General features: G+C 67.9%; 60 protein-coding genes (1 of these 60 only partly in view). 34 read left to right on the plus strand and 26 right to left on the minus strand.

Annotation, left to right across the window (positions count from 1 at the left end):
• Positions 1-107 precede the first annotated feature (107 nt).
• Complete coding sequence (locus tag EV648_RS40320) at positions 108-425, plus strand: sec-independent translocase (protein WP_132301408.1); 318 nt, start codon at positions 108-110, stop codon at positions 423-425.
• A 78-nt stretch (positions 426-503) separates the two neighbouring features.
• Here the strand turns inward: EV648_RS40320 and EV648_RS40325 are convergent, their stop codons facing one another.
• A complete protein-coding gene (locus EV648_RS40325; RefSeq protein WP_132301410.1) occupies positions 504-695 on the minus strand; it encodes a hypothetical protein in 192 nt (63 codons plus the stop codon).
• A gap of 104 nt (positions 696-799) precedes the next feature.
• A complete protein-coding gene (locus tag EV648_RS40330) occupies positions 800-1,036 on the minus strand; it encodes a hypothetical protein (protein ID WP_132301412.1) in 237 nt (78 codons plus the stop codon).
• A 127-nt stretch (positions 1,037-1,163) separates the two neighbouring features.
• Here EV648_RS40330 and EV648_RS40335 point away from each other — a divergent pair, with 127 nt between their 5' ends.
• From EV648_RS40335 to EV648_RS40360, 6 genes are all read left to right on the plus strand, one after another.
• Positions 1,164-2,333, plus strand: coding sequence for a sensor histidine kinase (locus tag EV648_RS40335; protein ID WP_241996090.1), 1,170 nt, complete (start codon positions 1,164-1,166; stop codon positions 2,331-2,333).
• Complete coding sequence (locus EV648_RS40340) at positions 2,330-3,016, plus strand: response regulator transcription factor (protein WP_132301414.1); 687 nt, start codon at positions 2,330-2,332, stop codon at positions 3,014-3,016. The genes EV648_RS40335 and EV648_RS40340 overlap by 4 nt, the downstream gene beginning before the upstream one ends.
• 177 nt (positions 3,017-3,193) lie before the next feature.
• Entirely contained in the window at positions 3,194-4,114 is a 921-nt protein-coding gene (locus tag EV648_RS40345; protein ID WP_370452779.1) for an ABC transporter ATP-binding protein, read from the plus strand.
• On the plus strand, positions 4,111-4,908 hold the full coding sequence (locus EV648_RS40350) for an ABC transporter permease subunit (RefSeq protein WP_132301416.1): 798 nt from the start codon (positions 4,111-4,113) through the stop codon (positions 4,906-4,908). The genes EV648_RS40345 and EV648_RS40350 overlap by 4 nt, the downstream gene beginning before the upstream one ends.
• Before the next feature lie 259 nt (positions 4,909-5,167).
• Positions 5,168-5,365: a hypothetical protein gene (locus EV648_RS40355; protein WP_132301418.1), complete on the plus strand. Its 198-nt coding sequence runs from the start codon at positions 5,168-5,170 to the stop codon at positions 5,363-5,365.
• 28 nt (positions 5,366-5,393) lie between these two features.
• On the plus strand, positions 5,394-6,128 hold the full coding sequence (locus tag EV648_RS40360; RefSeq protein ID WP_132301420.1) for a DUF1275 family protein: 735 nt from the start codon (positions 5,394-5,396) through the stop codon (positions 6,126-6,128).
• Between the two features lie 38 nt (positions 6,129-6,166).
• On the opposite strand, the gene EV648_RS40365 is transcribed toward EV648_RS40360, so the two are convergent.
• The gene (locus EV648_RS40365) at positions 6,167-6,751 is read right to left on the minus strand and encodes a GNAT family N-acetyltransferase (RefSeq protein ID WP_132301422.1); all 585 of its coding nucleotides are present in this window, start codon (positions 6,749-6,751) and stop codon (positions 6,167-6,169) included.
• A gap of 175 nt (positions 6,752-6,926) precedes the next feature.
• On the opposite strand from EV648_RS40365, the gene EV648_RS40370 reads away from it, so the two are divergent.
• Complete coding sequence (locus EV648_RS40370) at positions 6,927-7,448, plus strand: hypothetical protein (RefSeq protein ID WP_132301424.1); 522 nt, start codon at positions 6,927-6,929, stop codon at positions 7,446-7,448.
• Between the two features lie 40 nt (positions 7,449-7,488).
• Here the strand turns inward: EV648_RS40370 and EV648_RS40375 are convergent, their stop codons facing one another.
• Positions 7,489-8,244 carry a helix-turn-helix domain-containing protein gene (locus tag EV648_RS40375; protein ID WP_132301426.1) on the minus strand — a complete coding sequence of 252 codons (756 nt, stop codon included), beginning with the start codon at positions 8,242-8,244 and terminating at the stop codon, positions 7,489-7,491.
• Between the two features lie 222 nt (positions 8,245-8,466).
• On the opposite strand from EV648_RS40375, the gene EV648_RS40380 reads away from it, so the two are divergent.
• From EV648_RS40380 to EV648_RS40400, 5 genes are all read left to right on the plus strand, one after another.
• Positions 8,467-9,138: a DUF4097 family beta strand repeat-containing protein gene (locus EV648_RS40380; RefSeq protein WP_132301428.1), complete on the plus strand. Its 672-nt coding sequence runs from the start codon at positions 8,467-8,469 to the stop codon at positions 9,136-9,138.
• Positions 9,139-9,295: 157 nt separating this feature from the next.
• On the plus strand, positions 9,296-9,559 hold the full coding sequence (locus EV648_RS40385) for a hypothetical protein (RefSeq protein WP_132301430.1): 264 nt from the start codon (positions 9,296-9,298) through the stop codon (positions 9,557-9,559).
• A 79-nt stretch (positions 9,560-9,638) separates the two neighbouring features.
• Complete coding sequence (locus EV648_RS40390) at positions 9,639-10,331, plus strand: metal-dependent transcriptional regulator (protein ID WP_132301432.1); 693 nt, start codon at positions 9,639-9,641, stop codon at positions 10,329-10,331.
• Complete coding sequence (locus EV648_RS40395; RefSeq protein ID WP_132301434.1) at positions 10,331-11,350, plus strand: multicopper oxidase domain-containing protein; 1,020 nt, start codon at positions 10,331-10,333, stop codon at positions 11,348-11,350. Before EV648_RS40390 ends, EV648_RS40395 begins: the two co-directional genes overlap by 1 nt.
• On the plus strand, positions 11,347-12,534 hold the full coding sequence (locus EV648_RS40400; RefSeq protein ID WP_132301436.1) for a ZIP family metal transporter: 1,188 nt from the start codon (positions 11,347-11,349) through the stop codon (positions 12,532-12,534). Before EV648_RS40395 ends, EV648_RS40400 begins: the two co-directional genes overlap by 4 nt.
• 78 nt (positions 12,535-12,612) lie before the next feature.
• On the opposite strand, the gene EV648_RS40405 is transcribed toward EV648_RS40400, so the two are convergent.
• Both EV648_RS40405 and EV648_RS40410 read right to left on the minus strand, forming a co-directional pair.
• Positions 12,613-13,995, minus strand: coding sequence for an ABC transporter permease (locus EV648_RS40405; RefSeq protein WP_132301437.1), 1,383 nt, complete (start codon positions 13,993-13,995; stop codon positions 12,613-12,615).
• The gene (locus tag EV648_RS40410; RefSeq protein WP_199235117.1) at positions 13,992-14,879 is read right to left on the minus strand and encodes an ABC transporter ATP-binding protein; all 888 of its coding nucleotides are present in this window, start codon (positions 14,877-14,879) and stop codon (positions 13,992-13,994) included. Before EV648_RS40410 ends, EV648_RS40405 begins: the two co-directional genes overlap by 4 nt.
• Before the next feature lie 284 nt (positions 14,880-15,163).
• Between EV648_RS40410 and EV648_RS40415 the strand changes: the two genes are divergently transcribed.
• From EV648_RS40415 to EV648_RS40450, 8 genes are all read left to right on the plus strand, one after another.
• Positions 15,164-16,096 (plus strand): ABC transporter ATP-binding protein, encoded by a 933-nt coding sequence (locus EV648_RS40415; protein WP_132301439.1) that lies wholly within the window; start codon positions 15,164-15,166, stop codon positions 16,094-16,096.
• Positions 16,093-17,718 (plus strand): ABC transporter permease, encoded by a 1,626-nt coding sequence (locus EV648_RS40420; RefSeq protein ID WP_132301440.1) that lies wholly within the window; start codon positions 16,093-16,095, stop codon positions 17,716-17,718. The genes EV648_RS40415 and EV648_RS40420 overlap by 4 nt, the downstream gene beginning before the upstream one ends.
• Positions 17,719-17,804: 86 nt before the next feature.
• A complete protein-coding gene (locus tag EV648_RS40425; RefSeq protein ID WP_132301441.1) occupies positions 17,805-18,578 on the plus strand; it encodes an FAD:protein FMN transferase in 774 nt (257 codons plus the stop codon).
• On the plus strand, positions 18,575-19,240 hold the full coding sequence (locus EV648_RS40430) for a response regulator transcription factor (RefSeq protein ID WP_132301442.1): 666 nt from the start codon (positions 18,575-18,577) through the stop codon (positions 19,238-19,240). Before EV648_RS40425 ends, EV648_RS40430 begins: the two co-directional genes overlap by 4 nt.
• Positions 19,237-20,469: a HAMP domain-containing sensor histidine kinase gene (locus EV648_RS40435; protein WP_132301443.1), complete on the plus strand. Its 1,233-nt coding sequence runs from the start codon at positions 19,237-19,239 to the stop codon at positions 20,467-20,469. The genes EV648_RS40430 and EV648_RS40435 overlap by 4 nt, the downstream gene beginning before the upstream one ends.
• Before the next feature lie 23 nt (positions 20,470-20,492).
• On the plus strand, positions 20,493-21,914 hold the full coding sequence (locus EV648_RS40440) for a ferric reductase-like transmembrane domain-containing protein (protein ID WP_132301444.1): 1,422 nt from the start codon (positions 20,493-20,495) through the stop codon (positions 21,912-21,914).
• A 13-nt stretch (positions 21,915-21,927) separates the two neighbouring features.
• Positions 21,928-22,464, plus strand: a complete 537-nt coding sequence (locus EV648_RS40445; RefSeq protein WP_241996093.1) for an FMN-binding protein — start codon at positions 21,928-21,930, stop codon at positions 22,462-22,464.
• Between the two features lie 53 nt (positions 22,465-22,517).
• Positions 22,518-22,907, plus strand: a complete 390-nt coding sequence (locus EV648_RS40450) for an FMN-binding protein (protein WP_241996095.1) — start codon at positions 22,518-22,520, stop codon at positions 22,905-22,907.
• Positions 22,908-22,922: 15 nt separating this feature from the next.
• Here EV648_RS40450 and EV648_RS40455 read toward each other — a convergent pair whose 3' ends face one another.
• Positions 22,923-23,447, minus strand: a complete 525-nt coding sequence (locus tag EV648_RS40455; RefSeq protein ID WP_132301446.1) for a DinB family protein — start codon at positions 23,445-23,447, stop codon at positions 22,923-22,925.
• A 421-nt stretch (positions 23,448-23,868) separates the two neighbouring features.
• Between EV648_RS40455 and EV648_RS40460 the strand changes: the two genes are divergently transcribed.
• Positions 23,869-24,903, plus strand: a complete 1,035-nt coding sequence (locus EV648_RS40460; RefSeq protein ID WP_132301448.1) for a lysylphosphatidylglycerol synthase transmembrane domain-containing protein — start codon at positions 23,869-23,871, stop codon at positions 24,901-24,903.
• A gap of 21 nt (positions 24,904-24,924) precedes the next feature.
• Here EV648_RS40460 and EV648_RS40465 read toward each other — a convergent pair whose 3' ends face one another.
• Positions 24,925-26,580, minus strand: a complete 1,656-nt coding sequence (locus EV648_RS40465; protein WP_132301450.1) for a lytic transglycosylase domain-containing protein — start codon at positions 26,578-26,580, stop codon at positions 24,925-24,927.
• A gap of 390 nt (positions 26,581-26,970) precedes the next feature.
• On the minus strand, positions 26,971-27,267 hold the full coding sequence (locus EV648_RS40470; RefSeq protein ID WP_132301452.1) for a putative quinol monooxygenase: 297 nt from the start codon (positions 27,265-27,267) through the stop codon (positions 26,971-26,973).
• 364 nt (positions 27,268-27,631) lie between these two features.
• Between EV648_RS40470 and EV648_RS40475 the strand changes: the two genes are divergently transcribed.
• Entirely contained in the window at positions 27,632-28,492 is an 861-nt protein-coding gene (locus EV648_RS40475) for a universal stress protein (protein ID WP_158294209.1), read from the plus strand.
• 166 nt (positions 28,493-28,658) lie between these two features.
• Entirely contained in the window at positions 28,659-29,510 is an 852-nt protein-coding gene (locus tag EV648_RS40480; RefSeq protein ID WP_132301456.1) for a universal stress protein, read from the plus strand.
• A 529-nt stretch (positions 29,511-30,039) separates the two neighbouring features.
• Here EV648_RS40480 and EV648_RS40490 read toward each other — a convergent pair.
• Both EV648_RS40490 and EV648_RS40495 read right to left on the minus strand, forming a co-directional pair.
• Entirely contained in the window at positions 30,040-31,362 is a 1,323-nt protein-coding gene (locus EV648_RS40490) for an MFS transporter (protein ID WP_132301458.1), read from the minus strand.
• Complete coding sequence (locus EV648_RS40495; protein WP_132301460.1) at positions 31,359-32,702, minus strand: FAD-binding oxidoreductase; 1,344 nt, start codon at positions 32,700-32,702, stop codon at positions 31,359-31,361. Before EV648_RS40495 ends, EV648_RS40490 begins: the two co-directional genes overlap by 4 nt.
• A 115-nt stretch (positions 32,703-32,817) precedes the next feature.
• Between EV648_RS40495 and EV648_RS40500 the strand changes: the two genes are divergently transcribed.
• Positions 32,818-33,900, plus strand: coding sequence for a helix-turn-helix transcriptional regulator (locus tag EV648_RS40500; protein WP_199235118.1), 1,083 nt, complete (start codon positions 32,818-32,820; stop codon positions 33,898-33,900).
• 42 nt (positions 33,901-33,942) lie between these two features.
• On the opposite strand, the gene EV648_RS40505 is transcribed toward EV648_RS40500, so the two are convergent.
• On the minus strand, positions 33,943-34,881 hold the full coding sequence (locus EV648_RS40505) for an AraC family transcriptional regulator (RefSeq protein WP_132301464.1): 939 nt from the start codon (positions 34,879-34,881) through the stop codon (positions 33,943-33,945).
• Positions 34,882-35,079: 198 nt separating this feature from the next.
• Between EV648_RS40505 and EV648_RS40510 the strand changes: the two genes are divergently transcribed.
• From EV648_RS40510 to EV648_RS40525, 4 genes are all read left to right on the plus strand, one after another.
• Positions 35,080-36,018: a zinc-dependent alcohol dehydrogenase family protein gene (locus EV648_RS40510; RefSeq protein ID WP_199235119.1), complete on the plus strand. Its 939-nt coding sequence runs from the start codon at positions 35,080-35,082 to the stop codon at positions 36,016-36,018.
• A gap of 93 nt (positions 36,019-36,111) precedes the next feature.
• Positions 36,112-36,975: an SDR family oxidoreductase gene (locus tag EV648_RS40515; RefSeq protein ID WP_132301466.1), complete on the plus strand. Its 864-nt coding sequence runs from the start codon at positions 36,112-36,114 to the stop codon at positions 36,973-36,975.
• Positions 36,972-37,916, plus strand: coding sequence for a haloalkane dehalogenase (locus EV648_RS40520; RefSeq protein ID WP_132301468.1), 945 nt, complete (start codon positions 36,972-36,974; stop codon positions 37,914-37,916). The genes EV648_RS40515 and EV648_RS40520 overlap by 4 nt, the downstream gene beginning before the upstream one ends.
• Positions 37,913-38,455, plus strand: a complete 543-nt coding sequence (locus EV648_RS40525) for an anthrone oxygenase family protein (RefSeq protein ID WP_241996097.1) — start codon at positions 37,913-37,915, stop codon at positions 38,453-38,455. The genes EV648_RS40520 and EV648_RS40525 overlap by 4 nt, the downstream gene beginning before the upstream one ends.
• A gap of 583 nt (positions 38,456-39,038) precedes the next feature.
• Here the strand turns inward: EV648_RS40525 and EV648_RS40535 are convergent.
• Positions 39,039-39,989, minus strand: a complete 951-nt coding sequence (locus EV648_RS40535; protein WP_132301470.1) for a LysR family transcriptional regulator — start codon at positions 39,987-39,989, stop codon at positions 39,039-39,041.
• A 71-nt stretch (positions 39,990-40,060) separates the two neighbouring features.
• On the opposite strand from EV648_RS40535, the gene EV648_RS40540 reads away from it, so the two are divergent.
• On the plus strand, positions 40,061-40,990 hold the full coding sequence (locus tag EV648_RS40540) for a DMT family transporter (protein ID WP_132301472.1): 930 nt from the start codon (positions 40,061-40,063) through the stop codon (positions 40,988-40,990).
• Between the two features lie 131 nt (positions 40,991-41,121).
• Here the strand turns inward: EV648_RS40540 and EV648_RS40545 are convergent, their stop codons facing one another.
• The 3 genes from EV648_RS40545 to EV648_RS40555 all read right to left on the minus strand — a co-directional run bounded on the left by EV648_RS40545 (position 41,122) and on the right by EV648_RS40555 (position 42,925).
• Positions 41,122-41,580, minus strand: coding sequence for a carboxymuconolactone decarboxylase family protein (locus tag EV648_RS40545; protein ID WP_132301482.1), 459 nt, complete (start codon positions 41,578-41,580; stop codon positions 41,122-41,124).
• A gap of 98 nt (positions 41,581-41,678) precedes the next feature.
• A complete protein-coding gene (locus EV648_RS40550) occupies positions 41,679-42,686 on the minus strand; it encodes an alpha/beta fold hydrolase (protein ID WP_132301484.1) in 1,008 nt (335 codons plus the stop codon).
• A 20-nt stretch (positions 42,687-42,706) separates the two neighbouring features.
• On the minus strand, positions 42,707-42,925 hold the full coding sequence (locus EV648_RS40555) for a hypothetical protein (RefSeq protein WP_199235120.1): 219 nt from the start codon (positions 42,923-42,925) through the stop codon (positions 42,707-42,709).
• Positions 42,926-43,210: 285 nt separating this feature from the next.
• On the opposite strand from EV648_RS40555, the gene EV648_RS40560 reads away from it, so the two are divergent.
• Complete coding sequence (locus tag EV648_RS40560; RefSeq protein ID WP_132301486.1) at positions 43,211-44,098, plus strand: sigma-70 family RNA polymerase sigma factor; 888 nt, start codon at positions 43,211-43,213, stop codon at positions 44,096-44,098.
• A gap of 175 nt (positions 44,099-44,273) precedes the next feature.
• On the opposite strand, the gene EV648_RS40565 is transcribed toward EV648_RS40560, so the two are convergent.
• The 4 genes from EV648_RS40565 to fdxA all read right to left on the minus strand — a co-directional run bounded on the left by EV648_RS40565 (position 44,274) and on the right by fdxA (position 46,214).
• Positions 44,274-44,702: a hypothetical protein gene (locus EV648_RS40565; RefSeq protein WP_132301488.1), complete on the minus strand. Its 429-nt coding sequence runs from the start codon at positions 44,700-44,702 to the stop codon at positions 44,274-44,276.
• 107 nt (positions 44,703-44,809) lie between these two features.
• The gene (locus EV648_RS40570) at positions 44,810-45,103 is read right to left on the minus strand and encodes a cupin domain-containing protein (protein WP_199235121.1); all 294 of its coding nucleotides are present in this window, start codon (positions 45,101-45,103) and stop codon (positions 44,810-44,812) included.
• Positions 45,104-45,177: 74 nt separating this feature from the next.
• A complete protein-coding gene (locus EV648_RS40575; protein WP_132301492.1) occupies positions 45,178-45,882 on the minus strand; it encodes a metalloregulator ArsR/SmtB family transcription factor in 705 nt (234 codons plus the stop codon).
• A 5-nt stretch (positions 45,883-45,887) separates the two neighbouring features.
• Complete coding sequence (gene fdxA / locus EV648_RS40580; protein WP_132301495.1) at positions 45,888-46,214, minus strand: ferredoxin; 327 nt, start codon at positions 46,212-46,214, stop codon at positions 45,888-45,890.
• Between the two features lie 87 nt (positions 46,215-46,301).
• On the opposite strand from fdxA, the gene EV648_RS44600 reads away from it, so the two are divergent.
• Complete coding sequence (locus tag EV648_RS44600) at positions 46,302-47,027, plus strand: DUF2249 domain-containing protein (RefSeq protein ID WP_132301497.1); 726 nt, start codon at positions 46,302-46,304, stop codon at positions 47,025-47,027.
• Positions 47,020-47,430: a hypothetical protein gene (locus EV648_RS40590; protein WP_132301499.1), complete on the plus strand. Its 411-nt coding sequence runs from the start codon at positions 47,020-47,022 to the stop codon at positions 47,428-47,430. The genes EV648_RS44600 and EV648_RS40590 overlap by 8 nt, the downstream gene beginning before the upstream one ends.
• Before the next feature lie 20 nt (positions 47,431-47,450).
• Here the strand turns inward: EV648_RS40590 and EV648_RS40595 are convergent, their stop codons facing one another.
• Positions 47,451-48,605 (minus strand): epoxide hydrolase family protein, encoded by a 1,155-nt coding sequence (locus EV648_RS40595; protein ID WP_132301501.1) that lies wholly within the window; start codon positions 48,603-48,605, stop codon positions 47,451-47,453.
• A 62-nt stretch (positions 48,606-48,667) separates the two neighbouring features.
• On the opposite strand from EV648_RS40595, the gene EV648_RS40600 reads away from it, so the two are divergent.
• The gene (locus EV648_RS40600) at positions 48,668-49,648 is read left to right on the plus strand and encodes a YafY family protein (protein ID WP_132301503.1); all 981 of its coding nucleotides are present in this window, start codon (positions 48,668-48,670) and stop codon (positions 49,646-49,648) included.
• 506 nt (positions 49,649-50,154) lie between these two features.
• Here the strand turns inward: EV648_RS40600 and EV648_RS40605 are convergent.
• The 5 genes from EV648_RS40605 to EV648_RS40625 all read right to left on the minus strand — a co-directional run.
• On the minus strand, positions 50,155-50,418 hold the full coding sequence (locus tag EV648_RS40605; protein WP_132301505.1) for a hypothetical protein: 264 nt from the start codon (positions 50,416-50,418) through the stop codon (positions 50,155-50,157).
• Positions 50,419-50,489: 71 nt separating this feature from the next.
• A complete protein-coding gene (locus EV648_RS40610) occupies positions 50,490-52,031 on the minus strand; it encodes an NADH-quinone oxidoreductase subunit C (protein WP_132301507.1) in 1,542 nt (513 codons plus the stop codon).
• Positions 52,028-53,545 (minus strand): proton-conducting transporter membrane subunit, encoded by a 1,518-nt coding sequence (locus EV648_RS40615; RefSeq protein ID WP_132301509.1) that lies wholly within the window; start codon positions 53,543-53,545, stop codon positions 52,028-52,030. The genes EV648_RS40610 and EV648_RS40615 overlap by 4 nt, the downstream gene beginning before the upstream one ends.
• 34 nt (positions 53,546-53,579) lie before the next feature.
• Positions 53,580-54,239, minus strand: coding sequence for a hypothetical protein (locus tag EV648_RS40620; protein WP_132301511.1), 660 nt, complete (start codon positions 54,237-54,239; stop codon positions 53,580-53,582).
• A 25-nt stretch (positions 54,240-54,264) separates the two neighbouring features.
• On the minus strand, positions 54,265-55,026 hold the 3' portion of the coding sequence (locus EV648_RS40625; RefSeq protein ID WP_132301513.1) for a respiratory chain complex I subunit 1 family protein. The gene runs 186 nt beyond the window's last position; the window shows 762 of its 948 coding nt (coding positions 187-948); its start codon lies off the right edge, out of view; the stop codon is at positions 54,265-54,267.

The following is a 55,026-nucleotide window of genomic DNA, read 5'->3' on the forward strand; positions in this document are numbered from 1 at the left end:
ACGATGTGCCTGCTGGCGATCCCGATGTGTCTGCTGTTCTTCGCCGCCGAGGTGATCGCCAAGATCAACGACAAGCGCAAGGCCCGCAAGGCCGAGGAGGTCTGACCGTGTTCGACATCGGGATCCCTGAACTGCTGGTGATGGGCCTGGTCGCGGTGCTTGCCTTCGGCCCCGATCGGCTGCCCGAGTTCGCCCGTACTGCGGCGCGGCTGCTGAACCAGGTGCGCACCATGGTCGGCAACGCTCAACGGGACCTGCGCGAGGAACTCGGCCCGGAATTCGCCGACCTGGACGTCCGGCAGCTCGACCCGCGCAGCTTCGTCCGCAAACACCTCCTCGATGGGCTTGATGACGAGCCCGTCGAGGGCGAAGTACGGGCGAAGCCTCCAGCCGCGCCAGTGCCCTACGACCCCGAGGCCACGTAGACGCCCGCGGGGACTGACCACCGGCACGGCTTTCGGTCGGTTCACCGGATCACTCGGTCGGTGCGAGGGCCGGTGCGATCACCAAACGAAGGCGCGACGGATAGCCCGGATCCGCCAGGTACGGCGGGGCTGCGACCTCGACGACTGGGCACGAGCCACGCGTCGGACCTCGCGAGCGGTGCGACGCGCCTCGGCGTCACGGATCCGCTCGTCGACCTGCTGCCTGGCGATCTGGGTGGCGAATTTGTGGTCGGTGATCATCGAGAACATGAGTTCCTCCTTCGTGGTCGATGCCGGCATCACGACGCTCGTTCGGTCAGGAAGCAGGCGGCGCGCCGGTCCGGGTCTTGGTCTGCGCCGGGCTGCTCGCTGGATCAGTGATGAAGCTGCGGCTGTGCCGGATCACTGCAGAGGGCCATCAGTGCGGCCAGTTGGCTCTGCGTGGGCGGTGGGACCTCGCTGAGGTCGCCGGCGTAGTAGCCGTTGTGCGGGTGGATCCGACCGGTCCAGGTCCCCGACTCTTCTTCGATGATCAACGATGCCGCCATGTCGTCCACTTCCATCAGTTCCGGCGGCTGAGGATGGTCCTCAGCGGTCCTTGTGGTGTTCACGACGCTATGGGCGTGCACCTCCCGAGCGCGTCGTCGGAAGGCCGTGTTCGCGCCGGCACCAAGCGATGAGTGGCTGTCCTACCTTGGTAGGACGCAAGCAGCGATCGTGTTGCCGTACGTTGATCAGGTGAGCCGAGCGCGGCTGTTCTTCTCGAAGTACGGTCTCGACCTCCTGATTGTGATCGCGGCGGTCGAGAGCGCGATCAGTACGGCGTTGCGCGACGACCCGGGCCATCCGACGGGCCCGATGCTGTGGTTCGAAGTGCTCGCGGTCGCCGCCGTCGTTCTCACCCTGCTCGGGCGACGCCGCTTCCCCTTCGCCGCACCGGCGGTCACCTGGCTGTTCAGTGCGGCGCTTTCCTTCGTGGACGGCCTGCTCATCGTCGACAAGGCCGGGCTCTTCCTCGCCGGGATGGGGGCTGCCCTGCTGCTCGGCAACCTGCGCCGCGACACGGAGGCACGGGTCGGCCTGGCGATCGTGCTCGGCGGCGCGGCGATCGTCATCTACAACGAGCCGGATCACACGAGAGGCGACCTCATCTTCACGCCGGTGCTGTTCGCGATCGGCTGGCTCGTCGGCTTCGCGCTACGGGAGCGAACCGAGCAGACCGAGGCCGCCGAGGAGCGCGCGACTCGGGCCGAGAGAGAGCGGGAGGCTGCGGCTCGCGTCGCGGTGGCCGAGGAGCGCGGACGGATCGCGCGAGAGCTCCATGACGTCGTCGCACACGCCGTCAGCGTGATGGTCCTCCAGGTGGGGGCTGTGCGACACCGGATGCCCGAGGCAGATACGGAGGATCGGCAGACCCTCGAGCACGTCGAGCAGGCCGGACGCACGGCACTCGCGGAGATGCGCCGCCTTCTCAACGCGATGCGACATGACGGCGACGAGCTCGAGCTTCTGCCGCACCCGGGACTCGACAACCTCGAATCACTCGTGGACGACGTACGAGCCGCGGGGCTGCCCGTGCGGCTCCAGGTCCGCGGTGAGCCGATCGCGCTGCCGCCAGGCCTCGACCTCTCCGCCTACCGCATCCTGCAAGAGGGGCTCACCAACGCACTCAAGCACGCCCGTGCGAGCCAGGCTGAGGTCGATGTGCGCTACTCCGCGACGGAGCTTCGACTCGAAGTACGTGACGACGGTCCCGGCGGCCCTTCCACCGATGCTGGTCTCGGCCACGGACTGGTCGGCATCCGCGAGCGCGTCAGGATCTACGGTGGGGACATGACTGCGGGCGCCTCCCATGCCGGCGGCTTCGTGCTCCGCGCGCGGCTTCCATTGGACGGCAGTGCCAGATGACCATCCGTGTCCTCGTGGTGGACGACCAATCGATGGTGCGGGCGGGGTTCCGGCTGCTGCTCGCCGACGAACCCGACCTGGAGGTCGTGGCGGAAGGGAGCAACGGTCTCGAGGCAGTGGCCCAGGCAGCCCGCTTCCACCCGAACGTCATTCTGATGGACATCCGGATGCCGGAGCTCGACGGGCTCGAGGCGACCCGACGGATCCTGGCGGCCGATGCGTCCGCGCGGATCCTGATCCTCACCACCTTCGATCTCGACGACTACGTCTACCAGGCGCTGCGAGCCGGCGCGAGCGGCTTCGTCCTCAAGGACGATCCTCCCGAGCAGCTGATCGCCGCAGTGCGAACCGTTGCGGGCGGAGATGCCCTCCTTTCGCCGGCCATCACCAAACGGGTGATCCAGCACTTCACCCGCCTGCACCGAGAGGCTCCGCCGAGGGCGGTGGACACCTTGACCACCCGCGAGATGGACGTGTTCCGCCTGATCACTCGGGGTCTGTCCAACGCCGAGATCGGGCAGGAGCTCTTCATCAGCGACACGACGGTAAAGACGCACGTCACCCGCCTGCTGCAGAAGCTCGACCTGCGCGACCGCGCACAGGCGATCGTCCTCGCCTACCAGACCGGCCTCTTCGACGCGTCCGAGACGCGGCCCCAGGAGCGACCCGACAGCTCACGCTGACTCTGCTCTCTCGGGTCCACAGGCGCGTCGGTCCTACTTGAGTAGGACTCACAACTCATCGGCTGGTCGGACTCGAGCGCGACCTCGTGACGACGCGCTGCCGCCGCCGCGTTCCTAGCGTTGAAGCATGCAATCAACCACGCCAAGGAGCAACGCCATGAACCAGCAGGAACGGGTATGGACACGAGGGGACGCTCGGCCATGATCACCATCGACTCGCTGTCCAAGAAGTACGGCGCCGGCATCGTCGTCGACGACATCAGTTTCGTTGCGCCAGCGGGCCGGGTCACCGGCTTCCTGGGTCCGAACGGCGCCGGCAAGTCCACCTCGATGCGCATGATGGTCGGCCTCACCTCACCCACCTCGGGAAGTGCCACCATCTCCGGTCGCAGGTTCGCGGACCTTCCCAACCCAGGACGTGAGGTCGGCGTGATGCTTGACGCTTCCGCCCAGCATGCCGGCCGCACCGGCCGCGAGATCCTCACCATCGCCCAGCGGATGATGGGGCTACCCGGCCGTCGGGTCGCCGAGCTGCTCGAGCTGGTCAGCCTCACCGAAACCGAGGCGAACCGTCGGGTCGGAAACTACTCGCTCGGGATGCGCCAGCGACTCGGCATCGCCACCGCCCTGATCGGCGACCCGGCCGTGCTCATCCTCGACGAACCGGCCAACGGGCTCGACCCGGCCGGCATCCGCTGGATGAGGGACCTGCTCCGCGACTACGCGGACCAGGGAGGAACCGTCCTGCTGTCCTCGCACCTGCTGCACGAGATCGAGGTCATCGCCGATGACATCGTGATGATCGGCAAGGGCAGGATCGTCTGCCAGGGCTCCAAGACGCAGCTCCTGCAGTCGGCGGGCACCGTCGCCCGTGCCGCAGACCTGTACGCCCTCAAGCGGGCACTCGACACGTCCGGTCTCCACACCACCGTCGCGGATGACGGGGCTCTGCGCGCCGACGCGGACCCGACGCGAGTCGGACGAGTGGCGCAGGAGGCGGGCGTGGCTCTCATCGAACTGCGCACCGCCGACGGCGGACTGGAGGAGATGTTCCTCCAGCTCACCGCCGACACCCAACGAGAAAGGAAAGCCGCATGACCGCCACCGTCGTCGACCCCGTCCGTGAGCAGCGTGCCGACGTCTACCCGGTGCCCCTGTCGCGAGTCATCAACGTCGAGCTGCGCAAGATGTTCGACACCCGTTCCGGCTTCTGGCTGATGGCGAGCATCGTCATCACCGCCGTCCTGACCACGATCGGGACGATCGCATTCGCCCCCGACGCGGACCTCACCTACTACACCTTCGCCAAGGCGATCGGATTCCCGATGACGGTCGTGCTGCCCATCATCGCGATCTTGTCGATCACCGGCGAGTGGAGCCAGCGCAGCGGTCTGACGACGTTCACGCTGGTCCCGCACCGGAACCGGGTCATCGCGGCCAAGGCAGTCTCGTCGGTCGCCGTGGCCATCGCCTCGATGCTGTTCGCCTTCGTGATCGGAGCGATCGGCAACCTGGTGGGAACCGCGATCACCGGGACGGAGACGGTGTGGGACGTGTCGCTCGCCGAGGGCGTGAACATCGTGCTGGGCAGTCTGCTCTGCCTGCTGACCGGCACCATGCTGGGCATGTTGATCCGTAGCTCCGCGGGGGCACTGGTGGCGTACTTCGTCTACTCGCTCCTGCTGCCGACCGTCGCCGGCATCCTGGCCGCCAGCCAGGGGTGGTTCCGGGACCTGCAGCCATGGGTGGACCTCAACTACGCCCAGGCCGCCCTGTTCGAGGGCACCCTAACCGCTGAGCAGTGGGCCAACGTCGCGGTCACAGCGTCAGCGTGGCTCCTCCTGCCCGCCCTCCTCGGACTCCGGATGGTCATGAAGTCAGAAGTCAAGTGACCCCCGGGCTGTTCCTACAACGGCCCCGTCAGTGCCACCGCCTCAGAGGCCCTGTTGCTCGACCGAGCGACAGGGCCTCTGGCCTGCTGAGCCGTCGGCGGGCCGTTCGGTACCTGCCAGCCGGTACTGCGAGTTCCGGCTCTCGTGACGTGAGGAAGGCCGCTGGCGGGGGCGATTGCCGGTCGGTTCGCAGGCAGTCTGAAGAGATCCGAAGCCACGTCGTCCCTGGACGTGGGTGAAGCGTCAGGAGGCGGACGGTATGGAGCGCGCAGATTGGCTGGACGGTGCTTTCACCTCGACCGAGGCCCGGTTCCTGATGGTCACGGCGATCACGCACCACCAGATCAGCTCGCCGAACTGGGGTGAGCATGAGGTCCTGAAGCTGCACGCCGAGCTCGCGGAGATCGAGCTTGGCGCCCTGCGGCTGGTCGCCGCGTCCCCGATGAGCGCCGAGTGACGGCACACCCTGGCCGGCAGGTGGCCTGATGTCTGCCATCCTGCGTGAGGCTTGGCGTACCGCGGTACCGGACCTGGACGACCGGCACGGGCCACTGCCGCCTCTGATGCTGCTGCTGACGGTGGTCACCGGCCTGATCGACGCCTTCAGCTACTTGGTTCTCGGCCATGTCTTCGTCGCCAACATGACCGGCAACGTGGTGTTCGCCGGCTTCGCGATCGCGGGAGCCGGCGGATTCGCGCTCGCCCCGAATGTGGTGGCGCTGGTCGCGTTCGCCGCGGGCGCCTTCGTCGGTGCCCGGGTGATCCGCACCGTCTGGTCGCACCGCGCCCGCGTCCTCTTCCTGGCTCTTGCTCTGCAGGTCCTCCTGGTCGCCGGCGCGTTCCTGACCGCCGAAGTGTCCGGATCTCCGGTGGAGGCGGGAACCCGCTACGCGCTGCTCAGCCTGCTCGGGCTGGGTATGGGCGTACAGAACGCCGCAGCCCGAGCACTGGCGGTGCCCGACCTCACCACGACTGTGCTGACCCTCACCATCACCGGTACTGCGGCCGACAGCCGGCTGGCAGGCGGTGCCGGGTCGAGAGCCGGGCGGCGTCTGCTGTCGATCGCGGCCATGTTCCTGGGCGGCCTCATCGGCGCGCTGCTCGTCCTGAACGCCCGGGTGTCGCTGCCCCTCCTCCTCGCCGCAGTACTGCTCGCCGCTGCCTGCGGGATCGCCTGGCGGCTCACGCGATCCAGCGCCCCGTGGACCCGCCCTTTGTGAGATCCGCCCCGACGGCCGGGCGGGGTGGCCGAACTGGGTCAGGTCGTTGCCTGGCCCCACTCACGGGCCAAGAGGCCGTAGACGACGAGGTCACGTCGTTCGTCGGGAAAGGCGGCTGCTTCGCGCAGAATGCCCTCCTGAGTGAACCCCAACCGCTCAGCCACGCTCCGACTACGGGTGTTGTCGACAGTGGCCCGCAACCCGACGCGCAGCAGCCCGAGCGTCCCGAACGCGTGATCAAGCAAGGCCGTGACGGTCCGGGTGACCAGTCCACGTCCGACGAAGCCGGCGTCGAGCCAATAACCCACCTCGGCCGACCGGGCCCGGAGGTCGATCTCCAACTGGGCCCAACCGACCAGGCGCCAGCGGTCCTCCGACTTCACCGCGATGGACAGCGGCAGCAACTCTCCCTCCAGCCACGCCTGACCGGCCTCTTGCAGGTTCGCCCGAGTCACCTCCAGCACCGGCGGTTCCTGGAACGCGTCCGCGAACCATTGTGCGAGGTGTTCGTAGTTGGCCTCCACCAACGCGAAATGGGCCTCCGCGATGGCGGCTGTCCGAAGGATCAGGGCGGCATCGTCGCCCAACGACCAGGTGAACCGCGCGTCGACATCGGTAGACATATCCGCCCCCAGCCAGTTGCCGTGAACGAACGAACCCTAATGACAGTTCATCCCGAGGCCAACCCCGTCGCGAACTTCGTCCCTCGAAGCAGTGGATTTGTGGGGGAGGGCAGTTCGGTCAGACTCGCTGGAGGCCGGATCGCAGTGACCGACGGGGCTTCGGGAGGATGAGCACATGGACGAGGACGAGGACTTCCTGGCTGAGCAGGCGCATCTCATGGAAACCGATGCCGAACGCATCCGGCAGGAAGTCGAAGACGCCGCCTCCGACCCGGCGGCCCAGATGGAATGGATCCGTCAGTCCAACCTGATCTACGGCGGACTGGCGGCCGCCGGCCTGGTGGTGGTGCAGCCGTTCCTGACCGAGACCTCGCTCGACCCGTCGGCGATGGTGTGCGTCATCGCGTTCGCCGTCTCGATACCGTTGCTCGCCGCGCTCCTGGTGTTGAATCGGCAGGAGGAGTTTCGGCATCGGGCGAGCAAGTCACCGTTCGTCGGCGTGGCCAAGGTGGTCGCACAAGGCTCGGCGTTCGTCGGCATCACGGCGGCTTTCTGGCACATCTCCATGATTGCGGGGATCGTGTTCCTGGCCGTGGGATTCGTCGCGGTGGGAGTGCACTCCTCGGGATATGTACGACTGGAGTACGACTCGAAGTTCCGCTCGAGATTCCTTCCCCGCAAGGCACCCGAGGCGTAGCCGACGCGATTCGGCACCCCGGTGCCGTTGTGGGTGGCGGCTATCCGCGATCTGAACTTGGCTTGGTAGTGCTGCCCGGGCCCGCTTCGGGTTTCGTGTGCAGGACTTCGCGGGCCCGCTCCGCGGCGCGGAGCATGCTCTCGCTGATGAAGTCGCTGAAGCGGGCGATGTTCTCCAGGCGGGCGGCGGCGGGGCTGTCGCGGCCGAGGACGCTGACGCCCTGCCGTGCGATCTCGGCGACCTGGGCGGTGCCGCGGGCGCTGGCGATCGTCGACTGGTACCAGACGTCGTCGTCGACGAAGTAGCGCTCGCGTCGGCGTTCGTCGCGTTCCCGGCGGATGAGGCCCTGATCTTCGAGGAACGCGATGGCCTTGGAGACGGACGCCGGGCTGACCTGGAGGTGCTGGACGAGTTCGGCTGCGGTGACGCTGCCCGCGTCGGCGACAAAGAGGCAGGTCAGCACCCGAGCCGTCATCTTGGGCAGGCCCTGTTGCATCAGGAGAGTGGTGAACGCCTCCTCGTACTCACGCACGGCCTCGTCGTCGCGCCCGAGGCCCTGCGCCAGCGCGTCCTGCTCTCGGGGCGGAGTGCGCTTGCGCCGGTGAGCGCGGCGTTCGGTGGCGCGGTGGGCCAAGTCGGCGCGGTAGGCGGTGGGGCCACCGTTGCGCATCACCTCACGCGTGATCGTCGAGGTGGGGCGGTCGAGACGTCGGGCGATCTCCGCGTAGGCGAGGCCGTCGGCCAGCCCCAGCGCGATCTGCTGACGTTCCTGCTGGGTGAGTCTGCCTCCGGACACCGCGATCTCCCTTCGTGCATCTCTGGTGCCGCCAGCGTAGCGTTCGCTCACAGTCCAATGCAACGACAATGGCGTTGGGCATTGCGTTAGATCCACGCTTGTTGCAACGAAATATGACTTCTGACCTGCATCGATGCCTCTTCTACGCAAAGTTCTAGTTGCGAGATTCTCGAACGCAACGTAGCGTTTTTGATATCAGAAACCACTCGCACGAGGAGCATGATGCAGAAGTTCGAAACCCCCGCCGCCGTCTCCGCCGTCCTGGACATCGCCGCCGGGCGCATCCAGGTCATCGCCGCCGACCGGGCCGACACCACCGTCGAGGTCCGGCCCGCCAACGCCTCCAAGGGCCGCGACGTGAAGGCCGCCGAGCAGACCAAGGTCGCATTCGGCGACGGCGTCCTGCGGATCACGGCCCCGGCGGAGAAGAACCAGATTTTCGGGCAGTCCGGATCCATCGAGGTGACCGTCCAACTGCCAGCCGGTTCCAGCATCGAGGCGAAGGCGGCCGCCGCCGAGTTCCGGGGCGTCGGACGCCTCGGCGACGTCGCCTGCGAGGGCGCGCACGGCGCGGTCAAGATCGACGAGGCCGCCGGCGTCCGCGTGACCGCCTACGCCGGTGACGTCACGGTCGGCCGCCTGACCGGCTCCGCAGAGATCAGCACCCAGAAGGGTGACATCCACATCGCCGAGGCCACCTCCGGCACGGTCGTGCTGCGCACCCAGTTGGGCGACGTGACAGTCGGCGCCGCCCACGGAGTTTCCGTCTCCCTGGACGCCGGCACCGGCAGCGGCCGGATCCACAACACGCTGAACAACACCGAAGGCGCCGCGGCCGGCCTGACCATCCAGGCGACCACCGACCTCGGCAACATCACCGCCCGCAGCCTGTAAAGAATCAGATGACAGCCGATCGGGTCCAGGGGCCCCTCGAACCACGTGCGGGGCTCCTGGACAAAGTCGTCCAAGACCTGCGCACAGCGCCAGCTTCACACCCTGAGGGCGAAACTCCGGTGCAGGCCTGACTCGGCAGCAGCGCTAACCTCCGGTTATGAGTGACGAAGGCATGCATGAGTTGCATGTAACTGGGTTCGACGTCGAGGCGGGAGTCCGCCACACCGGGCGTGGCGGCGACGGTGATCCCGTTGTGCCGCTGGTGGCGCTGGAGATCGAGGGGCGACCAAGCCCGGATGCCCGCGACGAGTCGCTGTGGCTCCGCCTCACGGTCGACGTAGCCCGCGCGCTCGCCGCGGAACTCATCCAGGAGGCGGACCGCGCTGAACTGCTGGCGCGCAGGCAAGGCGGCGCCCCGTAGTCGGGAGACTCCCTGACGAACCGCGGGTCTTTAGGAGAGTCTGGTCAGGGTGATTAGACCCAGCTAATCTCTGGTTGTGATGCCCCAAACAGTCCAGTCGAGTCCCTGCTGCGAGATCTCCCATACCGCAGCGGTGGAGGACTGCCTGCGGACGATCTTCAAGCTCGCCGGTCGGAAGCTGCCGGTGACGACGTCCGCGCTCGCCGAGCAGCTTCGGGTTGCGCCGCCGACGGTCTCGGCGATGTTGAAGCGGCTCGAGGCCGGCCAACTGATCACCAGGTCGGCGGGTCACGAGATCAGGCTGACGAAGCACGGCGAGCGGCACGCCCGGGGAGTGACCCGTCGGCATCGGCTGGTCGAGACCTTCCTGGTCCAAGTGCTGGGCCTGAGCTGGGACGAGGTCCACGAGGAGGCCGACGTACTGGAACATGCGATCAGTGAACGGTTGGAGGACCGGATCGACGGCGTGCTCGGTCACCCGACCCACGATCCCCACGGTGACCCGATCCCGCCGCGTAACGGCCGCCATGTGGAGTCCTGGGCCGCGCCGCTGGGCGGAGTCCCGGCCGGCAGCCGGTTCCGGGTGGAACGAGTCGCCGATGACGACAGCGAGGCGCTGCGCTACCTGGCCGAGCGCGGGATCACTCCGGGAGCCGTCCTCGAGGTGATGAACCGCGAGCCGTTCGGTGGGCCGGTCTGGGTGAAGGTCGGCGCCAAGCGGCACGCCCTCGCGCCGATGCTCGCCGACGTGGTCCACGGTCAGGTCGCCTGATGTCCTGGGCGTCCCGCAGGGGCTTCCTGCTCGGTGGTGCCGGGGTCGCCCTCGGCGCGATCCCCGGCGGACAGGCGCAAGCTGACCCGTTGCCACCTGTGGGTCATGGCGCCCATGCTGCGCACGGTGGCGGAGTGAACGGGCCGACCTTCCGCGGCACGGTCGACCACGCGGCGAACGGGTTCGACCCGACCGAGATCCTCCGGAGCTTCGACTACGGCAAGACCTCGAAGCTGCCCGACGGCCGAACCCTGCGGGAGTGGGAGATCGTCGCGGTCGACCGCGAGATCGAGGTCGCTCCCGGCGTACGGTTCCCCAGTTGGACGTTCAACGGCAGAGTGCCCGGACCAACCCTGCGTTGCAAGGCGGGAGACCGGCTGCGGGTGCGGTTCGTCAACGGATCCGCCCATCCGCACACGATGCACTTCCATGGCATCCACCCGGCGGAGATGGACGGCGTACCGGGCGTGGGCCGCGGCGTGATCGAGCCGGGCGGCGAGTTCGTCTACGAGTTCGACGCGGAGCCGTTCGGGATCCACCTGTACCACTGCCACGTGGGTCCGCTGGCCGAGCACATCGCGCGCGGCCTCTACGGCACCTTCATCATCGACCCACCGCAGGGCCGACCGAAGGCGGACGAGCTGGTGATGGTGATGAACGGCTACAACACCACTTTCGATGCTCAGGGCAACCAGCTCTACGCGGTCAACGGGATCCCGTTCCACTACATGCACGAGCCGGTCCAGGTGAAGCGCGGTCAGCTGGTCCGGATCTACCTGGCCAACATCCTGGAGTACGACCCGATCAACAGCTTCCACCTGCACGGGAACTTCTTCGACTACTTCCCGACCGGCACCCGGCTCGAGCCGTCGGAGTACACCGACACCGTCGTCCAGGCTCAGGGCCAGCGCGGGATCTGCGAGTTGCGGTTCCCCTACCCGGGCAAGTACATGTTCCACGCGCACAAGAGCGAGTTCGCCGATCTCGGCTGGATGGGCTTCTTCGAGGTGACCGAATGACCTCTCCGGGCCTTCGCGGACGTGCGCCGGTCGCGGCCATCGCGATCGCCGCCGTGGTCGTGGTGGCGATCGCCCTGACCGCGCTCGCCGTCCTCGGCAGCCGCAGTCTGCCCGAGCGGACCGGCCCGCCGGTGGAGGAACTGGCGGTGGAGCGGGTCATCCTGTCGCCCGGCATCATCGAACTCACGCTCCGCAACACGGGCCCTGATCCGGTGCAGGTCGCGCAGATCGCCGTGAACGACGCGTACGCCGGCTTCACCGGTGCCACGAAGCCGCTGGGCCGGCTCGACCAGGAGATCCTGCGCGTAGACTATCCCTGGTCCGAAGGCCAGCCCTACACGCTGTCGATGCTGACCTCGACCGGCGCCGTCATCGAGCACGAGATCCCGGCCGCCGTCGAATCACCCACGACGGGCACCCGACTGCTGGCGCTGATGGCGCTACTCGGCACCTACGTGGGCATCATCCCGGTCGCTCTCGGGATGGTCTTCCTGCCCGTACTGCGAAGAGCCCGGCGGCGCGTGATCCGCGGGCTGATGGCTCTCACAGTCGGGTTACTCGCCTTCCTCGCCATCGACGCGACCATCGAAGGGCTTGACCTCGCGGCCGCTTCCGGCGGCGCTTTCGGCGGACCGCTCCTGGTCATCCTGGGCGCCGGGTTGGCCTTCCTGGCACTGACGGCGGTCGACCGATTCCTCGAGAGCCGAGGATCGGGGCGGACAGGTGCTGAGCCGGACGGCGGTCGGCTGGCCTTGATGATTGCCATCGGCATCGGATTGCACAACCTCGGTGAGGGACTGGCCATCGGTTCGGCCTACGCCGTCGGCGAGTTGGCGCTCGGCGCCGCGCTGGTGGTCGGCTTCGCGCTGCACAACACCACGGAAGGGCTGGCCATCGTGGCACCGCTGGCGCACCAACGACCGTCGCTGATCCGGCTCCTCGGCCTCGGACTGCTGGCCGGGGGACCAGCGGTCCTCGGCGCGGCGCTCGGCGCTTCCGTCAACGACGCCGCGCTCGCATCGGCACTGTTCGGCGTCGGAGTCGGCGCCATCATCCAGGTGATCATCCAGCTTGCGCCCAGCCTTCGCTCCCGCACCGGGAACCTGCTCGATCCGACGGTCGCCGGCGGGGTTTCGGCAGGCATGCTGGTCATGTACGCAACCGGTCTGCTCGTCGCCGTTTGAGCTTCTGACTGAAGAAGACCCGGGCAGCCGGGCGAATGTTCTGGCCTCGCTGAAGGCTGCGGATGGTGGCCAGGGACACTAGCTCCTCGGATCACCCGCCGGTCGCCCGACGCCCGTGGGCTCGCCAGGCTCGGACCCCTCAGGTTGACGGTGGATGGTCGATGCCTCGCGGGTACGAGGATCTTGGTCTGTGGCGGTCGCTTCACACGGGTCGCGGGAGCCTTCGGGCTCGACGGTGCGAACTGCGCGGCCGCGCGCCCTCGTCATCGGCGGCTGCTGAGCTTGGTTGCTATGCCATGCGTCGCGCAACCGAACGGTGGTGCCGCTGTGGAGTATCGCGTTGGTGTACACGCGTCCGGCGAGTGCGACGAGGCCGGCGATGGCGGCCAGGGTGAGGGCGACAGCGAGCAGCGGCTCCCACCAGTCGACCGAGCCGAGCGCGATGCGGCCGGGCATGGCGAACGGCGCGGTCGCCGGGAAGAGCGAGATCAGCCGGGACCACACACCGTCGGGGTCCCCGCTGACCGCGAGGAATGCGGCCCAGTAGCACGCGATCAGCACGTAGCCGACTGGCCCGGCGACGCTCTGCGCATCCTCGGTCCGTGACGCGAGCGAGCCGAGCGCGCCGTACGCCATCGCGTAGAGGGCATAGCCGAGTACGAACCACACGACCGCCCAGGCGAGCACGCCGGCGCCGACGGCCGGGATGTCGACGGAGTCGATCACGAGCGTGGCGACCACTGCCGCCACTGCGGTCAAGGCGAACTGGGCGAACCCGAGCAGTCCGATGCCGGCGACCTTGCCGGCCAGCAGGACCCGAGCGGGTATGCGTGCCAGCAGCACCTCGACGACCCGGCTGGACTTCTCCTCCACGACGCCGGTCAGGACGAGGTTCCCGTAGATGACGATTGCCATCAGCAACAGGGCGGTCATCACAATTGCTGCCAGTTCGTCGTCGGGGCTGCGCCCGGCGGCCGAGCCGAGCTCGACGTCCTCGACGGGAACGGGTGCCATCAGCGCGCGGAGGTCGTCGGGATCCATGCCGGCGGCCGTGGCTCGTTTCTGAACGGCGACAAGCTGAATGGCGCCGGTGACGATGGTCCGCAGTTGCTCGTCGACTCTGCCCGGCCACTCCAGCCGCTGCGCGTCGACCAGGAGCACGTCGACGTCGTCCGCGCGGACGGCCTCCTCCCCGGCGGCCACATCGCCGTACCGATGCACGCGGACCGTGGTGCCGATGGCATCGCCGTGGGCGAGGATGGCCGACGACAACGCGGTGGGAGCGGCGCCGGTCAGGCCGACATCCTTGGTTCCGCCGCCGGTGTCCAGCTTCGCCGGCACCACGATCGTGGCGATGACGACGACGAGCATCACTACCAGCCCGGCCCGAAAGCTGCGTGACCGGCTGCGCTCGCGGACCTCTCGCAGGGCGACCAGCCAGACCTGCCGCAGACCGGTCATGCCGCCACCGCCTGGCGGAACAGCTCCGACAGCGTCGGGGGCTGGTAGGCGAAGGAGACGACATCAGCGCCGGACCGGACGGCGGCCACGACCGCGGCCAGGTCGGCCTCTCGGTCGACCCGTAGCCGCGCCTGACCGTCTTTGGCTTGGACGATCTGGACCGCCGCCAACCTCGACCAGTCCGGGGCGGGCCCGCGGTAGCGGATGTCCACGAACCGTTGCGGAACGGCCGCCCGCAGGTCCGTCAGATCGCCGGCGAGCACGACGCGTCCGTGGTCGATGATGACCACGTCCTCACACAACTCCTCGACCAGATCGAGCTGGTGACTGGAAAACAGCACAGTCGCGCCCGCTGCGGCGAGTTCGGCCAGGAGGTCCGCCATGGCGGCCATGGCGATCGGGTCCAAACCGGCGAACGGCTCGTCGAGCACGAGCAGCTCCGGCTCTTTGACCAGCGCGGCGATCAGCTGGACCCGCTGCTGGTTGCCGTGCGACAGCGTGTCCACGCGGTCCGCCGCCCGGTCCGCGAGCCCGAGCCGCTCGAGCCACCGGTCGGCGATCTGCCCCACGTCGGTGTTCGTCCGCCCGCACAGTTGGCCGAGATACAGCAACTGCTCGCGGACCCGCATGCGTGGATACAAGCCCCGCTCCTCGGGCATGTAGCCGAACCGTGCCCGTTCCGCCCCCGTGATCGGCGCGCCCCGCCAGGACACCGCACCGGCGTCCAACCGGACGAGCCCGAACACCGCGCGCATCGCCGTGGTCTTGCCTGCCCCGTTGGGCCCGAGAAATCCCGTGATCCGGCCCGGACGGACCCCGAACGCACATCCGTCGAGCGCGGCCACAGGACCGAACCGTTTCACCGCCGAGTCGAAAGCGAGCACGATCCACCTCCACTTCCAGCGTCTCCGCCACACCGTGAACCGGCAGGGCACAACGGCCCCAACCAGACAGGACTGATGGCTCCTTCGAACGCCTGGCAGCACCCCAGATGGCGCGACGCGCAGGAAACGGCAGCGTGGCGGCGCGCTACCTGAGTGGGAGTCGGGACGTAGGGCCGCGTTCTTAGTGGACATTTGGCCCTGCTGGTCCCTGCACTGCCGCGATGTGCTGAGAGTTGGGGCGGGCTGTCCCCAATGGAACCAGGACATCGGAGGGTGTGGTTTCAATGACGACTGCCATAGCGGTTTCCGGACTGGTGAAGGACTTCGGTCCCAGGACCCGCGCTCTCGACGGCCTGGAGCTGCAGGTCGAGACGGGGGAGGTGCACGGCTTCCTCGGGCCGAACGGTGCTGGGAAGACGACCACGATCCGCGTTCTGCTCGGGCTGTTGCGCGCCGACGACGGGCACGTCGCCCTGCTCGGTGGTGACCCATGGCACGGCGCGGCGGGGCTGCATCGGCGTCTTGCCTACGTCCCCGGTGAGGTGAACCTGTGGCCTAACCTGACCGGCGGCGAGGTGATCGACGTGCTGGGCGACTTGCGGGGCGGGCTGGACCCGCATCGCCGCGAGGAGCTGCTCGAGCGCCTCCAGCTCGACCCGACCAAGAAGATCCGGGCCTACTCCAAGGGCAACCGGCAGAAGGTCGCCCTGGTGGCGGCGTTCTCCTCCGACGTGGAGCTCTACCTGTTGGACGAGCCCACCTCTGGGCTGGACCCGCTGATGGAGGCGGTGTTCCAGGACCTGGTTCAGGAGCTGCGTGCCGACGGACGGAGCGTTCTGCTTTCCAGCCACATCCTGGCCGAGGTGGAAGCGCTGTGCGACCGCGTCACGATCATCCGGGCGGGTCGTGCGGCCGAGAGCGGCACGTTCGACGACCTGCGTCACCTCACCCGTACGTCGGTGGTGGTCGACACCGCCAAGCCGTTGGGGTCTGTGGGGCAGTGGCCCGGCGTGCACGACGCCCGAGTGCACGACCGCCATGCAGAGCTCAGCGTCGACCCGGGCGAGCTGAACCACCTGCTCGGGCGCCTGGTCGATCTCGACGTGCGGTCGATCATCACGTCGCCGCCCACGCTCGAGGAGCTGTTCATGCGGCACTACGGCGAGGACATCGCCGTGTCTGCCCGTGATGCTGCCGAGGCGGTGATGGCGCGATGAGCGGCTTCACCGGCACGTTCCGGCTGGTTCGCCTCGCGCTGCGGCGTGACCGGATCACCCTGCCTGCTTGGATCCTGGGGATGGCTGGGTTCCTGGCCGCAACCACCGCCATGTTCGAGGACAGCTACGAGAGGCACCCCCAACTCCTGGAGCCGGACACCCGGATCGTGGTCGAGAATCCTGGCATGCGGGTGCTTGGCCTGGTGACAGGCTCGAGTGTCGGGGGTTACACGTTGCACCGGGATGCTCTCACCTTGGCCGTGCTCGCGGCCATGATGAGCGTGCTTGCAGTTGTCCGGCATACCCGTCAGTCCGAGGAGCTCGGTCGTGAGGAGTTGCTGGGCGCCGGCGTGGTGGGCCGCTACGCCTCCCTGACCGCGGCCGTCCTCGTCGCGCTTGCTGCGAACGTGGTGCTGGTGGTTCTGCTCGGGCTCGGCATGGTGGTCGCGGGACAGCCCGCGGCCGGGTCTCTGGTAGCCGGCGCGTCGATTGCCCTGGTGGGCGTCGCCTTCACCGGCGTCGCTGCCGTGACGTCACAGCTGGCGTCGACTGCGCGCGGAGCGATCGGTCTTGCCGGCGCAGGCCTCGGCGTCTCCTTCATGCTTGCGGCTCTGGGCAACATGCTCGGGACGGTGGACTCCGCCGCGCTCCGGGTCACGAGCGCCTGGCCGGCCTGGCTCTCCCCAATCGGCTGGGGCCAGCAGCTGCGGCCGTTCGCGGACAACACCTGGTGGCCGTTGGGGCTCGCCGTTGTGGTCCTCGCTTCCCTTTGCTCGTTGGCCGTCGTCCTTGTCGGCAAGCGCGACGTAGGTCGGGGGATGTGGCCCGAGCGCAGGGGTGCCGCTCACGCGAGCCCGGCCCTGCTGAGCTCGGCCGGCCTTGTCTGGCGGCTGCAGCGTGGAGCGCTGCTGGGCTGGGTGATCGGCCTGCTCGGGTTCGGCCTGGTCTTCGGGGCGCTGAGCGATCAGATCGGCGGACTCGAGGGAGAGGCGACCGAGTGGTACACCACCTTCGGCGGTGACGTCGACCTGCTCGGCGCCTATTGGGCCTCGATGATGCAGATGGCCGGAATGGCCGTAGCGATCTACGTGGTCACGCTCCTGCTTCGCTTGCACCATGACGAGGCGCAGGGCGAACTGGAGGCGGTGCTCGGCACCGCCGTCTCGCGAGTTCGCTGGCTGGGAGCGTACGCCGTCAACGCTCTGGTCGGGTCCGTGTTGCTGCTCCTGGTCTTCGCTGTGGCGATGGCCCTCACCGGTGGTCAGGTGCTCGGCGGCACCGGATCGCTGCTGCGTGACCTGATCGGGGCGGCACTGATCCAGCTCCCCGCCATCGGCGTCCTGGGAGCCGCGGTCGTCACGGTGATCATGCTGCTACCGCGATGGTCGGTCGGTCTGTCCTGGGCACTCGTGGTTGGTTCGGTCTTTGCCGGGCCGATGTTCGGCCCCTCACTGGGGTTACCGACCTGGCTGGTGGACCTGTCGCCCTTCACGCACGTGCCCAACGCACCGGCCGTCGACCCCACCATCGGACCGATCTTTGGTCTGTGCCTGGCCTGTGGCCTGCTAACAGCCGCGGCAGTCCTGTTGCTGCGCCGCAGGAACCTCACCCTCCCGGCCTGACCGGCGTGCTGCGCATGTCCCGCCCGGGGCGGCCGGCGACGGCCTCGTTGGAGTCCGCGACGCGGGCTGCGGCGTACCGTTGCCGCATGGTGTCGAGGCGGAGCTGGGCCGAGCAGATCATGGGTCTGCCGGTCAGCGTTCTGGCCCGCGGCGAGCAGGCGGAGTCCGCACGGGCGGACGCGGCGGTGCGAGAGCTCTTCGCGGAGTTGGTCGAGGCCGATCGGTTGTTCTCGCCGTACCAGAGCGACAGCGCGGTCAGTCGGCTGGCGCGCGCAGAGCTGGGCTGGGACGCCGTTGACTCCGTCGTACGGGAGGTAGCCGAGCGGTGCGCCCGGGCACGTGAGCTGACCGGCGGACTGTTCGATGCCGAGCTGCCGGACGGCGGATGGGATCCGTCGGGCCTGGTGAAAGGCTGGGCGGTCGAGCGTGCCGGGGAGCGACTGCGACAGGTCCCTGACCTGGACTGGTGCCTGAACGCCGGGGGCGACGTCCTCGTGCTGTGCGCGAGCAACCTTCCGTTCACCGTCGGGATCCAGGATCCACGCGATCCCGGGCGGGTGGTCACCAGCGTGACCCGGACCGATGGAGCCGTGGCGACGAGCGGTACGGCGGCCAGAGGTGCGCACCTGTACGACCCGCGGACCGGTGGCCCGGTGGTGACCCGGTGGCTGTCGGTGTCGGTGAGTGGCCCGTCGCTGGAGTGCGCCGATGTCCTCGCGACCGCCGCGTTCGTCGCGGGAGAGGAGTGGCCGGCGGTGCTCGCGGCGCGGCCCGGGTACGAAGGGCTGGGGATCCTTGCTGACGGCAATCTGTTCGCGACGGCCGGCTGGCCCGCGAGCGCATCGGCGGTAGCTGGGTGACTGCGTCCAGACGGGTCCTGCTGATCGAGGACGATGGCGACCTGGCCGGCTTGCTCGACCGGGTGCTCGCCGACGAGGGGTACGTCGTGACGCGGGCGGGCGACGGTCACACCGGACTGCACCTCGCGCTGACCCGGCCGTTCGATGCCATGATCGTCGACCGAGGTCTGCCCGCCGTCGAGGGCCTGGACCTGATCGCGCGACTGCGCGGCCGCGGTGTCAGTACGCCGATCCTGGTGCTGTCAGCGCGGAACAGCACCGAGGATCGGGTCGACGGGCTGGACGCGGGTGCAGAGGACTACCTGGCGAAGCCGTTCGAGCTCACGGAGTTGCTGGCGCGGCTGAGGGCTCTCCTGCGGCGCCACCTCGATCACGCCGGCCAGCTGGCTGTTCCGGGTGGTTCACTGGATCTCGCCGGCCGCACAGTACGACAGACGGGTGGCGGCAGAGTGGAGCTGTCCGAGCGTGAGGCGGCCTTGCTGGCTCTGCTGGCGGCGAGGCCAGGTGTCGTGTTCAGTCGAGGTGAGCTCCTTGACCGGGTGTTCGACGACGCGGAGTCGGAGACCGTGGTGGACACGTATGTGCATTACTGCCGGCGCAAACTCGGGCGTGGAGTGATCAGTACTGTCCGCGGACTCGGTTACCGGCTGGGCAGTGCATGAGCGGACGGCCGATCGGTGACGAGGTCCTCGTCCGCAGAGCCGCTCGTAGCGTTGCCGCCCAGGTTGCGGCTCTGGTCGCGGTTGCGATGCTGCTGCTGATCGCTCTGGTCACGATCGTCGTAGTCCGCGGCCAAGCAGGTGCGGCGGACGATCTGCTCCGGTCAGCGATCGCGACGGCCGATGACGTCGGCGATCCTCCGGCTGGTGCCTGGCTGGCCATGACAGGCCCAGCCGGTACGACGGTCACGCCAGGGCTGCCGGACGAACTCCTTCCCGAGCTGGCCGCGACGCGCACCGGTGCCACCGGACAGGTCCGGCTGACCACGGTGGAGAACGACGACGGTGAGTTCCGCATCGCCACCGGGATCACCAACGGCAAGCCTGTGCAGGCGGTGCTCGATCTGGCCACGGCTCACCAGGAGCGCGCCCGGCTGCTCCAAGCCATGGGGTTCGCGTCCGCACTCGGCTTGTTCTTCGCCGGGTTGCTGGGCGTCCTGATAGGCCGTCGCGCGGTCCGGCCGCTGGCCCAGGCGCTCAGCCTGCAACGGACGTTCGTCGCCGATGCGGGCCACGAGCTGCGCACGCCACTGACGTTGCTGAGCACGCGAGCCCAGGTCCTCGACCGCGCCTTGCGCCGCAGCAGCCCGAGCGACGAGATCCTGCGCGACTCCAACGGCGTCGTCCAGGACACGAAGCGGCTCGGCGAGGTCGTCGACGACCTGCTCGCCGCCGCCGACCCGCGGGGCGCCGCGGACCACGGACCGGTCGATCTCGCCCAGATCGCGGAGGACGTCGCGGACAGCGCGGGAGCCCATGCCCAGCAGGCCGGCGTGCGGCTGCGGTGGCATGCGGACGAGGGCAGCCTGGTGGTCCTCGGCGCGGCGAGCGCGATCCGCCGCGCGACGATCGCGCTGGTCGACAACGCGATCGACCACACGCCGGCAGACGGCGAGGTGCGGATCGCCGTACGGCGGCATCGGCGGGAGGTGATCCTGGCAGTCAGCGACACCGGTCCCGGGATCGGGCCGGAGGAGGCACAGCGGGTGCTGCGCCGCTTCGACACGGGCGGGCATCGCGCGGGCCGCGCGCACTACGGCCTGGGCCTTGCGCTCACCCACGATGTCGCGAACCGGCATGGTGGTCAGCTCCGGCTGGCTCCGAGCGAGGTCGGCGCGACCTTCGAGCTGGTCCTGCCGTCGATCGAGGGCCCCGGTCCAAGGAAGGCCTAAGAATCCGCGGTCATCGTCGTAGCATGACGAACCGCGGTGTGGCGAAGGCGACGAGCCGGCGTCGCATCGCGCATGTCCGGCGACGGTCTCGTCGTACGCCGGTCTGGTGGCGCGACGCCATCGGCGTCCTGTGCTGGGGCAGTGTGCTGCTGGTGATCGCTCTGTGGCTGTCCGGGCGGGGTGTACAGCTGCTCGGGGCCGGGCCGGCGGATCTGCTGACGTCGCTCGGTCGGTTGTCCGGTCTGGTGGCCGCGGACCTGTTGCTGGTGCAGGTGTTCCTGATGGCCCGGGTGCCGATGATCGAGCGGAGCTACGGTCAGGACGAGTTGGCCCGCAGACACCGGCTGGTCGGCTTCTGGTCGTTCAACCTGCTGATGGTCCACGTCGGGCTGATCCTCGGGGGATACACGCTCCGGGACCACAACGATCTCCTGCGGGAGACGTGGAGTGTCGTCACGACGTACGGCGGAATGCTCCTCGCGGTCGCGGGAAGCCTCGCGTTGACGGTCGTGGTCCTCACCTCGGTCCGTGCGGCCCGCCGGGCCCTGCGGTACGAGTCATGGCACCTGCTGCACCTGTACGCGTACGTCGGGGTGGGGCTGTCCGTGCCGCATGAGATCTGGACCGGCGCGGACTTCGCCACCTCGCCGGTGGCGCGGGTGTACTGGTGGTCCGCGTACGCCGTGGCACTCGTCGCGGTCCTGGTCTACCGCGCGGCCTTGCCGCTCTGGCGGACCCTTCGGCACGGGCTCACGGTCCGAGAGGTCATCCGCGAAGGTCCCGGCGTGGTGACGGTCATGCTGGCCGGTCGCGGGCTGCACCGGATGCCGGTCCAGGCAGGTCAGTACTTCGTCTTCCGGTTCCTCGACGGTCCGGGATGGTCGCGCGGGAACCCGTACTCGTTGTCGGCCTCGCCCGCGCCCGACCTCCTGCGGGTGACCGCCAAGGCGGCCGGTGACGGAAGCAGCCGGCTGGCGGAGTTGAGACCAGGCACCAAGGTCGCGATCGAAGGCCCGTACGGCCGGCTGACCGGCGAGCGGCGAGTCACCGGCAAGGTCGCGATGTTCGCCTGCGGCATCGGCATCACACCGTTGCGGGCGCTGCTGGAGGAACTCGCGTATCGACCGGGCGACGCGATCCTCGTCTATCGAGCCCAAGACGCCGACGACGTGGTGTTCCACAGGGAACTCGAGCAACTGGCCCGCTGCCGCGGCATCACCGTGCACTACCTGCTCGGCAGGCGGATCCGGACCCGGCAGTCGTGGCTGCCGGAGACCGCCGCGGCCTGGACCGACGAGGACGCGATGCGGGCGCTCGTCCCGGACATCAGCCAGTACGACGTGTACGTCTGCGGACCCGATCGGTGGATGGACGCGGTGTGCGTGGCGGCTGCAGGAAGCGGTCTTCCGCCGAACCAGCTGCATCAGGAGCGGTTCTCATGGTGAGAGGAGCACGTGCGTGAGGCGCGGAATCAAACTGGTCATGGTGACCGCTACCGTGGCGGTCGTCGGCCTCGCGGTGCGGGCGAGCGCCCAGCCGCACCCGGCAACCGACGTCGTGTCGTCGGTGCAGGCCGGGCGACCCCTGAAGGTGCCCGCTCGCCCGACGTCGCCATCTCCGGATCGGTCCGGCGCCCCGACACCACTGCCGAGCCGACCGAGCCCTACCGTCCATGCAGCAGCGCGCCCGAACCCCTCGAAGTCCGGGTCCGTGACCGTCGCCGGTGATGTGGTCCGGACTGAGTACGGGCCGGTGCAGGTCGAGATCAGCCTGCGGAGTGGGCGGATCGCCCGTGCCCGTGCGCTGGCCCGGCCGAGCGGGGACGGGCAGACCGACGCGATCAACAGCTATGCAGTCCCACAACTGGACCAGGAGACTCTTGCCGCCCAGAGCGCGCGGTTAGACACCGTGTCCGGAGCCACCTTCACGTCCGATGGATACCGGCAGTCGCTGCAATCGGCGCTCGATGCGGCCCATCGGGCCGGCGCGCGATGAGGAGCCACACAGCGCGGCTTCGACGCAATGCCGCGGTGGTCGGAGCTACTGGAGTGTTGCTCGGCTTGCTCTTCCTCTACCCGACCAGTACCAATCGCACCGACTCGCCGACGGCGACTGCGGCCAGGCCGGGGATCGTGAGCACGGCACCGGCGAGCGGCGAGGTGACGGTGAACGGAAGCTCTGCCGGCACCCGGTACGGCCCGGTGCAGGTCCAGGTCGCGATCCGATCGCACCGCCTGGTCGCTGTGACCGCGCTCGCCTATCCGTCGTCGGGAGGACGCGACCAGGAGATCAGCTCGTTCGCGCTCCCGCGGTTGGAGCGGGAGGCGATCGTCGCGCAGAGCGCGCAGATCGACACCGTGTCGGGCGCGACGTTCACCTCGGACGGGTACCGGCGCTCGCTGCAGTCCGCCCTGGACGCGGCGCACCTGCAGGGCTGAAGCCCCCTCCAAGAACTACGTGGAGGGTTCGGCCAAGGTGAGTTGGCGGCGATGGAAGTGGAAGTGCTGGGTGGGGAAGCGGTAAACGTCAGCCAACGTCATGTAGTCCTTGAAGAACGGATCCCACCGGGTCGGGTAGTGCATGCCACGCGCGAGATCAGCTTCGGACTCGGCATCCAGCCGCTGATGCAGTTTGGCGATGACACGGTCGAACATCGTCGTCATGCGGTCCGGACTCAGGGTGTTCCCGCCGAGGTAAGAGCCCAGGAAGTTGACTGCATCGAACGGCCTGGTCGCGGCATTCAGCAACCGCGCAAAGCCGCGACTGAACCCCTGAGGCAGCCGACCGAAGACACGAACCAGTCTCAGCAAGGCCCGGATGATCAAGTACCCCAGCAGCATGTGGAAGAGCAGTTGACGATTGTTCCAGCGGGTGCCGTTCGATGGCCTCCGCAGGTCCGCCTCGTTCGCCTGCTCCACCAGTTGGCGAAAGGTCAGCCTGGCCTGCTCCAACTCATCATGGGTCAGACTTCTGTCCACACTTCATAGTGGACGCCGCCCGAGCCGGTTGCGTCGTCCTCAGCGTGCCCGCAGGTCGGCAATCAAGTTTTGCCAGACGGTCCCCGGCTCGACCTGGGACCGGTTGCCGCCGTGCCCGCCCCCACACGTCTGCTGGCGCCGCCGACCGATCACGCGTTCCTGCCGTTCTGTGACCCATGCCACATGCAGTTCCTGTCAGCAATCGGCGGGCCGTTCCGCTCAACTCACCGAGAGCAAGCGAACCGGTCGGTGACGAGATCGCGACCACGCCGTACCGCGAGGTCGCGCCGCCAGCGGGGCCGTTCCAGACTTCGTTTGCCGTCATGAACACCGACGTCCGCGCGACACTTATGCTCGAGTGGCACGGATATGGCCGGGCCTACCTCCGTATCGGGTGGGCGGGACCGACGGGCGGAGAGCCATGCGGCGGTGGGACAGGACGCTCGTACGACGGTGGGGTGGACGCGCGGTCGGTCTGGCGATGACCGGGATCGGCCTTTACATCGTCGCGCCGAGCCTGCTCTCCATTTTCGGCTCCTGGCCGAGGCTGCGGGATGTCCAGCCGTGGTGGTTCCTGGTCCTGGTGGCGCTGGAGACGTGCAGCCTGGCGTCGCTGTGGTGGCTGACCCGTCTGGCGCTTGCCCCCGCTGATGAGGCCGCCGGCGTGCCTCCGCCTCGCTGGGGCACGGTGGCCTCGGCGCAACTGGCCGGCAATGCGGCCAGCAAAGTCGTGCCGGGGGGTCCGGCCGCCGGCGGTGTGGTCCAGGCGCGTGTGCTGATCCAGGCCGGCCAACCCGCACCGGTGGTGGCTTCGACCCTCGCCGCGGTCGGGCTGTTGACGACCGCGGTCCTCATGTTGCTTCCCGTCATCACCGTGCCGGCTCTCATCATCGGTCCGCCGCCTGCCCGGCAGCTCCAACTCGGCCTCCTGGTCTCGCTGATCATCGCTGTGGTCATCGTGGGTGTTGGTGTGACCGCACTCACCTGGACCGGCTTCGTGGTCGCCGCTGGGCGTATCAGCGGACACCTCGGACACCTCGTCAGGCCCACCATCACTGCCGACTCGGTCGGGGCCTCTTTGGTCGCGCAGCGCGACCGTATCGCCAGTGCCATCGCAGGCCGCTGGTGGCGTGCTGTCTTCGCTGCCGCAGCGAACCGGATGTTCGACTACGCCGCGCTGGTTGCGGCGCTCGCCGCATTCGGCGTGCACGCCCGCCCGTCGGAGGTGCTGCTGGCCTACGTCGTGGCTCAGGCCCTCGCGATCGTGCCGCTCACTCCAGGTGGTCTGGGCTTCGTCGAGTCTGGACTCACGGCTCTGCTCGTGCTCATCGGGATCAGTGCCACCACGGCCGCGGTCGGCACGCTGCTCTATCGGCTCGTGTCCTTCTGGCTCCCCATCCCAGTCGGTGTGCTCGCGTGGGCAGGTTGGCGGATCAACCTCACCCGTTCTAAATGAGCGCAGCCGCAGCGCGGGTGGTCAACGCCCGGATCTGGCCGACGGACGCGGGGGACCCGGGACCTTGCACACGCTCTGCGGTGTGCACCGTTCCCGGTTCTTGTCGTCCCGAGCTGGGGACGGCTCCGCGGGGTCGTCGGGGCAGGTCTCGGATCGCTGCTCCGGTTGGGGAGTGGGGGTTTGGGGGCAGGCAGGTTTGGCCAGGGCACGGCCGACTACTTGGCGCATGGCCGGAGCCCAGCCGACTGCGGCCGTGGTCGGATGCTGCGCCCGAGTGGGTTCGGCAGACGGTGCCGGAGTGGGCGAGTCGGACTCCGACGGTCGGGGCTCGGTCGCCGTCGGCTCGGAGGGTTCCGGCTCGGACGGTCGCGTCGAGTCCGGGTCGGACGGCGTAGGTTTCGTGGCCGGCTCGGGGTCGGAGGGCTGGGCCACCTCGGGCTCGGACGGCTGCGTCGGCTTGGGCTTCGACGGTTTGGGCTCGGATGCCTTTGGCTCGGACGGTGCCGGCTCGGAGGTCTTGGTCGCGGATGGTTCAGGGGCGACGGGCTTGGCGGGTCGGGGGGAGGGCGGGTTCGGCCTGTTCGGCGGTGGCGTCGTCGTCTGCGGCCGGGTCGCTGCTCGTGGTGGTGTCGCAGGTTCGGTCCGTTGTGCTGGGGCGGGCTTGGCGAGCGCTGTGCCGTCCGGCGGCGGGTTGGTAGTCCAGGGCCGCACCGCCGGCGGTGGGTCGGTAGGCCAGGGGCGCACCGCTGCTGGATCGGTGGGCTCGTCAGGGAGTTGGTCGCCGGTTGACGGGAGACCGACCACACGGCCGGCCTGGTACATACGGGCCAGCGCGAGCACTACCCGGACGTAAGAGTCGGCGTTGTTGTAGCGGCGTACCGCCTGCGCGGCCTGGGCCAGATTGCGGAGGTTCGACGTACCGGTGCACAAGTACTGGGCGGCGCCCTGCGCGGCGTCGAACATGTTGTTCGGGTCGCCGAACCCGTCGCCGTTGCCGTCCGCGTTCACCGCGCGCCAGGTCGACGGGATGAACTGCATCGGGCCGACCGCGCGGTCGTACACGGTGTCCCCGTCGAGCGCGCCGCCGTCGGAGTCGCGGATCAGTGCGACGTTCGGCCGGCCGTCGAGTGGGATGCCGCGGATCCGCCGGGTGGCCGAGCCGTCCTCGCGCAGCTGGGCGCCACCGAACCGGCCGTGGTTGGACTCCACCCGTCCGATCGCAGCGAGCAGCGTCCACGGCACATCGCAGCCGGGGTCGCTGACTGCCAACCGCGCCTCGGCCTGCTTGTACGCCCGCAAGGCGACGACGGGGATCCCGCTCTCGCCGAGCGTCCTGATCACGGGCGCACCCGAGAGCACCATCTGCACCGGTTTCGCCACCCGATCGGGCCCGACGGGGACCGCTTCCAGCTGATCCGGCGCGACGAATTCGTCCAGCACCTCGTCCTCGATGAACGGATCGGCGGCTGGTGCCTCCGCCGCCCCGGCCGCGTCGTACCCGCGAGTCGCCGGACGGTCGGGGAACGGCGCGGAGGCCAACGCTCCGAGAGTGACCACGGCGGCGACCGCCCCGGCCAGCTGGTAGCGACTGTGGGTCGCCGGCCGGCCGCGGCGATGCCGTCCTGGGTGTCGTCGCCCGTGTCGCTTGATGAGCTTGTGCAGTCCGGGCATACGCATGATCCGATCCCTCCGCCGATCCGCCGTCGCAGTGCAGTCCCCCAGGGCTTGCCCAGGCGTTCGGGGCGAACCGCGTCCCGGATCGGTTCGTGGCTGACCGGCCGGCGATGCCCAGTGCGAGCGCGGCGACTCCTGCGCCGACCCACAGCCAGGGCACGGTGCCGATCCAATGCCCGAAGAACACCGCGGCCTCCGGCACGAGAAGGTCAGGGTCTTCGGATCGAGTCGGCGTGCCTGCCGCCGGTCGTGACGAACGTGCTGGTCATCCGCGCCGTGGCCGCCGGCCGATCCCTCGACTCGTCGGCGGTACCAGAGCTCGCCTAGCCCGAACCTGGCGAACGGGGCCGACGCCGACGCGATCGGGCTGATCAGGGCGGCGTACGGGCGCTGCTACTTCACCGCGACGATGTCGACGGTCCGGATGTCGGGTTCGCCGGCGAGCAGGTCATCGGCGACCTGAGCCAGAGCCTTCGGGATCTCCCCGTTCAGGTGGGCATCGCGTCCAGCCTCGGCCTCGAAGCTGTCGAAGATGCCGTAGTGGGTGTCATCGATCTTGAATGCGTACCACGTCACCGTGTCTTCCTCTGCCACGGCGAGCGCGCGGCCCCCGATCAGGAAAGCCCCGAGCTCATCGCCCTTGCCGGCCTTCGCCTCCAGCAGAGCGAGGACTCCCAGTCGTACGGCCATGTGCTGTCTCCCGTCGCTGATATGCGAGACCCGACCCCGGGGCACGACCTCGTCATGCTTCACCACGGGTCGGTCTCACCGACGGTGCGTCCACCTCACCAGTACCGCGACCGCCGCGCACCCTTACCCGCAAGCCGGCAGGAGACCCAAGAGGTCGCCCACTTCTCAACGATGCCATCCAGGCCCGCGATCCACCACTGAGCGGCGCTACTGGCCGCCTGAGCCGGCTTCCCGGATGACGTGCAGCGGCGTCGGTCACCATCAGCCGGGTCCTTCGGCACGTCGGTCGGGGCCACAGCCCTTGCCCGGACCGCCTGCTCAGCCGGACGATCGAGTCGGAGACCGAGTGGAAAGGACAAAACCTGTGATCTACGTCGGGATCGACAGCTCGTGGCGTCACTCCGGTGCCCTGGAATGGGCGCTGCGAGGAGCAGCCCTTCGGCATGAACCCCTCCGGGCGGTCTACGTGGTCGACCGGACGGTACGTCGTGCGCCGTACTCGGAGCCGACTATCGCGGACGAGGCGGCGATCGACCTCGTCGACGAGGTCCAGAAGCATCTTGACGCCGGCCGCGATCGGCTGGACAACGACGCAGAGCTGATGGGCGGCCGTCCGGCCACAACGCTGGTGGAGGCGGCGGCCGGAAGCACGATGCTCGTCGTCGGCCGGCGGGGGACGGGCGCATTCAAGCGACTGCTCATCGGCTCGACGGCGGAAGAGGTCGTCAACGTGGCGACCGTGCCGGTGGTCGTGGTTCCGGACAAGTGGAAGCCAGGCGACCACTCCGGTCCGGTCGTCGTCGCGGTGGGTGAGTCCGACGCGGACCAGGGGCCGATCGAGTTCGCGGTCACCGCGGTGGTGGAGCGGGCGGCGCCGTTGAGATTGGTCCACGTCTGGGAGCTGCCGAGCGTCCACAGCCGGGACGCGGCCGCGATCGCTCGCGCCGAGCAGGAAGGGGACGCCAACGCCCAGCGGCGGGGGGAAGCCGTCGCCGGCGAGTGGCAACTGAGGTATCCCGAGCTGGTCATCGAGGTCGACGTCCGCCGCGGCCATGCGGTCGACGGCGTCATCACCGCCGCGGAGCAGTGTGACGCCCAGCTCCTGGTCGTGGGCGGCCGTCGCCATCACCGGACGACCGCGATGCTGCTCGGCTCGGTCGCCCGCGGAGTCCTCCACCACGCGTCCTGCCCGGTCGCCGTTGTACACGCCGAGCAGACATCCTGATCCGGGGCTCAGCCATGCTCTGGGCGACCGCGACGACGACCGGGCGGCCACGAACCCCGAGATCGGACCTTCGGCTCTGCTTCAGGTGGTCCCGCAGCGATGAAATGTAGTCTGACGCGTACTGCGATCGCGCACCCGGAAACCTGGCGGAGTGAAAGGGCGGATCATGGAGAGTGCACCGAAGTTCATCCTGGTCGGGGTTGATGACGGCCCGGAGAGCCAGGTCGCGCTGCGCTGGGCGGTCGAGGAGGCAGGAGCACGCGGGTGCGCCGTGCGGGTGGTCTCCGCGCATCTGGACCAGACTGCCCAGTGGCCGGGCATCGGTTTCGAGGCCTACATTCCCCCACCTGAGGTGGACCGGCACCAGCCCGTGCACGACGCGGCGATCCAGTACGTTCGAGACCGGCTCGGCTACGAGAACGGGTCCGGCTGGATCACCGCAGAGTCAGCGGCGGCCGCGATTCTGACCGAGGCGCCGGAGGCCGAAATGATCGTGTTGGGCTCGCGGGCGCACAGCAAGCTCGGTGCCGCCCTCGGCTCGACCGCGACAGCGGTGACGGCCAAGGCACCATGCCCGGTCGTTGTGGTGCGCGATCTTGACGCGGCCGGACCAGTGCTGGTCGGCGCCGACGGGTCCGCCGATTCCGAAGCTGCTGTTCTGTTCGGCTTCGAGGCGGCCGCCCGATCAGGCAACCCGCTGGAGGTGGTTTACTGCTGGCAACCGCAGAGCCGTCACGATGCACCGATCGACAGTGCCGAAGGACTTCTGCGGAACTGGCTGGCCGAGAGTGTGGCGCCGTACCGGGACAAGTTCCCGGCGGTGCGGGTCCGGGCCGAGGTCGTGGCAGGCCGGCCGGCCGCGGTACTGGCGGAACGCAGTAGCACCAGTTCGATGGTCGTGGTCGGCTCCCGCGGTCGCGGCGGCGTTACCGGTCTGTTGCTCGGCTCGGTCAGCCAAAGGCTGCTGCACCACGCGAGCTGCCCGGTCGCCGTCGTACGCCCAACGCAGGAACACTGAGGCCGACGTCGCGGTCCATCTCAGTGAGCCGCCTCGGGAGGTCTGGAGACTTCAGCTGTGAGGCGGGCGGCACGGGCTTCCAGATAGCGCTGTTCGGGAACGCTGGTCGTACCTCGGGCGGCCTCCTGGTAGGCCTCGCGTGCGGCTCGGTGGTCGGCGGTCAACTCCAGTAGGTGTGCGCGAACTGCGGCGAGTCGGTGGTGTCCGGCAATGCGCGCGTCCTTGCTCAGAGGCCGCAAGAGTTCGAGACCGGCCTCGGGCCCATCCACCATGGCGACCGCAGCCGCCTCGTTGAGGGCTGTAATCGGGTTGGGCGCGAGGTGTGACAATACCCTGTACAGCGCGACGATCTGTGGCCAGTCGGTGTCCTGCGGACGTTCGGCTTCAGCATGGACAGCGGCGATCGCGGCCTGGAGCTGAAGATCAGATAAAGCACCTGCAGTACGGCGCGCAGTCGCTCGGCATGCTCGTCGGCGGGGGGCACCGCGCGCCGGCGACCTTGATGCGGCCCCATCGGGCGCCCTGACCGCTAACGGGTCGCTATCTCGGCAGACTTCCGCGGGTGGCGCAGGGTGAGGGCCGCGAGGGCGCCCAGCAGCGGGAAGATGGCGATCGCCGCGATCACCGTGGTCAGGCTGAACGACTTCGCGAGCGCGCCGGCGGCAGCCGAGCCGGCGCCGCCGCCGACGAAGAAGGTCAGGTTCAGCAGAGCGACCCCGCCTCCTCGTTGTGCCGGCTGGATCCGTGCGGACAGCAGTCCGGTCGCGACTACTTGAGTGCTGGCGAAGGCTGCGAAGCCCAGCGAGACGGCGCAGATCACCAGGACGGAACTGTCGACCAGGCCGGCCAAGCCGAACAGCACAGCAGAGGACAGAGCGGTTGCCGCGATCAAGACGCCGCCGGCGGCGGGCAGTCTGCTCGCCCACCGGGAGAGGGCGCCGCCGAGCACGGCTCCCGGCAGCAGCCAGGCGCCGACCGACAGGACCGACCAGCCGTGCTCGCGCACTAGGAACTGCGGGGCCGCATACATCGATCCGAAGAGCCCGGCGAACACACCGACTCCGGTGACCATCGCCCGGAGGAAAGTGGTGTCGGTGACCAACCAGCGCTGCACGAACCCTTCCGGTACGCGGGCCACCCGCAGCGCCAGACCCGTCGCGCTCACCACCAGCGCCGCCGCCAAACCACCGACCACGGTCGCTGGAAGCTCCAGCGCGGACGACTGGATGAGGATCACGAACGATGCGGCACACACGCTCAGCAGGCCCGCGCCGGCCAGATCGACCGGCCGGTTCGAACCTGAGCGGGACTTCGCCAGCCGCAGCGCGAAAGGCACAGCCAGCACCGAAAGCACCGGCAGTACCACCGTGAGCCGCCAGGTCAGCCACTCCGTCACCGCGCCGCCGGCCAAGGTGGCGCCGGCCGAGAACACGGCGATCGTGGCGCCGAAGGTCGCCAGCACCTTCGGTCGCTGATCCGGGGTGGACGACGACGCCAGGACCAGCGCGGACGCGGACGTCGCCCCGGATCCGGTCGCGAGCACCAGTCGGCCGATCACCAGCGCGACGATGCCCTGTGCCGACAGGCAGACCACCGCGCCGGCGACGAGCACATCCGCGCCGGCCAGCAAGGTCACCCGGACTCCGCGCGAATCGGCGAACCGGCCGGACAGCGCAGTAGCGATGCCTAGGGCAAGGGCATGCGCGATGAGAACCCAGGCCGCGGTGGACGGCGTGGTGCGGAGCGCCCGGGTGACGTCCGGCAGCGCGACCCCCGCGGCGGTCACCCCGAAGATCGCCGGGCCGAACAGGCTACCGAGCCGTAGGCCGGTCGAGCGTGCACTTGTCGTCATGACGACCTGCTGTCGATCGGAGGGATGTTCTGGTTGAAGCGGAAGAGGTTCGCCGGGTCGTAGCGCCGTTTGAGCTCGGCCAGCCGCTGATAGACCGCCGGTGCGAAAGCGCGCGCGGTCTGCTTCTCGGCGCCGGGACCGTTGAGGAAGTTGATGTAGGCGCCGCCGCTGCCCCACGGCTCGAGCGCCGTCAGCACGGACGCGGACACTCCGTCCGGCGGCGCGATCGTCGCCAGCGTGAACGCCGTGTCGCGGTGCCCGGTCGCGCTGGGCACCTCGGGCAGCCGCGCGACCGCGCCCCCGAGGTGTCTCAGCTCGACTATGTACGCCGAGCAGCCCGAACCCGGCCCGGCCACCTCGAGCAGAGTCTTGGCCGCATGCACGTCGAAGCTGTCGAGCAGGATCGACCTTTCCTGCAGAGGCATCGGGTCGACCGGGTCCTGGTGGACCTCGCCGATCTCCGGATAGGAACGCTCCACGACCGTGTCGAGGATGGGACCGAGCCCACGCAACGGCGCGAGCAGCCGGTTTCCGTCGGCCGGGACGCCGAGGAACGTGATCCGCACATGCGCGCTCACCCGTCCACGAAGCGGCGCCGGCACTGTCGGAAGGTCGGGCAGCCGCAACAGGGCGAGCGACGTGGTCATGGACTCAGGGAGTTCCGCGGTCCACTGCCACCACGTGTCGAGCACGGCCTCGACCGACTCCGCCGCGAAGAACAGGCCGCCGCCGTAGAAGATCCGGACCGGCATCAGCCCGAACTCCATCGCCGTGACCACGCCGAAGTTGCCCTTGCCGCCGCGCATCGCCCAGAACAGGTCGGGTTCCTCGTCCGCGCCGGCCCTCCGCGGGACCCCGTCGGCGGTGACGACATCGATCCACCTGACGTGGTCAGCGGCGTACCCGAACTGCCGCGCCATCGGCCCGAGACCGCCACCGAGGGTGTAGCCGACGACTCCGACGAACGGGGACGACCCGTTCAGCGGAGCCAGCCCGTACGGCGCAGCCGCCGCGATCACCTGGTTCCATCGGACCCCGGCCTCGACCCGGGCGGTCCGTGCCTCCGGATCGATGTCGACGCCGCGTAGACGGCCGGTGCTGATGAGGATGCCGCCGTCGACCGGTACGGAGATCCCGTGGCCGGTGGCCTGGACTCCCACCGGCAGGCCGCGCTCGGCGGCGTACCGGACCGTTGTCGCGATCTGATCGGCGTGCTCGGCGGCCACGACGAGGTCCGGCCGATGGGCCGCGGCCGTGTTGAAGCCGGCCAGCTCGCTATCCCAGCCGCGATGACCGGGAGACAGCAGTTGATCGCCGAGGAGGCGCTTCAGACTTGTCATACCGCGAGTCTGGGGAGCGCCGGCCGCCCGTCCCATCCCTCGTTTGAGGGGTTACGTGGGTCCCTATGCTGGTAGCGGCGAAGGGAAGCGGATGAGTCGATCGGACGAGCGTCGCATGCTGTTGTCGAAGGCCACGGAAGAGCCGGACGCGCTCAGGATGTTCGCGCAGGCGTCCTCGCGGCTGAGGCGAGTGGTGCCGTTCGACGCCGCGGTCTGGCGGGTGACCGATCCCGAGACCGGCATCCTGACCACACCCATGCACGGCGAGAACATAGACGCCCAAGGTTGCTTCGAGTACTGGGAGACCGAGCTCCTCGCCGGCTCCGTCAACCTCTACAGCGACCTGACCACGGCCCCCCTCCCCGTGGCGGGGCTCCGTGACACCACCGGCGACTGCCCGGGAACCAGCGCCATCTACGTGGACTTCATGAAGCCCCGCGGCCTGTACGACGAACTGCGGGCGGTCCTGCGCGTCGGTAGTCGTCCACAGGGCACAATCAGCCTCTTCCGAACCAGCAAGGCCTTCAGCCGCGCCGATGTTGAGTTCGTGAATTCGCTCGTCACACCTTTGGCCAGGCGGCTCCGCTCCTACGCGACGCCCGGTCAGTACGCCATAACCGCGGGCCGCCCGGGGTTCCTGCTCTTCGACGCGGCAGGCTCGCTGGTGTCCGTCAACGACGAGGCCCGGCGCTATCTCGAAGAGCTCCCCGAGGGCGGTCCTTCAACGGACAGCCGACTGGATCTGCCTGTTCCGCCCTGGCTGCACACGATCGCCTTGACGGCCCGGAGCGGTCCCGCGTGGATCCGCCTGCGCACACGCGGGGGTCGCTGGCTAGTCTGCCACGCCTCGCCGATGCAGGAGATCGGCGGAGGCCCGCAGGGATCCGCCGTGGTGCTCGAACCGGCGAAGGCATCCGACGTGATGCCGCTGGTCGCCGACGCATACGAGCTGTCCGAGCGCGAGGTCGAGGTCACCCAGTACGTCGCGCGCGGGCTGCCGACGGAGCAGATCGCCGAGCACCTGTTCCTCTCGCCGCATACCGTGCGCGACCACATCAAGGCGATCTTCGAGAAGACCCAGGTGTCGTCGCGAGGCGAACTGGTCGGCAAGCTCTTCGTCGAGCGCTACCGGCCCGTCGGCGAACAGGCCGTCCAGGCCGCAGACGAGCGCCACCCAACTGCCGGAAGTCTCAGCTGACCGGTCCCAGGTCGGAGAGCGCAGGACTTGCCTGATTCGGCTTCAGACGCTGGCGGTGGGTCTGCGAGCGCTCGTTTGGTTGCGTCGATATCTGCCGGGGGTGACTCCAAACTCACGTTTGAACGCAGCGGAGAAGGCTATGTCTGAGGTGTATCCGGCTTGTTTGGAGATGACGCGCAATGGCACGTCGGACTCGCGGAGCAGTCGGGCTGCGGTGGTCATTCGCCACCATGTGAGGTAGGTGAGCGGCGGCTGCCCGATCAGCGCTGTGAACCGCCGGGCGAAGGCCGCACGGGACAGGCCCGCCTCGGCGCCGAGTTGTTCGACCGTCCACGGATGCGCGGGGTCATCGTGAATGCTCGTCAAGGCCGCCGCGATGGCCGGATCGTTGAGCGCTGCCACCCAGCCGCTTGCCTCCTTGTTGTGAGGTCCCTGATCGAACCAGGCCCGCAGAATGTAGAGCAGGAGCGTGTCCAGCAGTGCCGGGACGATGGCGCCAATTCCGAGCAGCGGTCTCTCCAGTTCGCTGCCCAGCAGGTCGACTGTGGCGCGCAGCGATGAGTGGCACCCGACCTGTGCCGGCAGGTGGACTATCTGTTGGACCTCCGACAGGAGCGGGTGCGCTCGTGTCTCGTCGAGCATGTACGCACCACAGAGAACAACTGTGGCAGCCCCTGACCCCTCGCCCCGTACTCGGCTGTATGGCTCTCTCTGGGGTTTGATCTCCGCAAGAGGGGTGGAAGGGCTGTCGGCCAGCCCATGTGAGATCTCACCATGGACGAACGCGACGTCGCCCGGTCCGAGCGCGATCGGAGTGCCGTTGGGTGGAGGAATGAGCCAGCAAGACCCTTGGAGCACGACATGAAAGCCCGCTCCCTGACTCGACGGGAAGAACATGCCCCAGGGAGCATACAGCTCGTGGCGGGTCGAGTGGGGTCTGCCGGTGCGCATTGCAGCAATGACGTCGCTCAGTACATCCACAGCGACAGTCTATCGCCGATCCGCCAGCAAGACGATCGCTTGCAAAGTTGAGATGAACACTTATTGTTCGTCTCCGCTGGTCGATATAGCTTGATGCAAAGCGGACTTAGTGTCCGGCCGGCGAAAGAGGACATCCCGATGGCAAAGACAGTGCGCTTCCATGAACTCGGCGGACCCGAGGTACTCAAAGTCGAAGAGGTGGAGATCGGCGAGCCCGGTAAGGGTGAATTGCGGATCCGGGTCGACGCAATCGGCTTGAATCGAGCCGAGGCACTTTTCCGCGCCGGTTTCTATTTCTATCAACCGACCTTGCCGGCCTCCGGCATCGGATACGAGGCCTCGGGGACGGTGGATGCTGTCGGCGAAGGAGTGGACGGCTTCGTCCCCGGTGACGCGGTCAGTACCATCCCTGCGTTCTACATGAACGAGTACGCCACCTACGGTGAGCAGGTGATCGTGCCGGCTGCTGCCACCGTGCGGCGCCAGGAGGGCATCGACGCGGTGACCAGCGCCGCGGTGTGGATCGCCTACACGACGGCGTACGGAATGCTGGTGGAAATCGGCCAGCTCGGCGCCGGCGACACCGTGCTCATCACAGCAGCCTCCAGCAGCGTCGGTCTGGCCGCAATCCAGGTCGCCAACCACCTCGGCGCCATCCCCATCGCGACCACCCGCACCAGCGACAAGAAGCAGCAGTTGCTTCAGGCCGGCGCTGCACACGTGATCGTCACCGAGGAGGAAGATCTTGTCACCCAGGTCCGTGCGCTCACTGGCGACAGCGGCGTAGAACTGGCTGTCGACGCGATTGGCGGCGCAGGCGTCCACACGGTCGTCTCATCAGTCGTCCGTGGCGGCACCCTCGTCCTCTATGGCGCCCTCGACCCCAGTCCGATGCCGCTGCCATTTGCTGACGATGGCCGAGGACGCAACATCCGCTGGTACTACTTCGCCGAACTCACCTTGGATCAGCCGCGGCAGTTGCGTCGAGCAGAGCTCTTCATCAACGCCGGCCTGCGATCCGGCTCACTGTCGCCTGTCATCGACCGCACCTTCGATCTCGACGACGTCGTGGAGGCCCACCGCCACCTCGAATCCAACGCACAGGTCGGCAAGATCGTCCTCACTGTCCGGCACTGATTGGCGAGGACGGCGACAGGCTGGTTTGGGTTCGGCCGGGATGAGAGTAGTATGAGATACATAAGATACGAATCTCGGAGAATTGGAGTTGGCATGATCGTTGTCACGGGAGCGACCGGCACCCTCGGGCGTCCGCTCGTTTCATTGCTGAAGGATCAGGGTGTCGTGGTGCGTGCGGTCGCCAGGTTCGCCGACGCGGGGACGGTGCCGGTCGGAGTCGAGGTCCACAAGGCGGATCTGGCCCGTCCGGAGGAGGTCGCGCCTGCTCTGGAGGGAGCCAGCGCCCTGTTCGTGCATCCGCGTGCAGTCGGGGAGAGTGCGGCCAAACTGGTCGCGCTTGCCGCCGAGAAGGGGGTACGACGAATCGTGGTTCTGTCGGCGATCAACGTCGACGACGACCCGTCGTACCAGCCGTCGCGGTTGAATGGTGATCGCAACAAGGAGGTGGAGGACGCTGTCACCGGCGGGGGGCTGCCGTGGGTGGCGGTACGGGCCAGCTCGTTCGCCACCAACGCCATCGGGATGTTCGGTGCTCAGGTGCGCGCCGGTGATGTCATCCGGGCCCCGTACGGCGACTTCGCCGAGGCTCCGATCCACGAGGCGGACCTGGCCGCCGTGATCGCCCGTGCGCTGGTCGACAACAACCTCGACGGCCGCCGGATCTCGGTGACCGGCCCCGGTTCGGTGACTCACGAGGAGATGGTCGCCGTCATCGGCGAGGTGATCGGACGGCCCCTCGGTTTCCAAGAGGTCTCGGCGGAGATGGCTGTGCGCGGAATGGTCGCGAATGGTCTGCCGGAGGCTTTCGTCAACGCGCTGATGGCCAGATACGAACGAGGTGCCGGGAATCCTGCCCCGGTCACTGACGAGGTGGAGCGGATCCTCGGCCGCCCGGCCCGCAGCTTTGCCCAGTGGGTCGCGGACCATGCGGACGCCTTCGGCGCGGTGGCGTCGTGACTGTCGACAGCCGCCGTACTCCGAACGCAAGGTTCGAGGGGTTGCTCGACTACCCGTTCGAGCCGCATTACTTGGAGATCGATGCCGGCGACGGCGCTGATACCCGGCTACGCGTGCACTACATCGACGAGCGACCCGATCCGGCCAAGGCGTCCGGCGAGACCGTCCTTCTGCTGCACGGCGAGCCGACCTGGAGCTACCTCTACAGACACGTCATTCCGCCACTGGTCGCGGCCGGGCACCGCTGTGTCGCCCCCGACCTCGTCGGCTTCGGCAAATCCGACAAGCCCGCCAACCGATTCGACTACACCTACCAGTCTCACGTGGACTGGCTCCGCCAGGTCGTCCTCGACCAGCTCGAGCTGTCCGCCGTGACGATGGTCTGTCACGACTGGGGTGGCCTGCTGGGCCTGCGCCTGCTGGCTGAACATCCGGACAGGTTCCGACGTGTCGTGGCGACGAGCACCTCGATGCCGACGGGGGATCGGGAGCCCAGTGGTCCGCTGTCCATCTGGCTGCAGATCAGCCAGCGGTCGAACCCGTTCGTGGCGAGTCAGGTCGTGGATCGCGGTACGGTCACCGAGCTCGAGCCAGCGGTCCGGGCGGCATACGACGCGCCGTTCCCCGACGAGAGCTACTTGCAGGGCGCCCGGCAGTTCCCGCTGCTGATCCCTTTGACCCCGTACGACGAGGCGACCGTACCGAATCGCGAGGCATGGTCGGTACTGCGGACCCTGTCCATCCCCTTCCTGTACGCGCACGCCGATCACGACTGGGGAGTCGGCGAGGGCAGGACGACGCTGCGCGAAGCGGTTCCGGGTGCGCGGGAGGTGGTCATCGAGAACGCCGGACACTTCGGCCTGGAAGACCGCGGGCCCGAGTTCGCCGCCGTGGTCGACGAGTTCATCGGGTCCACCGCCACCGTGGAGAGGACTGCGTGAGTATCGTGTCGATCCTGAAGGTCGTGCGGACGGCAAGCCTGCTGTTCACCGGGCTGTTCGCCGGGTTCCTGCTCGGTGTGCTCGTGCTGGAGAACTCGTTGCGGGGTTACGGTGCCGCGGTTTACGCGCAGGTGCGGCAGGTCGAGCTCGACTCGCTGGACACGCTGGCCTCCGTCACGTTGATCCCGGCGCTGGTCAGCACTCTGGTCGTGGCCGTCCTGGCCATCCGGGCCAGAGGCAACGATCGGTGGTTGCTGCTGGCGGCGTTCGCGCTGCTGCTAGTGGTGTTCGTGACATCGCTGGCGTTCAATCTGCCGATCAACGGTGATCAGGCCGACTGGTCGGTGCAGGCGCCGCCGGCGGACTGGGCGAGTGTGCGGGACCGCTGGCAAGCGGCCCATGTGGTCCGCACCGTCTCCGCAGTACTGGCGTTCTGCTCGCTGGCCGTCGCCGCTGTTATCCGTACCGCCCGCAGTACTGCCGCTGGACGAAGCGACAGTGCGCTGGTTGGGAGCAAACCCGGTTCATCTCACCAATAGCCCGCCCCGGACAGACCACCGGGACACCTCGTTCCAGTCCCGCCGCCGAAGCCGGCGGCGGGACGTCGTCTCTGACGCCGTCGTCGAGGCAAGGGAAGTCGCGAGTCCTAAAGTAGTACGAGGATCGTATGCTATGTTTTGAGTATTAAATTGATTCCCCGGTCGGAGTCCTCAACTGGTAATCGTGAAGACTATGCGGTCCGCGGTCGCAGTGATTGCGGATACCGGGACTGTTGCGATCTTCAACAGTCCGGCGAGGATTCGACGCGGGCTCGCGTCCAGCCGGACGCCGCTACGGCCGTACCAGCCGGCTGGCGATCGCGTCGCAGGTCGCGGGACGTTAGTAGAGTGCTGTGCGGACGTCGTGCGACCTGAGGAGCAGACTTTATGAGTTCGGGATCTTCTGGCGATGCGAGGCGCCGACGGCGGCTGGCGAGCGAGATCAAGGACTCGCTTCGTGAGTTGAGAAATCAGCTGTCGTTGCTCAACCACCAGGTCGGTGCACACGTCGGTCGTCGATCCGGGTTGGCTATTTCGGATCGCCACCAGTGTCTGCCTGACCGCGTTGGAGCACAGCCGCGGATCAGCGGCTTGCTGACAGACCGGGGTTACCGTGGTCGGTCAGATGTCCCGCTGCTTCGGCCAGATGTTCGAGGACAACGCGTACTGCGGGATGGCGTGCGCCACCTGGCCGGGTCAGGGTGAAGATGTGTCGCGCGGTTACGGGGGTGATGGGTAGCAGAGCTACGTTTTCAGGCCCGTGGAGCGTGGCCAGGTGGGGAACCAGGGCGACTGCCTCACCTGCGGCCACGAGGGCGAGCATGGCAGAGAACTCTGCGCACTTCGCGACCGTGCGAGGTACGAAGCCGGCAGCGCGGCACGCATGTTCGACCATCCGATAGCAGGCACTCATGGCGTCTGGTACGAGCCAGTCCCGGTCGGCCAGCTCTGCGAGTGGCACTGGCAGTGACCGGTTTCGTGGTGCGTTCAACGGATCGCCGGCGGCGACTGCCAGGACCACCGGATCGGCGAGCAGCGCCTGCCGTTCCACGGATGTCGGTATCGGACCCGGAGCGAGCTCATACGAATAGGCAATGACGATGTCGGCATCGCCACGCATGAGTGCGTCGAGGCCCTGCTCCGGCTCGAGGGTGGTGAGCTGGAGTCGAATCCTGGGCGCATGTTCTGCGCGCAGCTGTTGCCACGTTTCGGCGACCAAGGTGCCCATCGCCGAGGAGAAGGCAGCGACTCGAACTGTCCCGGCGATTTCCGTGCCCAACGCTACAAGATCGGCTTCGGCGGCGGCCAGTTGATCGAGGACGATGCGGGTGTGTGCGACGAGCAGCAGGCCGGCTTCGGTGAGTCGCAGTCGGCGGCCGACTCGCTCGACGAGTTGGACGCCGGTCTCTCGCTCGAGCTGGGCCAACTGCTGGGAGACCGCCGGCCCGCTGATATGTACGGCCTCGGCTGCCGCCGTGACCGTCCCTTCCGTGGCCAGGACATTGAGGAGGCGGAGTCGCCGCAGCTCTAACATTAAGCTCACCTTATGGATTCGGAAGAAAAACAGAAGTAGACTTTACGATAGGGGATCGCAAGACTTGAGTCGTGAGGACCAACCGGGCATGGGCCGCTCTGGCGGCCACCATCGTGTTGTGGGCGGTGGCGTTCCCCGCCATCCGCGTCGGATTGGCAGGGTATGGCCCCGCGGCACTCGCGCTCCTGCGCTTGATGATCGCTTCGGCATCGCTCGCGCTGGCCGCACCGATGCTTGGGCTGCGTCGGCCGGCCAGGCGTGACCTGCCGCTGATCGCGCTGGCAGGTCTGACCGGGATGGCCGGCTACCAATTCCTGCTGACGTGGGGTGAGGTGCACGTTCCGGCCGGAACCGCGAGCCTCATCATTGTCACGAATCCCGTCTACAGCGCCGTCATCGCAATGCTGTTCATCGGCGAGCGCATGACCGCGCGCCAGGTCGTAGGAGCAGGGGCCGCGCTCGTGGGGACCATCGCCATCGCCACCGCCAGGGCCGGCGTGGAAATCGATCGTTCTGCATGGGTCATCCTGGCGGCGGCCGTCGCATTCGGCTCGTACCACGTAACCATCAAGCCGCTGCTCAGCCGATACAGCGGCCTGGAAGTGACGGCCTACGCGACGTGGACAGGCACGCTGCTCTTGCTGCCGGGCCTGCCAGCCCTCGTGCAGGCGATCCCACACGCAACTGCCCGAGCCACCTTGGCGGCTGCCTGCCTAGGAGTGGCGCCGTCCGCCCTGGGGTTCGTGGCCTGGGGTTACGCCGTCGCGCGTCTGCCGGTGACGACGGCGACTGGTGCCCTCTACTTGGTTCCACCCATCGCGGTCGTCACCGGATGGCTCTGGCTCGGCGAGAACCCGCGAGCCATCGAACTCCTGGGCGGCGTCCTCGCGATCGCCAGCGTCGCATTCGCCAACAGCCGACGCCGACCGGAGCCAGACCCGCAACGGAAGGCGACCGAGCTGGCGAGTCCGGCCAACTCTTCCTCCGACAAAGTTCATTGAGGAATCTCACCCGGGTGGGTTTCTGAAGGTTGAGTAGTACGCGGTAGACCTGACGCCGCTACGGCAGGGTCGTTGTGACCTTGCCGTAGCGGCTGTGTGTGCCGGTCACCAGTTCGATGACGGGTCGACTGTCAGCCCCAGGTGGCGCCGGCGGGTTCGCGGATGGTGGTGTTGAGACGGTTGAACAGATTGGTGATGCCGATCATGAGGATGACCGCGGCCAGCTGCTGCTCATCGAAATGGTGCGCCGCCTCTGCCCAGATCTCGTCGGTCACCGCCTCCGGTCGATCCGCCAGCCGGGTCGCCGCCTCTGCCAGGGCCAGCGCGGCCCGCTCCGAGTCGGTGAACAGGTTCGACTCGCGCCATGCGACTACCTGCAACAGCCGATCCTCGGTCTCCCCGGCCTTCCTCGCGCTCTTCACACCGGCGTCCACGCACGGGCTACAGCCATTGATCTGGCTCGCGCGCAGATGCACCAGTTCCAGCGTGGTCTCCGGGACACCTCCCTTGTGCATCGCTTTGTAGATGTTCTGGATCCCCGTCATGGCGTCCGGAAGCACCATGGCAGGGTTCTTCATCCTGGCAGTCATCTTGACCTCTCCAATAATCCGTTTTCAGTCGTTCACCGCATTGACGCAGTCAGCAACAGAAAGGTGACTGATCCCCCGTGTTCACTTGCCTGGCAGCGTCAGGCCAGGAAGTCGATCAAGGACTTCGAGACCAGCTCCGGGTCTTCTTCGCACAGCCAGTGCAGTGCCTTGTCCACGGTGATGATGCCGCGGATGTCCGTCGCGATCTGCGGCAGTGTGTTCTCGAACCACGGGCGGGACGTTGCCGCGATCAACCCCAGCAGCGGCATGGTGACCTTGGCGTAGGTCGTCATGTCCGCGATGTCCTCATGGACCGCCTGGTACCACCCGTTCGAGGCCCGGATCGCGTCCGGGTCGTCATACCACGAGGTGTAGACCCTGCGGTCCGCGTCGGTGACGTTGTCCTGGTTCCGCAGACCGATGCCGTAGTGCCAGTCGATCAGGTACCTCGACCGGCCCTGCAACAGTTGGCCGGGTAGCTCCTTCACCTGGTTGAAGGCCCACCACCACATGTGCACGCCGGCACCGGGCTTGGTCAGCATCGGCAGGTCGTAGAGGGTCGGGTCAGGGTGCAGGACGTCCAGCAGAGCGAGGCGGCGGGTCGCCGCCACATGGTTGGCCGCGAAACTGAAGGCGACCATCGCCCCGATGTCGTGCCCGGCAATGTTCACCTGCCGGTACCCGAGGCTGCGGACCAGCTCGTAGATGTCGCGGGCCATCGTCTTCTTGTCGTAGCCGCCCGCCGGGCGCTCCGAGGCACCCATGCCGCGGATGTCGACGACGATCACTCGATAGTGCTGAGCGAGCAGCGGCATCACCTTGTGATAGCTCCACCAGGTCGCCGGCCAGCCCGGCACCAGCACCAGCGGCTCACCCCTGCCACCGGCGACGTAGTGCAGTCGTACGCCATTTACCTGTGCGAAGTGGCTGTGGAAGTCGCCGTCCAACCGACTGGCCAGCGTCTCGTCGTCGATCCCCTTCGACGGTCGCTGATCCACCGCACCGACCGCGTCGCTGCCGGCAGACGCTGCCGCGACCGAGGCGATTCCGGCGGCCAGCGCTGCGCCCGCACCGACGGTGAGGGCCCTTCTCCTGTTCATTTCCATCTCGGGTTGCTCCTGGTTCGTCAGTCGAGGACGGGGAAGTTGGCGTTGAAGAGGTTGTGCGGATCCCGGGCGCGCTTGAGCTCGTGGAGCCTCGCGAGGGCCGGCTCGGAGAACGCCTGCGCCGCCTCCTCTCCCGGCGCCAGGAACGTGTACGGCTTGCGTCCGCTGACGGCGGCTGCCTTGCCACGTTGCGGGTCACGGGCGCTGATGATGGCGCAGATTCCACGCTCACTCAGCACACGTGCTGTCTCGTAGCCGATGCCCTGACTGGAACCGCTGACGAGAGCTGTCGGACCACCGGTGCCGCCCGCACCGGTAGCGACACTCTTGATTCCATCCAGATTCCTTCGGAAGACGTTCGCTGTCGTCGACCGGAACCCCCGGTCCTCGCTGCTCTGACGCACCCCGGCGGACGAAGGTGACATCGCCGATCGCCAACCGCTCCGCGATCGTGGGCCGCGTCCAGTCACCTTGCTCCGGTTTGATCCGTCAGCTCTGTGAGAGGGAACAAAGAAGGGTGAACGATGGACAAGCAAGAGTTCCTGGCCGACGGGTTCGAGGCGCATCGGCCTCATCTGAAGGCCGTCGCGTATCGGATGCTCGGCTCATTGAGCGAGGCCGACGATGCCGTTCAGGAGGCGTGGCTGCGGCTGAATCGGACCGACACCAGCGATGTGCAGAACCTGGGCGGCTGGTTGACCACCGTGGTGGGCCGGGTCTGTCTGGATCTGCTCCGCCGGCGGAACGCCCGCCGGGAGGCGCCGTACGAGACGCAGCTGCCGGACCCGATCGTGAGCCGTCAGGAAACCATCAACCCCGAGGACGAGGTCCTGATCGCCGATTCGGTCGGCTTGGCGTTGCTCGTGGTTCTGGAGTCGCTCGGACCTGCCGAACGGCTCGCCTTCGTCTTGCACGACCTGTTCGGCGTGCCGTTCGAGGAGATCGCGACGATCCTCCAGCGCTCGGTTCCCGCGTCCAAGCAGTTGGCCAGTCGCGCCCGCCGCCGGGTGCGCACCTCCGCTCCGGCGCCCGATCCCGACCTGGCCCTGCAACGACGAGTGGTCGAAGCGTTCCAGGCCGCATCCCGCGACGGGGACTTCGCCGCGCTGGTCGCGTTGCTCCACCCCGACGTTGTCCTGCGCGCCGACCGCGGCCTGATCGCGGGCGCCGGCTGGACCGAGATCCGCGGAGCCGCCGCGGTGGCCGGCCAGGCCCTCACGTTCCGGCGCCTGTCCGCCTTCCCGCTGCCGGTCCTTGTCAACGGCAACGCCGGCGTGATCACAGTGGCCGACGGCCAGCCGATGGCGGTGATGAGCTTCACGATCACCGGCGGCAAGGTGATCGCGATCGACATCCTGGCCGATCCCGCGCGGCTGCGGAAGCTCGACATCGACGTACTTTGCGGAGACTGAGGGCCGGCGATACCTCGGTGCGGCCGCTCGGCCTCGTCGCGTTCACGGCGGCTTCTATTCCCTCCGCCCAGCCACACCAGGACAGACGCTGCGCCGGCAAGCGGGCACTCAGCGGGTGGCTGAGGCAGACGGGGACATCGCGGCACTGTGGCGCCTTTCCGCCGGGTCGTGGCGGTTACGCGGCCAGCAGGCAGATGCCGAGCGCTGTCAACATGAGCACTTTGGTGGCCTCGAAGGCGACGTAGTAGAGGTGGACCGTCGAGCGGGGTGGGCTCTCGCCGGCGAGGACGTGGTTGGAGCGCCGGTTGAGTCGGGGCCGGATGACGATGAGTTGTCCGGCCAGTATGACGAGGATCGCCGCGGTGAGAGCCGCTACCGGGCCGGTCGGCCGTCCCAGGACGATCGCCGCCAGGGCCATCAGCGCTAAAGCGAGCTCGGCGCGGTTGAGTGCACGGAAGACGATGCGTCCGATGCCGAGCCCGATGGGGATGGTGACGCCTGGGGCACGGAACTTGAGCGGCGCCTCCAGGAAGGAGATCGCCAGCACCATACCTAGCCAGATGAAGGTGGCGGCACCGGCTACAGCGGCTGATGCGGCGTTCATTCTTCCTCCTGGATCCGTGGTGTTGCCGCCCACGTTCACATGAGCGTGGCGAGTCCCGGCCGGATGGGCAACGTTGCCGAAGGCCCCTAGTAGCCCGCATCAGGGCACTAGGCGGCCGGCCAGCTCGCGAGTCGGCCGACGAATTCGGGGGGCGAGGCGACGATCATCATGACGGCGGGTTCGCTGCCCGGGTTGGTCAGGCTGACTCGTTCTCCGGCGGCGAGGTGCGCGACCGCGCCGGGGGCGAGTCTGTGCAGCTGATCGCCTTGCCGCAGTTCGATCGAGCCTGACAGATGGATCAGAACAATCTCGGACTGACCGTGGTCGTGTTCGGGCAGGCCGCCGCCCGGCGGGATCCACACCTGGACCATGGCGATGTTGTCGGAGGTCTCGGCGGCCACGAGGACCTCCATGGTCGGGCCTCCGGGGATGGGCGCCCGGCGCCGCGGCGTGGTGCCGATCCTGGTGAGGTACATCATGCGCTCCTGCTGCGGCGCTGCTTGGGACGCTTGCCCGCCGCCTGGCTGCGAGTGGGGGAGAGATGAACGAGGCAGGCATCGGGCTCGGCGAAGGGCTCTAGGCTGGTCGCCGCGATCGGTGCGTGGATCTCGCTGAGGGCGCCCTGCATCAGGCCGAGATGCAAGGGACACAGGGTGGCGGAGTACTCCTCGGCGAGTTCGAGGAAAGGGCAATGTCGAAGTCTGATGCGGCCGGCCTCCCTGGCGGGCTCGGGGGCGAAGCCCAGTTCGGTCATCATCGCGGTCAGTCGTTGTGTGGCCTCGGCGGCGTCGGTCTGGTGGAACGGGGCGACCTGCTCGACGAGGTAGCCGCCCCAGCTGCGGCCCGCGGCCTCGGCCGCGGCGCCCGGATCGGGACTCGTGGACAACTGGCCAAGGAGGATCTCGGCCAGCAGGTGGTACTGACGCCGTCCACCACGGTCCATCCCAGGATGGGATGTATGGACGGCTCGAGGCCGGCCCCGCCCGGATGGCTCCTCGAGTCTGCGGTCGACCAGCCCTTGGGTCACCAGTGCGTCGAGGTGGAAGCGGGCCGTGTTGGGGTGGATGCCGAGCCGTTCGGCGAGTTCAGTGACACCCAGAGGATCCTCGGAGACTCGCAGTGCTTCGAGTATCGCGGTCCGGCGTGGGCTCTCGCCGTCGTTCTGGTCAGGTCTGGCCATGGTGGTCAGCTTGCCTGATCCTGCGGCGGCAGGGCCGCGATGAGGGGATGGTCGTGGCGGATGGCGCCTACCTTGAAGGCCCCGCCGGGTGATCCGATGTCGTCGAAGAATCCTGCGTTCGCGGCCTGGTAGTCCTTCCACTGCTCGGGCAGGTCGTCCTCGTAGAAGATGGCCTCGACCGGACACACCGGCTCGCACGCGCCACAGTCGATGCATTCGTCCGGGTGGATGTACAGGGAGCGTCCGCCCTCGTAGATGCAGTCGACCGGGCACTCCTCGACGCACGCCAGGTCCTTCACGTCGACACATGGCATCGCTATCACGTAGGTCACAGCTGGACTCCTCGTCAGACGCTTGTAATTAATACAAATACCACATGTAATAATCATTCGGAACAGCGATGTGAGGAGAGTGGCACCATGCCGGCTGCGGAGATCTTCATCCGGGCGACCGAGACTGACCCGGATGTCATCGCTCGAAGTGTGGTCCGTGAGGCCCATGAGCGGTTGCGGGCTGGTCTGGCGGAGCTGACCAATGCGCATCCGGTTGCCGGCGGCGATCAGTTCGCGTCTGCGGAGCTGGTCGACTTCTGCCTTCATGAGCTGCGCCCCTATTTGGTAGCTGCCGGGCGGGACCTGTATGCACCTGCGGCCGAAGCTGCTGATACGCGTCTGCTGGTGGATGCTCTTCGGATCGGGTCCGTGGCGCTCAACGCCCAGATCGACGATCTGGCTGCGGCCGGCGCGGTCGATGCGTTCCGGATCAGCGTGGCGATCGCGGCGGCGCTGAATGTTCACCTCCAGATCGAGGAGTCGGTATTGCTCCCCGCGCTGACCGGGATGCGTAGCGTGGATCCTTCGCTGCTGGCCGCAGACCTGCGGGCCTGTCTCGCGGGGGAGCAGGCGGAGGAGTCGACGGTGATCGACGTTCGGAAGATCGCGCGCGGTGGACGTCATCCGCGGGTCTTCGCCCGTTATGCCGGCCTGGCGGCCGGCGAGGCGTTCATCCTGGTCAACAGTCACGATCCCAAGCCTTTGCGCCAAGAGTTCGAGGCCATCCACTCCGGCGCGTTCAGCTGGGACTATTTGCAGACCGGTCCCGAGGAATGGCGGGTCCGGATCGGGCGGGTGGCCGTCGATGACTGAGGAGTCGCGCGAACCCCGCGCGGGGGCGACTGCGGCGGATCAGCCGGCGGTGCGGATCCTTGCAAACTTGCGTGAGCTCGTCGAGGACCCGCGCGTATCGAGAGGTGCCCGGTGGACGCTGTCTGAACCAGGGCGACAACTGGACGCAAACCTCATCCATCTGCGTCCTGGACAGCGCGTCGACACCCACACCGAACCGGACCTCGATGTGCTACTCGTCACCGTCGCGGGCGCCGGCACCGTCGGCACACCGGACGGCCTGCGATCACTTGCCGAGGGCAACCTCGTCTGGTTGCCGCACGGTTCGACCCGCAACATCACCGCCGGCGTCGATGGACTGTCCTACCTGACAGTCCATCGCCGCCGTCCTGGCTTGCAGATCAAGAAGCGGCCGGAGCATTAGCTCGACCACTGCGACGGCAACTACCTGAGCGAGCGGACGAATTCACGGACGTCGCCCAGCAGCAGGTCGGGTGCCTCCATCGCCGCGAAGTGACCGCCACGCTCGAATTCGGTCCACCGCACGATGGTGTCGGTCTTCTCGGCGAATCGGCGAATCGCCACGTCGGTGGGGAAGACCGCTACTGCTGTCGGCACGGTCGAGCGCGCTGTAGGGGCCCAGGCGGCGGCGTCGTGGAACCGTTCGTAGTACGAGTTGGCCGACGACATCGCAGTACGGGTGAACCAGTAGATGCTGACGTTCGTCAGCAGCCTGTCGCGATCGACCGCATCGTCGGGGAGTTCGGCCTTCGGGTCGGTCCAGTCCTTGAACTTCTCCGCGATCCAAGCGAGCTGCGCGACGGGCGAGTCCATCAGTCCGTACGACACCGTCAGCGGCCGGGTGCCTTGGATCTGCATGTACCCGGATTTGTCGTCCTGGAAGTCCTTGAACGCGGCGAGTCGCCCTCGTTCGGACTCGGTGAGCGCGGCCATGTCTTCCGGATCGCCAGTCGGGAAGGTGACGTGCGCGTTGAGGTGGATCCCGATCACCTGGTCCGGAGCGAGCCGCCCGAGCGCCGGCAGGATGAACGCGCCCACGTCGCCACCCTGCGCGGCGTACCGTTCGTAGCCGAGCCGGTTCATCAGTACGGCAAAGGCGGCGGCGGTGCGTCCGTCGGTCCAACCGGTCTTGGAGATCGGGCCTGAGAAGCCGTGCCCGGGATGGGATGGGATCACCACGTGGAAGGCGTCGGCCTCGTCGCCGCCATGCGCGACCGGGTTGGTCAGCGGGCCGATCAGATCGAGGAACTCAACGACCGAGCCCGGCCAGCCGTGCACAAGCAGGAGGGGGGTCGCGCTGTCGACGGCCGACCGGACGTGCAGGAAATGGATGTCCTCTCCGTCGATGGTGGTCACGAACTGCGGATGGCTGTTCAGCTCGGCCTCGTGCTTGCGCCAGTCGTACGACGCAGTCCAGTAGTCCGCGAGCTCCCTCAGGTACACCGTCGGTACTCCGCGTTCCCAGCCGGATCCGGAAAGCTCTGCCCAGCGGGTGCGGATGAGCCGATAGTGGAGGTCGTCGATGTCGGCCTGCGGGATGTCGATGCGGAAGGGGCGGATGTCCGTGTTGTTCTCCATCTTTCCACTCTAGAATCGAAGCAGGACAGCTTCGGTCCTCTTTCGGTGGCAGAATTCAGGTCATGATCGAGACCTCTGGGCGGCTACTCAGGCTGCTGTCGTTGTTGCAGTCGCAGCGGGACTGGACCGGCGTGCAACTCGCTGAGCGGCTCGATGTGACGGTCCGGACGGTGCGTCGCGACGTCGACAAGCTCCGCAATCTGGGTTATCCGGTGAATGCGACGCTGGGTGTTGCCGGGGGTTACCAACTGGGAGCGGGTGCGCAACTGCCGCCGCTGCTGCTGGACGACGACGAGGCCGTCGCGGTGGCGGTCGGTTTGCGGACCGCGGCCGGCGGCACCGTTGCGGGCATTGCGGAGACCTCGCTGCGTGCCCTGGCCAAGCTCGAACAGGTGCTGCCATCGCGGCTCCGCCATCGGGTGAACTCCCTGCAGCAGGTGACGATTCCACTGGTCGGTGGTGCACCGACGGTCGACCCGGAGGTGCTGACCGCGGTCGCGGCTGTCTGCCGGGACCATGAGCGGCTGCGGTTCGACTACCAGGACAAAGTCGGTGCGTCGACCGTCCGCACTACTGAGCCCCACCGGCTGGTCCATACCGGTCGTCGCTGGTACCTCGTTGCCTGGGACATCGATCGTGACGACTGGCGGACCTTCCGGGTGGACCGGATGTCCCCGCGCAGCCCGACCGGTCCGCGGTTCAAGGCGCGCGATCTGTCGGACGAGGACGTCGCGCGGCTCACTTCGACCAGCATCTCGACCTCGGTCTACCGCGTTCAGGGCCGCTTCGTCCTGCACTCACCGGCAGCGGAGGTGCATGAGGTGGTTCCGCCGACGGCGGGCGTGGTGGAGCCGATCGACGACCGCACCTGCCGGTTGATCGTCGGCTCGCCGTCCCTTGAACAGCTGGCGGTCTGGATCGCGCTGCTCGGCTTCGATTTCGACATCGAGGAACCGGCCGAGCTGCACGATGTGATCGGGTCCATCGTCGCCCGTCTCAACCGGGCCTCACCAGCGGCGAGGCAGGCCCGGCCGCGGCGCTGAGGCCTCCTTGCGCCTCCCACGCGGCCACAGTGCTGTCAGCCGGCGCTGAGTGTGTCCGAGCCTCGCCTTCCTGGCCAGGGCGGAGGCGGTGGGCTGGTGCGATCGCGGGTTGTGGGGAGCCAGCTGGCGAGCACCTCACGATGGGATCGAAGCAGGTGCACCCGAACCACGTCGATGCGGCGTACGGCGTCACGGCGCAGGCCGAGCATCGGCAGTGCGAGGCGGACTTGCTGGATTGCCATCGCTGTGGGCACAGGGCCATGGATTCGAAGTGAGATCTCGCTGTCACCGTCAACGAAGAACAGGACAGAACGCAGCCGCAATGGTCCTGGCAGCTTTCGAGCAGCACGGCGCATCGCGTACAGGTCAGAGCCGGACGGTGGCCAGCCGGATCGCACCCGCACAATCACGTCGTACCGGGCCATATTCGATCATGCGTCGGGTCGCTCCCCGAGGTCCAGTGCTGGCGTTGTCAAGGCTAGGTAACGACGGCGGAACCCCGCAGGTCAGAAGACGTAGAAGGCCGAGACGATCATCGGGAGCGTTCCGATGACGAGCCAGGGGGACAGCAGGGAGCGCTGGAAGATGAGGAGGACGCCGGCAGCCGTGGCGATGCCGACCACGCCGGACATCACCCAGAGGCCCACGCCGGAGGAGTGCTTGATCTGTTCCAGGTGGGGGCTGTAGGCCGCGAGGGCGAGTGTCGGGGATCCGCCGATGTGGATGAGGATGACCGAGACGACCCATCGCTGGACGGTCTCGATCTTCATTCCCCGCCGCTTCGACGGGTGGCTGCGCAAGGCCGGCCGGTGTGGCCCCGGCTGGCGCTCGAGGTGCTGGTTCACAGGTCATTCCCGGCGTAGGAGAGGTTGAAGCTCTTGTTGGTGAGGGGAAAGTCGGGGACGATCGTGTCGGCCAACGCGACCGGCAACGCCGGCCAGTTGAAGAACGAGGGGTCGACGATCTTCAGTCTGGACACCGTGCCGTCAGGGGCCATTTCGACGCGATGGGCGATGGTGCCGCGCCATCCTTCGACGAGGCCGAGCCCCGAGATGCGTCCGGCCTGAAGCCAGGTCGGCTTGGGTGTGTCCGCACTCGTGGGTGGCTGAGTGCGGAGGAGTTCGATGATCAGCGACACGGAGGCCTGTACTTCGTCGGCGCGGGTGAGGAAGCGGGCGAGGACGTCGCCGTCGCTGTGGTTGGGGACATCAGCAGCCGTGGTGGCCAGGGTGATGGGATGGTCCAGGCGGGCGTCTTGCCGGAGTCCGCTCGCGCGGGCGACATAGCCAAGGGTGCCGATGTCATGGGCTTGTTCCGCGCTCAGGACGGCGGTACCGGTCATCCGGTCCAGGACGACGCTGTTCTCGAGGGCGATGTCGACGACCTGCTGGATGTCGGCGGCGATGGCTGACAATTGAGCCGGATCGGGCAACGCCAGGAGGTGGACTCCGCCGGGCACGATCGCGCCGCGGAGCAGCCGGTGGCCGGTGACTTGCTTGTTGAGACGCAGCAACTGCTCGCGTATCCGCAATGCGTGAGCGTTGATGATGCCGTAACCGACATCGTTGCAGAGGGCCCCGATATCGGCGATGTGGTTGTAGAGCCGCTCCAGCTCGAGTAGTACCGAACGCAGAATGGACGCGGGACCCGAGACCGGCCAGTCGCGTGCTTCTTCGATGGCAAGACAGTAGGCCAGCGCGTGGCCGACTGCGGTGTCGCCCGAGATTCGCTCGGCGAGTGGCAGCACGTCGGCCGGCAGCCGGCCCTCGGCGAGCTTCTCGATGCCCTTGTGGGTGAACCACAGACGAGCCTTGAGTTTGAGGATGGTCTCGCCGACGACGGAGAAGCGGAAGTGGCCTGGTTCGATCAATCCGGCGTGGATCGGGCCGACCGGTATCTCATACACACCGGGTCCGGCGACGGTCAGGAACGGGTACGGCTCGTCAGGTGAACCGAACGCGGGAGCCGCGCCGGCGTCGTGGCGCATCGGGTGCCATTCGGTCGGCCAGTGCTGGTGCAGCACCAGCCGTTGCGGCAGGGGATGGTTCAGTACTTCGATGCCGTACAGGTCGGACAGTTCGCGTTCGAACCGTCCAGCTGGGAACGACAACCCGGCCAGGCTGGGGATCTGTGGTCTCGCGTGGTTCGTGCTCAAGATCAGCTCGACACGTCGGTCGGGTTGGCCGGCCGTGAACAGGTAGACGACGCGAAAGCTGTCGAGGTCGTCGTGAGCGGCAATCAGTGCCAGTCGGTGGCCATCGGCCAGCAGGGCGCCGGCCCGGTCCAGAAGGTCGGCCGCGGTGACGGGTATTTGTCGCCGGTTGGGGTAGGAGCGTTGGTCCGCCAACTGGCGTGGGCGCGGAGTCCTGCCGACCTGAGTCATGGAGTTCCCGCAATCAGACTGGCGCTGTGCAGCAGCGGGCCCAACGGCCAGTCGACGATGCCTAGCATCGCGACGACACCGAGTCCAGCGATGATCGGGGCCGCAGTGGCGAACGGCAGTGCCGCAAGGGTGCGAACGGTTGGACGCGGCTGCGTGGCGGGTTCGCCGAACAACATTCCGCTGGCTTTGACCGCGATAGCGACGAACACCATGAGCAAGAGGACGAGCATCACAGCCATCGCCCAGCCGAGCCCCGCGGTCAATCCGGCCCGTACGAGCCCGACTTCGCTGAAGAACAAGCTGAAGGGCGGCAATCCGAGTAGGGCGGCGAGACCCAGTGCGAAGGCGCCGCCCAGCACTGGCGCCCGAGTGAGCAGGCCGCGCACCTCGGCGATCGACGTGGTTCCGGTCCGGGACAGGATCTCGCCCGCGCCACAGAACAGCGTTGCTTTGCTGATGCCGTGTCCGACTATGTGCAGCAGGGCCGCTGCGATCGCGAGGCGTGTTCCGATGGCTACGCCGATGATCACCAGCGCCATGTGCTCGATGCTGGAGTAGGCCAGGAGACGCTTGTAGTCCCGTTGGGTGATGAGCAGAGATGCGGCCAGCAGTAGGGACGCGAGCGCGATGGTCAGCAGTAGGGCCCGGACGAACTCCGGACTGATGCTGGCGATGGCGATGACGCGGTACCGCAGCAGCGCGTAGACCGCGACCGGGAGCAGCACGCCGGACATCAGCGCGGATACGGGTGCGGGCGCTTGGCTGTGCGCGTCGGGGAGCCAGCTGTGCAAGGGCACCAGGCCAGCTTTGGTGCCGAAGCCGAGCACGAGCAGCGCGAATGCCAGTCTCATCACGCCGGGATCGAGATCTTCGGCGTGGGCGGAGAGTTGGGTCCAGTCGAGGCTGCCGTGTTCGGCGACGCCGGCCTGCTGGGCGGCATAGTGGACCAGCACCGTACCGAGGTAGGCCAAGGCGATGCCGACAGAGCAGATGATGACGTACTTCCAGGTTGCTTCCAGTGCAGCGCGGGTGCGGCGGTGCCCGACGAGGAATGCGGTCACGATGGTGGTCGCCTCGATGGCGGCCCATAGCAGGCCGAGGTTGTTCGCAAGCACGGCGAGCACCATCGCCGCCAGGAACAACGGCACCAGGACGCTGTAGAGGTGTGCCCCGGTATCGTCGATGTGTCCGCGTTCGAGTTCGCCCTCGAGGTGGCCGAGGCCGGCGCAGGTGGCGATGATTCCGACGGCGCCGATGACGATCAGCATCAGGGCGGTGAGCGCGTCGACGCGCAACCAGTTGCCGATGGTCAGGGCGGTGCCGTCAACAGTCCGGGTAGCGGCTGTGATGCCGGTGGCCAGGATGATCCCGGCCGCGCCGATGGTGACGAGTCCGGTTGCCAGGCGCCACCGTAGTACTGCGGCCGTCGCCGCGGCGGCCAACGGCGCAAGGAGTGGAGCAACGACCAGTACGGCGTCGGCCGCGCCGCTCCCGGTGGTGAGGGCGGGGATCATCGGGGTCTCGTCTCGTTCATGGTCTGGTCCATGCTCAGTCGTGGAGGTCGCGTAGTTCGTCGATGTCGGTGCCGCCGAAGGTCAGCCGCACTCGGGCGGCGAGGACTTGCAGAACGAGCACGATCAGCAGTACGTCAAGAGACACGGCCAGCTCGACCACGCCGGGGACCCCACCGGTGAGGAGGAATGCAGTGGTCGCGATTCCGTTGTCCAGCAGCAGGAATCCGACGATCTGTGACAACGCCCGGCGCCGCGTCACCAGGACGAAGAAGCCGATCAGCACCATTGCGAAGCCCACCGGCACTGCCTGGGTCTCGATCGACGGTGCCAGCCGGACCAGTGGGCGGCTGATGCCGTAGGCAACGAGGGTGAGTACAGCCGCGGTGAGGATCGAGGCGGTGACGTTGATGAGCGGTTCGGTCTCGCGCGCTTCGGCGCTGTCACGCAGTACCCGGCGGAGGATTCCGGGAATGAGCAGCGCTTTGAGCGCGACAACCTCAGCTGCGACGACGACAAGTTCGATGCTGTCGCGCTCGATCGCGAGCAGCAACGCGACGACGGCCATCAGTGTGCCTTGGACGATGAGGAGCCGAACGATGGCCGACAACTCGCGCCGCCAGAGAACCAGCACAGAGGACAGCAGCAAACCACCCACAGCCAGGTACAGCAGCTGCACGTACAAGCCGTTGCTCATCGGAGCAGTCTCCTTTCGGCGCTCATCAGGCGAGGAAGAACGACGAAGACACGGCCAGGACGCCGAACAGGAACGACCCGGCAAGCAATTCCGGGACACGGAAGAGGCGCAGCTTTGCCATGAACACCTCTGCCGTGGCGAGCGCGACAGCAAGGATGGCCACCTTGCCGACGAACACAGCCGCCCCGATCCCCAGTGCCGACGGTGAGGCGCTGGTCGCCACGCCCCAGGGTAGGAACAGGTTGGCCCAGAGTCCGAGGAGAACGGTCAGCCGCAGTGCGGCTGCGAGCTCGATCGTGGCCAGGTCGCGTCCGGAGTACTCCAGAACCATCGCCTCGTGGATCATGGTCAGCTCCAGGTGCGTGGACGGGTTGTCCACCGGAAGTCGGCCGGCCTCTGCGACAACGACGACCGCGAGGGCGACCGCGGCGAGCACACTCGCCGGCGAGAGGACCTGGGCGGGGTTGTCCTGGATGCGGTCGACGATCGCAGCAAGATTGGATGAATCGACCCTCGCTGACAGAGCGAAGCCGACGAGCAGAATCGTCGGTTCCGCCAGTGCCGCGACGGTGATCTCCCGGCTGGCGCCCATGCCGCCGAAGGCCGTTCCGGTGTCCAGACCGGCCAGGGCGAGTGCGACGGTGCCGAGCAGAAGCAAGGCGACAACGGCGAACAGGTCTGCGACTCGATCCAGCGGTGACGCGGTGCTGATGAATGGTCCGACTGCGGCGATTACCAGCGTCGAGGCCAGCAGGACCACCGGCGCGGCGGTGAACACCCAGCTCGA

It is taken from the genome of Kribbella sp. VKM Ac-2568 (genome assembly GCF_004345365.1).
In the GTDB taxonomy this organism is placed as follows: Bacteria; Actinomycetota; Actinomycetes; order Propionibacteriales; family Kribbellaceae; genus Kribbella; species Kribbella orskensis.

What these genes read in the sequence shown, in the direction of transcription:
- EV648_RS40425 (WP_132301441.1), top strand. Translation starts at nt 17,805, where the DNA reads ATGGTGTCGAGGCGGAGCTGGGCCGAGCAGATCATGGGTCTGCCGGTC.
- EV648_RS40350 (WP_132301416.1), top strand. Translation starts at nt 4,111, where the DNA reads ATGACCGCCACCGTCGTCGACCCCGTCCGTGAGCAGCGTGCCGACGTC.
- EV648_RS40495 (WP_132301460.1), bottom strand. Translation starts at nt 32,702, where the DNA reads ATGACAAGTCTGAAGCGCCTCCTCGGCGATCAACTGCTGTCTCCCGGT.
- EV648_RS40360 (WP_132301420.1), top strand. Translation starts at nt 5,394, where the DNA reads ATGTCTGCCATCCTGCGTGAGGCTTGGCGTACCGCGGTACCGGACCTG.
- EV648_RS40440 (WP_132301444.1), top strand. Translation starts at nt 20,493, where the DNA reads ATGACGAACCGCGGTGTGGCGAAGGCGACGAGCCGGCGTCGCATCGCG.
- EV648_RS40480 (WP_132301456.1), top strand. Translation starts at nt 28,659, where the DNA reads ATGGAGAGTGCACCGAAGTTCATCCTGGTCGGGGTTGATGACGGCCCG.
- EV648_RS40355 (WP_132301418.1), top strand. Translation starts at nt 5,168, where the DNA reads ATGGAGCGCGCAGATTGGCTGGACGGTGCTTTCACCTCGACCGAGGCC.
- EV648_RS40565 (WP_132301488.1), bottom strand. Translation starts at nt 44,702, where the DNA reads ATGAACGCCGCATCAGCCGCTGTAGCCGGTGCCGCCACCTTCATCTGG.
- EV648_RS40470 (WP_132301452.1), bottom strand. Translation starts at nt 27,267, where the DNA reads ATGGCCGTACGACTGGGAGTCCTCGCTCTGCTGGAGGCGAAGGCCGGC.
- EV648_RS40605 (WP_132301505.1), bottom strand. Translation starts at nt 50,418, where the DNA reads ATGAAGATCGAGACCGTCCAGCGATGGGTCGTCTCGGTCATCCTCATC.
- EV648_RS40620 (WP_132301511.1), bottom strand. Translation starts at nt 54,239, where the DNA reads ATGAGCAACGGCTTGTACGTGCAGCTGCTGTACCTGGCTGTGGGTGGT.
- EV648_RS40420 (WP_132301440.1), top strand. Translation starts at nt 16,093, where the DNA reads ATGAGCGGCTTCACCGGCACGTTCCGGCTGGTTCGCCTCGCGCTGCGG.
- EV648_RS40385 (WP_132301430.1), top strand. Translation starts at nt 9,296, where the DNA reads ATGAGTGACGAAGGCATGCATGAGTTGCATGTAACTGGGTTCGACGTC.
- EV648_RS40390 (WP_132301432.1), top strand. Translation starts at nt 9,639, where the DNA reads ATGCCCCAAACAGTCCAGTCGAGTCCCTGCTGCGAGATCTCCCATACC.
- EV648_RS40465 (WP_132301450.1), bottom strand. Translation starts at nt 26,580, where the DNA reads ATGCGTATGCCCGGACTGCACAAGCTCATCAAGCGACACGGGCGACGA.
- EV648_RS40515 (WP_132301466.1), top strand. Translation starts at nt 36,112, where the DNA reads ATGATCGTTGTCACGGGAGCGACCGGCACCCTCGGGCGTCCGCTCGTT.
- EV648_RS40595 (WP_132301501.1), bottom strand. Translation starts at nt 48,605, where the DNA reads ATGGAGAACAACACGGACATCCGCCCCTTCCGCATCGACATCCCGCAG.
- EV648_RS40400 (WP_132301436.1), top strand. Translation starts at nt 11,347, where the DNA reads ATGACCTCTCCGGGCCTTCGCGGACGTGCGCCGGTCGCGGCCATCGCG.
- EV648_RS40575 (WP_132301492.1), bottom strand. Translation starts at nt 45,882, where the DNA reads ATGGCCAGACCTGACCAGAACGACGGCGAGAGCCCACGCCGGACCGCG.
- EV648_RS40545 (WP_132301482.1), bottom strand. Translation starts at nt 41,580, where the DNA reads ATGACTGCCAGGATGAAGAACCCTGCCATGGTGCTTCCGGACGCCATG.
- EV648_RS40340 (WP_132301414.1), top strand. Translation starts at nt 2,330, where the DNA reads ATGACCATCCGTGTCCTCGTGGTGGACGACCAATCGATGGTGCGGGCG.
- EV648_RS40365 (WP_132301422.1), bottom strand. Translation starts at nt 6,751, where the DNA reads ATGTCTACCGATGTCGACGCGCGGTTCACCTGGTCGTTGGGCGACGAT.
- EV648_RS40460 (WP_132301448.1), top strand. Translation starts at nt 23,869, where the DNA reads ATGCGGCGGTGGGACAGGACGCTCGTACGACGGTGGGGTGGACGCGCG.
- EV648_RS40490 (WP_132301458.1), bottom strand. Translation starts at nt 31,362, where the DNA reads ATGACGACAAGTGCACGCTCGACCGGCCTACGGCTCGGTAGCCTGTTC.
- EV648_RS40590 (WP_132301499.1), top strand. Translation starts at nt 47,020, where the DNA reads ATGACTGAGGAGTCGCGCGAACCCCGCGCGGGGGCGACTGCGGCGGAT.
- EV648_RS40535 (WP_132301470.1), bottom strand. Translation starts at nt 39,989, where the DNA reads ATGTTAGAGCTGCGGCGACTCCGCCTCCTCAATGTCCTGGCCACGGAA.
- EV648_RS40610 (WP_132301507.1), bottom strand. Translation starts at nt 52,031, where the DNA reads ATGACTCAGGTCGGCAGGACTCCGCGCCCACGCCAGTTGGCGGACCAA.
- EV648_RS40600 (WP_132301503.1), top strand. Translation starts at nt 48,668, where the DNA reads ATGATCGAGACCTCTGGGCGGCTACTCAGGCTGCTGTCGTTGTTGCAG.
- EV648_RS40435 (WP_132301443.1), top strand. Translation starts at nt 19,237, where the DNA reads ATGAGCGGACGGCCGATCGGTGACGAGGTCCTCGTCCGCAGAGCCGCT.
- EV648_RS40405 (WP_132301437.1), bottom strand. Translation starts at nt 13,995, where the DNA reads ATGACCGGTCTGCGGCAGGTCTGGCTGGTCGCCCTGCGAGAGGTCCGC.
- EV648_RS40560 (WP_132301486.1), top strand. Translation starts at nt 43,211, where the DNA reads ATGGACAAGCAAGAGTTCCTGGCCGACGGGTTCGAGGCGCATCGGCCT.
- EV648_RS40415 (WP_132301439.1), top strand. Translation starts at nt 15,164, where the DNA reads ATGACGACTGCCATAGCGGTTTCCGGACTGGTGAAGGACTTCGGTCCC.
- EV648_RS40395 (WP_132301434.1), top strand. Translation starts at nt 10,331, where the DNA reads ATGTCCTGGGCGTCCCGCAGGGGCTTCCTGCTCGGTGGTGCCGGGGTC.
- EV648_RS40615 (WP_132301509.1), bottom strand. Translation starts at nt 53,545, where the DNA reads ATGATCCCCGCCCTCACCACCGGGAGCGGCGCGGCCGACGCCGTACTG.
- EV648_RS40325 (WP_132301410.1), bottom strand. Translation starts at nt 695, where the DNA reads ATGTTCTCGATGATCACCGACCACAAATTCGCCACCCAGATCGCCAGG.
- EV648_RS40500 (WP_199235118.1), top strand. Translation starts at nt 32,818, where the DNA reads ATGCTGTTGTCGAAGGCCACGGAAGAGCCGGACGCGCTCAGGATGTTC.
- EV648_RS40370 (WP_132301424.1), top strand. Translation starts at nt 6,927, where the DNA reads ATGGACGAGGACGAGGACTTCCTGGCTGAGCAGGCGCATCTCATGGAA.
- EV648_RS40550 (WP_132301484.1), bottom strand. Translation starts at nt 42,686, where the DNA reads ATGGAAATGAACAGGAGAAGGGCCCTCACCGTCGGTGCGGGCGCAGCG.
- EV648_RS40345 (WP_370452779.1), top strand. Translation starts at nt 3,194, where the DNA reads ATGGACACGAGGGGACGCTCGGCCATGATCACCATCGACTCGCTGTCC.
- EV648_RS40380 (WP_132301428.1), top strand. Translation starts at nt 8,467, where the DNA reads ATGCAGAAGTTCGAAACCCCCGCCGCCGTCTCCGCCGTCCTGGACATC.
- EV648_RS44600 (WP_132301497.1), top strand. Translation starts at nt 46,302, where the DNA reads ATGCCGGCTGCGGAGATCTTCATCCGGGCGACCGAGACTGACCCGGAT.